General features: G+C 71.8%; 53 protein-coding genes and 1 pseudogene (1 of these 54 only partly in view). 32 read left to right on the top strand and 22 right to left on the bottom strand.

Annotated features, from left to right (window positions below; all coding sequences use genetic code 11):
• The 5 genes from ACFYO2_RS37690 to ACFYO2_RS37670 all read left to right on the top strand — a co-directional run.
• Positions 1-555: DUF3459 domain-containing protein (locus tag ACFYO2_RS37690; protein WP_388358647.1), on the top strand; the 555-nt coding region annotated here is incomplete at its 5' end.
• Positions 552-2,270: a maltose alpha-D-glucosyltransferase gene (treS, locus tag ACFYO2_RS37685; RefSeq protein WP_388358644.1), complete on the top strand. Its 1,719-nt coding sequence runs from the start codon at positions 552-554 to the stop codon at positions 2,268-2,270. The genes ACFYO2_RS37690 and treS, both read left to right, overlap by 4 nt.
• 26 nt (positions 2,271-2,296) lie before the next feature.
• Positions 2,297-3,658: a maltokinase gene (locus tag ACFYO2_RS37680; RefSeq protein ID WP_388358641.1), complete on the top strand. Its 1,362-nt coding sequence runs from the start codon at positions 2,297-2,299 to the stop codon at positions 3,656-3,658.
• A gap of 3 nt (positions 3,659-3,661) precedes the next feature.
• Complete coding sequence (gene glgB, locus ACFYO2_RS37675; RefSeq protein ID WP_388358638.1) at positions 3,662-5,872, top strand: 1,4-alpha-glucan branching enzyme; 2,211 nt, start codon at positions 3,662-3,664, stop codon at positions 5,870-5,872.
• Between the two features lie 109 nt (positions 5,873-5,981).
• On the top strand, positions 5,982-7,070 hold the full coding sequence (locus ACFYO2_RS37670) for a glutamate--cysteine ligase (protein WP_388358636.1): 1,089 nt from the start codon (positions 5,982-5,984) through the stop codon (positions 7,068-7,070).
• Between the two features lie 50 nt (positions 7,071-7,120).
• On the opposite strand, the gene ACFYO2_RS37665 is transcribed toward ACFYO2_RS37670, so the two are convergent.
• A complete protein-coding gene (locus ACFYO2_RS37665) occupies positions 7,121-7,354 on the bottom strand; it encodes a DUF6480 family protein (protein WP_388358633.1) in 234 nt (77 codons plus the stop codon).
• Between the two features lie 153 nt (positions 7,355-7,507).
• Between ACFYO2_RS37665 and ACFYO2_RS37660 the strand changes: the two genes are divergently transcribed.
• Together ACFYO2_RS37660 and ACFYO2_RS37655 are read left to right on the top strand one after the other, a co-directional pair.
• Complete coding sequence (locus ACFYO2_RS37660) at positions 7,508-9,415, top strand: AMP-dependent synthetase/ligase (protein WP_388358630.1); 1,908 nt, start codon at positions 7,508-7,510, stop codon at positions 9,413-9,415.
• Between the two features lie 119 nt (positions 9,416-9,534).
• Positions 9,535-9,969, top strand: coding sequence for an ATP-binding protein (locus tag ACFYO2_RS37655; protein ID WP_388358628.1), 435 nt, complete (start codon positions 9,535-9,537; stop codon positions 9,967-9,969).
• Positions 9,970-9,984: 15 nt separating this feature from the next.
• Here the strand turns inward: ACFYO2_RS37655 and ACFYO2_RS37650 are convergent, their stop codons facing one another.
• Complete coding sequence (locus ACFYO2_RS37650; RefSeq protein WP_388358625.1) at positions 9,985-10,443, bottom strand: ATP-binding protein; 459 nt, start codon at positions 10,441-10,443, stop codon at positions 9,985-9,987.
• Between the two features lie 50 nt (positions 10,444-10,493).
• Positions 10,494-10,865, bottom strand: a complete 372-nt coding sequence (locus tag ACFYO2_RS37645) for a PRC-barrel domain containing protein (protein ID WP_388358624.1) — start codon at positions 10,863-10,865, stop codon at positions 10,494-10,496.
• A 248-nt stretch (positions 10,866-11,113) separates the two neighbouring features.
• Here ACFYO2_RS37645 and ACFYO2_RS37640 point away from each other — a divergent pair, with 248 nt between their 5' ends.
• The 9 genes from ACFYO2_RS37640 to ACFYO2_RS37600 all read left to right on the top strand — a co-directional run bounded on the left by ACFYO2_RS37640 (position 11,114) and on the right by ACFYO2_RS37600 (position 20,339).
• Entirely contained in the window at positions 11,114-11,539 is a 426-nt protein-coding gene (locus ACFYO2_RS37640; RefSeq protein WP_388358622.1) for an STAS domain-containing protein, read from the top strand.
• Positions 11,540-11,597: 58 nt separating this feature from the next.
• Positions 11,598-12,497, top strand: coding sequence for an STAS domain-containing protein (locus ACFYO2_RS37635; RefSeq protein WP_388358619.1), 900 nt, complete (start codon positions 11,598-11,600; stop codon positions 12,495-12,497).
• Positions 12,494-12,913 carry an STAS domain-containing protein gene (locus ACFYO2_RS37630; RefSeq protein WP_388358616.1) on the top strand — a complete coding sequence of 140 codons (420 nt, stop codon included), beginning with the start codon at positions 12,494-12,496 and terminating at the stop codon, positions 12,911-12,913. Before ACFYO2_RS37635 ends, ACFYO2_RS37630 begins: the two co-directional genes overlap by 4 nt.
• Positions 12,913-13,353 carry an anti-sigma regulatory factor gene (locus ACFYO2_RS37625; RefSeq protein WP_388358614.1) on the top strand — a complete coding sequence of 147 codons (441 nt, stop codon included), beginning with the start codon at positions 12,913-12,915 and terminating at the stop codon, positions 13,351-13,353. The genes ACFYO2_RS37630 and ACFYO2_RS37625 overlap by 1 nt, the downstream gene beginning before the upstream one ends.
• Entirely contained in the window at positions 13,353-14,399 is a 1,047-nt protein-coding gene (locus tag ACFYO2_RS37620) for a SpoIIE family protein phosphatase (protein WP_388358611.1), read from the top strand. The genes ACFYO2_RS37625 and ACFYO2_RS37620 overlap by 1 nt, the downstream gene beginning before the upstream one ends.
• On the top strand, positions 14,396-16,114 hold the full coding sequence (locus ACFYO2_RS37615) for a PP2C family protein-serine/threonine phosphatase (protein WP_388358608.1): 1,719 nt from the start codon (positions 14,396-14,398) through the stop codon (positions 16,112-16,114). Before ACFYO2_RS37620 ends, ACFYO2_RS37615 begins: the two co-directional genes overlap by 4 nt.
• A 214-nt stretch (positions 16,115-16,328) precedes the next feature.
• Positions 16,329-17,705, top strand: coding sequence for an NAD(P)/FAD-dependent oxidoreductase (locus ACFYO2_RS37610; RefSeq protein WP_388358605.1), 1,377 nt, complete (start codon positions 16,329-16,331; stop codon positions 17,703-17,705).
• Between the two features lie 105 nt (positions 17,706-17,810).
• Positions 17,811-18,023: a DUF4287 domain-containing protein gene (locus ACFYO2_RS37605; RefSeq protein WP_388358601.1), complete on the top strand. Its 213-nt coding sequence runs from the start codon at positions 17,811-17,813 to the stop codon at positions 18,021-18,023.
• Between the two features lie 66 nt (positions 18,024-18,089).
• Entirely contained in the window at positions 18,090-20,339 is a 2,250-nt protein-coding gene (locus ACFYO2_RS37600; RefSeq protein ID WP_388358598.1) for an FUSC family protein, read from the top strand.
• A gap of 16 nt (positions 20,340-20,355) precedes the next feature.
• Here the strand turns inward: ACFYO2_RS37600 and ACFYO2_RS37595 are convergent, their stop codons facing one another.
• The 5 genes from ACFYO2_RS37595 to ACFYO2_RS37575 all read right to left on the bottom strand — a co-directional run bounded on the left by ACFYO2_RS37595 (position 20,356) and on the right by ACFYO2_RS37575 (position 23,572).
• Complete coding sequence (locus ACFYO2_RS37595; protein ID WP_388358595.1) at positions 20,356-20,787, bottom strand: hypothetical protein; 432 nt, start codon at positions 20,785-20,787, stop codon at positions 20,356-20,358.
• A gap of 67 nt (positions 20,788-20,854) precedes the next feature.
• A complete protein-coding gene (locus ACFYO2_RS37590) occupies positions 20,855-21,688 on the bottom strand; it encodes a DUF1206 domain-containing protein (protein WP_388358592.1) in 834 nt (277 codons plus the stop codon).
• A 151-nt stretch (positions 21,689-21,839) separates the two neighbouring features.
• Positions 21,840-22,067, bottom strand: coding sequence for a DUF5133 domain-containing protein (locus ACFYO2_RS37585; protein WP_388358589.1), 228 nt, complete (start codon positions 22,065-22,067; stop codon positions 21,840-21,842).
• Between the two features lie 20 nt (positions 22,068-22,087).
• Entirely contained in the window at positions 22,088-22,945 is an 858-nt protein-coding gene (locus ACFYO2_RS37580) for a SigB/SigF/SigG family RNA polymerase sigma factor (protein WP_388358587.1), read from the bottom strand.
• A gap of 180 nt (positions 22,946-23,125) precedes the next feature.
• Positions 23,126-23,572 carry an ATP-binding protein gene (locus tag ACFYO2_RS37575; protein WP_388358584.1) on the bottom strand — a complete coding sequence of 149 codons (447 nt, stop codon included), beginning with the start codon at positions 23,570-23,572 and terminating at the stop codon, positions 23,126-23,128.
• Positions 23,573-23,828: 256 nt separating this feature from the next.
• Between ACFYO2_RS37575 and ACFYO2_RS37570 the strand changes: the two genes are divergently transcribed.
• From ACFYO2_RS37570 to ACFYO2_RS37560, 3 genes and pseudogenes are all read left to right on the top strand, one after another.
• On the top strand, positions 23,829-24,050 hold the full coding sequence (locus tag ACFYO2_RS37570) for a hypothetical protein (protein ID WP_388358581.1): 222 nt from the start codon (positions 23,829-23,831) through the stop codon (positions 24,048-24,050).
• Between the two features lie 48 nt (positions 24,051-24,098).
• A pseudogene (locus tag ACFYO2_RS37565) lies at positions 24,099-25,597 on the top strand (aminotransferase class I/II-fold pyridoxal phosphate-dependent enzyme).
• A gap of 307 nt (positions 25,598-25,904) precedes the next feature.
• Positions 25,905-26,360 carry a cyclic nucleotide-binding domain-containing protein gene (locus ACFYO2_RS37560; protein ID WP_388358578.1) on the top strand — a complete coding sequence of 152 codons (456 nt, stop codon included), beginning with the start codon at positions 25,905-25,907 and terminating at the stop codon, positions 26,358-26,360.
• A gap of 8 nt (positions 26,361-26,368) precedes the next feature.
• Here the strand turns inward: ACFYO2_RS37560 and ACFYO2_RS37555 are convergent, their stop codons facing one another.
• Positions 26,369-27,667: an MFS transporter gene (locus ACFYO2_RS37555; protein ID WP_388358575.1), complete on the bottom strand. Its 1,299-nt coding sequence runs from the start codon at positions 27,665-27,667 to the stop codon at positions 26,369-26,371.
• Positions 27,668-27,831: 164 nt separating this feature from the next.
• Positions 27,832-28,446 carry a LysE/ArgO family amino acid transporter gene (locus ACFYO2_RS37550; RefSeq protein ID WP_388358573.1) on the bottom strand — a complete coding sequence of 205 codons (615 nt, stop codon included), beginning with the start codon at positions 28,444-28,446 and terminating at the stop codon, positions 27,832-27,834.
• Positions 28,447-28,515: 69 nt separating this feature from the next.
• On the opposite strand from ACFYO2_RS37550, the gene ACFYO2_RS37545 reads away from it, so the two are divergent.
• Complete coding sequence (locus tag ACFYO2_RS37545) at positions 28,516-29,421, top strand: LysR family transcriptional regulator ArgP (protein ID WP_388358661.1); 906 nt, start codon at positions 28,516-28,518, stop codon at positions 29,419-29,421.
• Here ACFYO2_RS37545 and ACFYO2_RS37540 read toward each other — a convergent pair.
• Positions 29,418-30,122: a TetR/AcrR family transcriptional regulator gene (locus tag ACFYO2_RS37540; RefSeq protein ID WP_388358570.1), complete on the bottom strand. Its 705-nt coding sequence runs from the start codon at positions 30,120-30,122 to the stop codon at positions 29,418-29,420. The two genes, ACFYO2_RS37545 and ACFYO2_RS37540, sit on opposite strands and share 4 nt — an antisense overlap.
• 107 nt (positions 30,123-30,229) lie before the next feature.
• On the opposite strand from ACFYO2_RS37540, the gene ACFYO2_RS37535 reads away from it, so the two are divergent.
• Together ACFYO2_RS37535 and ACFYO2_RS37530 are read left to right on the top strand one after the other, a co-directional pair.
• Positions 30,230-31,450: a saccharopine dehydrogenase family protein gene (locus ACFYO2_RS37535; protein WP_388358567.1), complete on the top strand. Its 1,221-nt coding sequence runs from the start codon at positions 30,230-30,232 to the stop codon at positions 31,448-31,450.
• Positions 31,451-31,589: 139 nt separating this feature from the next.
• Positions 31,590-31,841 (top strand): WhiB family transcriptional regulator, encoded by a 252-nt coding sequence (locus ACFYO2_RS37530; RefSeq protein WP_388358564.1) that lies wholly within the window; start codon positions 31,590-31,592, stop codon positions 31,839-31,841.
• Positions 31,842-31,875: 34 nt separating this feature from the next.
• Here ACFYO2_RS37530 and ACFYO2_RS37525 read toward each other — a convergent pair whose 3' ends face one another.
• From ACFYO2_RS37525 to ACFYO2_RS37505, 5 genes are all read right to left on the bottom strand, one after another.
• Positions 31,876-32,343, bottom strand: a complete 468-nt coding sequence (locus tag ACFYO2_RS37525; RefSeq protein ID WP_388358561.1) for a DUF6098 family protein — start codon at positions 32,341-32,343, stop codon at positions 31,876-31,878.
• A gap of 74 nt (positions 32,344-32,417) precedes the next feature.
• Entirely contained in the window at positions 32,418-34,286 is a 1,869-nt protein-coding gene (locus ACFYO2_RS37520; RefSeq protein ID WP_388358558.1) for a sensor histidine kinase, read from the bottom strand.
• Complete coding sequence (locus tag ACFYO2_RS37515; RefSeq protein WP_388358555.1) at positions 34,283-34,981, bottom strand: response regulator; 699 nt, start codon at positions 34,979-34,981, stop codon at positions 34,283-34,285. Before ACFYO2_RS37515 ends, ACFYO2_RS37520 begins: the two co-directional genes overlap by 4 nt.
• Before the next feature lie 38 nt (positions 34,982-35,019).
• On the bottom strand, positions 35,020-35,772 hold the full coding sequence (locus ACFYO2_RS37510; protein WP_388358552.1) for a hypothetical protein: 753 nt from the start codon (positions 35,770-35,772) through the stop codon (positions 35,020-35,022).
• 58 nt (positions 35,773-35,830) lie between these two features.
• A complete protein-coding gene (locus tag ACFYO2_RS37505; protein ID WP_388358549.1) occupies positions 35,831-37,252 on the bottom strand; it encodes a M1 family metallopeptidase in 1,422 nt (473 codons plus the stop codon).
• A gap of 156 nt (positions 37,253-37,408) precedes the next feature.
• Between ACFYO2_RS37505 and ACFYO2_RS37500 the strand changes: the two genes are divergently transcribed.
• Complete coding sequence (locus ACFYO2_RS37500; protein WP_388358547.1) at positions 37,409-37,759, top strand: DUF488 domain-containing protein; 351 nt, start codon at positions 37,409-37,411, stop codon at positions 37,757-37,759.
• 54 nt (positions 37,760-37,813) lie between these two features.
• Here the strand turns inward: ACFYO2_RS37500 and ACFYO2_RS37495 are convergent, their stop codons facing one another.
• A complete protein-coding gene (locus ACFYO2_RS37495; RefSeq protein WP_388358659.1) occupies positions 37,814-39,487 on the bottom strand; it encodes an FAD-binding dehydrogenase in 1,674 nt (557 codons plus the stop codon).
• Positions 39,488-39,611: 124 nt separating this feature from the next.
• Complete coding sequence (locus tag ACFYO2_RS37490; RefSeq protein ID WP_388358545.1) at positions 39,612-40,238, bottom strand: TetR/AcrR family transcriptional regulator; 627 nt, start codon at positions 40,236-40,238, stop codon at positions 39,612-39,614.
• A 126-nt stretch (positions 40,239-40,364) separates the two neighbouring features.
• Between ACFYO2_RS37490 and ACFYO2_RS37485 the strand changes: the two genes are divergently transcribed.
• From ACFYO2_RS37485 to ACFYO2_RS37470, 4 genes are all read left to right on the top strand, one after another.
• Positions 40,365-40,991 carry an alpha-ketoglutarate-dependent dioxygenase AlkB gene (locus tag ACFYO2_RS37485; RefSeq protein WP_388358542.1) on the top strand — a complete coding sequence of 209 codons (627 nt, stop codon included), beginning with the start codon at positions 40,365-40,367 and terminating at the stop codon, positions 40,989-40,991.
• 202 nt (positions 40,992-41,193) lie between these two features.
• A complete protein-coding gene (locus ACFYO2_RS37480) occupies positions 41,194-42,390 on the top strand; it encodes an acyltransferase (RefSeq protein WP_388358539.1) in 1,197 nt (398 codons plus the stop codon).
• A gap of 50 nt (positions 42,391-42,440) precedes the next feature.
• On the top strand, positions 42,441-43,187 hold the full coding sequence (locus tag ACFYO2_RS37475; RefSeq protein ID WP_388358537.1) for an MBL fold metallo-hydrolase: 747 nt from the start codon (positions 42,441-42,443) through the stop codon (positions 43,185-43,187).
• A 41-nt stretch (positions 43,188-43,228) separates the two neighbouring features.
• Positions 43,229-44,467 (top strand): DUF4032 domain-containing protein, encoded by a 1,239-nt coding sequence (locus ACFYO2_RS37470; protein ID WP_388358535.1) that lies wholly within the window; start codon positions 43,229-43,231, stop codon positions 44,465-44,467.
• Between the two features lies 1 nt (position 44,468).
• Here ACFYO2_RS37470 and ACFYO2_RS37465 read toward each other — a convergent pair whose 3' ends face one another.
• Positions 44,469-45,341 (bottom strand): universal stress protein, encoded by an 873-nt coding sequence (locus ACFYO2_RS37465; RefSeq protein ID WP_388358532.1) that lies wholly within the window; start codon positions 45,339-45,341, stop codon positions 44,469-44,471.
• Positions 45,342-45,403: 62 nt separating this feature from the next.
• Here ACFYO2_RS37465 and ACFYO2_RS37460 point away from each other — a divergent pair, with 62 nt between their 5' ends.
• The 5 genes from ACFYO2_RS37460 to ACFYO2_RS37440 all read left to right on the top strand — a co-directional run bounded on the left by ACFYO2_RS37460 (position 45,404) and on the right by ACFYO2_RS37440 (position 52,519).
• Entirely contained in the window at positions 45,404-45,757 is a 354-nt protein-coding gene (locus ACFYO2_RS37460) for a VOC family protein (RefSeq protein WP_388358530.1), read from the top strand.
• 131 nt (positions 45,758-45,888) lie between these two features.
• Entirely contained in the window at positions 45,889-47,565 is a 1,677-nt protein-coding gene (locus tag ACFYO2_RS37455; RefSeq protein ID WP_388358528.1) for an FAD-dependent oxidoreductase, read from the top strand.
• Complete coding sequence (locus tag ACFYO2_RS37450; RefSeq protein WP_388358526.1) at positions 47,562-49,022, top strand: ATP-binding protein; 1,461 nt, start codon at positions 47,562-47,564, stop codon at positions 49,020-49,022. Before ACFYO2_RS37455 ends, ACFYO2_RS37450 begins: the two co-directional genes overlap by 4 nt.
• Complete coding sequence (locus tag ACFYO2_RS37445) at positions 49,019-49,378, top strand: UBP-type zinc finger domain-containing protein (RefSeq protein ID WP_388358523.1); 360 nt, start codon at positions 49,019-49,021, stop codon at positions 49,376-49,378. The genes ACFYO2_RS37450 and ACFYO2_RS37445 overlap by 4 nt, the downstream gene beginning before the upstream one ends.
• 165 nt (positions 49,379-49,543) lie before the next feature.
• Positions 49,544-52,519: an AAA family ATPase gene (locus ACFYO2_RS37440; protein ID WP_388358520.1), complete on the top strand. Its 2,976-nt coding sequence runs from the start codon at positions 49,544-49,546 to the stop codon at positions 52,517-52,519.
• Between the two features lies 1 nt (position 52,520).
• Here ACFYO2_RS37440 and ACFYO2_RS37435 read toward each other — a convergent pair whose 3' ends face one another.
• The 3 genes in view from ACFYO2_RS37435 to ACFYO2_RS37425 are tightly spaced (at most 25 nt apart) and all read right to left on the bottom strand, a layout consistent with a single transcriptional unit that may run on beyond the window.
• Positions 52,521-53,732 (bottom strand): SGNH/GDSL hydrolase family protein, encoded by a 1,212-nt coding sequence (locus tag ACFYO2_RS37435; protein ID WP_388358517.1) that lies wholly within the window; start codon positions 53,730-53,732, stop codon positions 52,521-52,523.
• Positions 53,729-56,095, bottom strand: a complete 2,367-nt coding sequence (locus ACFYO2_RS37430) for a glycoside hydrolase N-terminal domain-containing protein (protein WP_388358515.1) — start codon at positions 56,093-56,095, stop codon at positions 53,729-53,731. The genes ACFYO2_RS37435 and ACFYO2_RS37430 overlap by 4 nt, the downstream gene beginning before the upstream one ends.
• 25 nt (positions 56,096-56,120) lie before the next feature.
• A protein-coding gene (locus ACFYO2_RS37425) for an alpha-galactosidase D (protein WP_388358512.1) crosses the window boundary here: on the bottom strand, positions 56,121-56,277 show its end. 1,640 nt of this gene lie beyond the right edge of the window; the window shows 157 of its 1,797 coding nt (coding positions 1,641-1,797); the start codon falls outside the window, past its right edge; it ends in the stop codon at positions 56,121-56,123.

Genomic DNA, 56,277 nt, shown 5'->3' with positions numbered 1-56,277 from the left:
GCCTTCGAGGTCCGCGCGGTGCTGGCCGCGACCCTGTCGCCGGCCTGGGGCATCTACAGCGGCTACGAGCTGTGCGAGAACACCCCCCTGCGGGACGGCAGCGAGGAGTACCTCGACTCGGAGAAGTACCAGATCAAGGCACGCGACTGGGAAGCGGCCGAACGCGAGGGCCGCTCCCTGACCCCGCTGATCACCCGGCTCAACACGATCCGACGCGCCCACCCCGCCCTGCGACGGCTCAGAAACCTCCGCTTCCACTCGACCGACAACGACGCGCTGATCGCGTACAGCAAGCGCACGGATTCGGACACGGTCCTGGTGGTCGCCAACCTCGACCCGCACCGAGCCCAGGAGGCCACGGTCTCGTTGGACATGCCGCAACTCGGCCTGGAATGGCACGAGTCCCTGTCCGTCCATGACGAACTGGCGGGCGAGACCTACCGCTGGGGCAGGAACAACTACGTGCGGCTGGAGCCCGGTCGGGCGCCCGCGCACGTGTTCCACGTCCAGAGGTCGTCCGCCGCGCCGCAGATCGGAGGGTCCTCCACCTCATGACCGTCAACGAGCCCGTCCACGACACCTTCGAGGACACCCCCGCCAGGGACCGGGATCCCGAGTGGTTCAAGCGCGCCGTCTTCTACGAGGTCCTCGTCCGTTCCTTCCAGGACAGCAACGGTGACGGTGTGGGCGACCTCAGGGGACTGACCGCGAAACTGGACTACCTGCAGTGGCTGGGCGTCGACTGCCTGTGGCTGCCGCCGTTCTTCCAGTCGCCGCTCCGGGACGGCGGTTACGACGTCTCGGACTACACCGCGGTGTTGCCCGAGTTCGGCGACCTCGCCGACTTCGTGGAGTTCGTCGACGCCGCCCACCAGCGCGGCATGCGCGTGATCATCGACTTCGTCATGAACCACACCAGCGACCAGCACCCGTGGTTCCAGGAGTCGCGCAAGAACCCGGACGGGCCGTACGGCGACTACTACATGTGGGCCGACGACGACAAACAGTACCCGGACGCGCGGATCATCTTCGTCGACACCGAGGCCTCCAACTGGACCTTCGACCCGGTCCGGGAGCAGTACTTCTTCCACCGGTTCTTCTCCCACCAGCCGGACCTCAACTACGAGAACCCGGCCGTCCAGGAGGAGATTCTGGCCGCCCTCCGCTTCTGGCTGGACCTGGGCATCGACGGCTTCCGGCTCGACGCCGTGCCCTACCTGTACGCGCAGGAGGGCACCAACTGCGAGAACCTGCCCGCCACGCACGAGTTCCTGAGGCGGGTGCGCCGCGACATCGACGCGATGTATCCGGACACGGTGCTGCTGGCGGAGGCCAACCAGTGGCCCGAGGACGTCGTCGACTACTTCGGCGACTACCAGGCCGGCGGCGACGAATGCCACATGGCCTTCCATTTCCCGGTCATGCCCCGCATCTTCATGGCGGTGCGCAGGGAATCGCGCTATCCCGTCTCGGAAATCCTCGCCAAGACCCCGGCCATTCCCTCGAATTGCCAGTGGGGCATCTTCCTGCGCAACCACGACGAGCTCACGCTCGAAATGGTCACCGACGAGGAACGCGACTACATGTGGGCGGAGTACGCGAAGGACCCGCGCATGCGCGCCAATATCGGCATCCGCCGCCGCCTCGCGCCCCTCCTCGACAACGACCGCGACACGATCGAGCTTTTCACCGCCCTGCTGCTGTCCCTCCCCGGCTCGCCGATCCTCTACTACGGCGACGAGATCGGCATGGGCGACAACATCTGGCTCGGCGACCGCGACGCCGTACGCACCCCCATGCAGTGGACACCGGACCGCAACGCCGGCTTCTCCACGGCCGACCCCGGTCGCCTGTTCCTGCCGACCATCATGGACCCGGTCTACGGCCACCAGGTCACCAACGTCGAGGCGTCCATGGCGTCGCCCTCCTCGCTGCTGCACTGGACCCGCCGCATGATCGAGATCCGCAAGCAGAACCACGCCTTCGGCCTCGGCTCCTTCACCGAGCTCCAGTCCTCCAACCCGGCGGTGCTGGCGTTCCTGCGGGAGTACGAGGACGACCTGGTGCTGTGCGTGAACAACTTCGCCCGGTTCGCGCAGCCGACGGAGCTCGATCTGCGTGCGTTCGCAGGGCGGCACCCGGTCGAGCTGTTCGGCGGGGTCCGTTTCCCGGCCATCGGTGAACTGCCGTACCTGCTGACGCTGGGCGGCCACGGCTTCTACTGGTTCCGGCTCTCCCGAGTGGCATCCCGCATCGGTCGACGACTTTGAGCGTGCCGACGAAAGGACGCGTCACCATGCCGAAGACCGCATTCCTCCGCCCCAGACGTACGGTCGTCGCCGACCCGATGGTCTCGCTCGGCGACCTGCTGCGCGACTGGCTGCCCAGGCAGCGCTGGTTCGCGGGCAAGGACCGGCCCGTCACCGACCTCTCTCTGCTGTCGATGACGGAGCTGTTCCCGGGCTGTCTGCACCTGCTGGTGCAGACCGGCCACGCGCCGGTGCCGGCCCCCGGCGGCGGCACACCGGCCGGTGACTGCTACCAACTGCTGCTCGGCGTACGGCAGCACCTGTCCCCGCGTCTGGGCCGGGCGCTCGTCGGACGTGCGGAAGCGGGCCCGTTCGCCGGCATGACGGTGTACGACGCGCTGCACGACCCCCGGTCGGCACAGCTGCTCCTGGAGCGGCTGCGGCACCCGGGGACGGCCGGTCCCCTGCGGTTCGAGTGCGACCCGTCCGTGCCGGTGCCGGCCGGGCTGCCGCCGCGGCTGCTGGACGCCGAGCAGTCCAACTCCTCGCTGGTCTACGGCGACGAGTTCATCCTGAAGCTGTTCCGGCGTATCCAGCCCGGTGTCAACCCGGACCTGGAGGTGCCGGGCGCGCTGGCCGGGCAGGGTTGCCGCCGGGTGCCCGCGCCGGTGGCGTGGTTCCGGACGACGCAGCCGCAGGAGGCGACGCTGGGGTTGCTCCAGCCGTATCTGCGCGACGCGTCGGACGGCTGGACGCTGGCGCTGCGCGCGCTCGCCACCGGTGACGACTTCACCGCGCAGGCGCACGAGCTGGGGCAGGCCACGGCGGAGGTGCACCTCGCGCTGGCCGCGGCCTTCCCGGCCGGCACGCACGGTGAGAGCGGTCGTACCGCGGAGGCGATGACCGAGCGGCTGGACTCCGCGGCACACTGCGTGCCGGCGCTCAAGCCGTTCGTGCCCGGTCTGCGGGCCGCCTTCGGCGCGCTCGCCACCTGCGACGCCGGACCGCCGGCCCAGCGCATCCACGGCGACCTGCACCTGGGGCAGGTGTTGTGGGCGGGCCGGGAATGGTTCGTCATCGACTTCGAGGGCGAGCCGTCCCGTCCGCTCAACGAGCGGCGCAGCGCCCACTCGCCGGTGCGGGACATCGCCGGCATGCTGCGCTCCTTCGACTACGCCGCGCGGCAGCGCCGCCCCTGGCGTCCGGAGTGGGCGCGCCGCTGCCGGGAGGCCTTCTGCGCGGGCTACGCGTCCCGCGCCGGATGGGATCCGCGCAAGAAGCACGGTCTTCTGCGTGCCTACGAGACCGACCGAGCTGTGTACGAAGTCCTTTACGAAGCCAGGCACCGACCGGACTGGCTCCCTGTACCCATGGCGGCGATCGAGCGTCTCGCCGTGAGAGGAGACTGACCCGTGGCCCTGCGCGACGATCCTTCGCTGCCCGAGCCCTCCGGACCTGCCCGGTGCGGTACGGCCCCGCCGCTCGACCCCGCCGACCGTGGGCGCCTGCTGTCGGGCGCCCACCACGACCCGCACGCCCTGCTGGGCGCCCACCCGGTGCCGGGCGGGATCGTGTTCCGGGCGCTGCGCCCGTTCGCCCGTTCGGTGAGCGTCGTGGTCGACGGCGAGCGCAGCGAGCTGGCCTCGGAGGGCGACGGGCTCTTCTCCGGCGTACTGCCGCTGGCCGCGATCCCCGCGTACACGCTGCTGGTGGCGTACGCGGAGGGGGAACAGGAGGTGCACGACCCGTACCGCTTCCTGCCCGCTCTGGGCGAGACGGACCTGCACCTCATCCGCGAGGGGCGGCACGAGCAGCTGTGGAAGGCGCTCGGCGCTCAGCCGATGACCCACGAGGGTGTGACCGGGACCCGGTTCACGGTGTGGGCGCCGAACGCCGAAGGGGTGCGGGTCGCGGGGGACTTCACCTTCTGGGACGGGAAGGCGTTCCCGATGCGGTCCCTCGGTGCGTCCGGCGTGTGGGAGCTGTTCCTGCCGGGCATCAAGGAGGGCGCTCGGTACAAGTTCGAGATCACCTCCCGGTACGGCGGCCGGTTCCTCAAGGCCGACCCGATGGCCCGCCGCAGCGAGGTGCCGCCCGACACGGCGTCCATCGTGACCTCCTCGCAGTACGAGTGGGACGATGCGGAGTGGATGGCCCGGCGCGGGGACGTGCCGGTGCACGAGGCGCCGTTCTCGGTGTACGAGGTCCATCTGCCGTCCTGGCGACCGGGGCTGACGTATCGTCAACTGGCCGAGGAGCTGCCGTCGTACGTGCAGGACCTGGGCTTCACCCATGTCGAGCTGATGCCGGTCGCGCAGCACCCCTTCAGCGGTTCCTGGGGCTACCAGGTCACCGGCTTCTACGCGCCGATGGCACGGCTGGGCACACCGGACGACTTCCGGTACCTGGTCGACGCCCTGCACCGGGCCGGCATCGGCGTGATCATGGACTGGGTGCCGGCGCACTTCCCCAAGGACGACTGGGCGCTGGCCCGCTTCGACGGGGACCCGCTGTACGAGCCCGGAGACGACCGGCGGGCGGAACACCCGGACTGGGGGACGTACGAGTTCGACTACGGGCGCATCGAGGTGCGCAACTTCCTGGTCGCCAACGCCGTGTACTGGTGCGAGGAGTTCCACATCGACGGGCTGCGCGTGGACGCCGTCGCCTCGATGCTCTACCTCGACTACTCCCGCGATTCCGGCCAGTGGGCACCCAACGCGTTCGGGGGCCGCGAGGACCTGGCCGCGATGGCGTTCCTCCAGGAGATGAACGCGACCGTGTACCGGCGGGCGCCCGGGGTGGTGACGATCGCCGAGGAGTCCACGGCCTGGGACGGCGTGACCCGGCCCACCGACAGCGGCGGCCTGGGTTTCGGGCTGAAGTGGAACATGGGCTGGATGCACGACTCGCTCGGCTACATCAGCCACGAGCCGGTCCACCGCAAGTACCACCACAACGAGATGACCTTCTCGATGGTGTACGCGTACAGCGAGAACTACGTGCTCCCGATCTCACACGACGAGGTCGTGCACGGCAAGCAGGCCCTGGTCTCGAAGATGCCCGGCGACTGGTGGCAGCAACGCGCCAACCACCGCGCCTACCTGGGCTTCATGTGGGCCCACCCCGGCAAGCAACTCCTCTTCATGGGCCAGGAGTTCGCGCAGGGCGCCGAGTGGTCGGAGCCCCACGGCCCGGACTGGTGGCTCCTCGACCCCGCCTACGGGGCGGAGCCGGACCACCGCGGGGTGCGGGACCTGGTCCGCGATCTCAACACCGTCTACCGCGAATCCCCCGCCCTCTGGCAGCGCGACACCGATCCCGGCGGCTTCCAGTGGGTGCTGGGGGACGCGGCGGAGGACAACGTCTTCGCCTTCCTGCGCTACGACGCGGAGGGCACCCCGCTGCTGGCGATCTCCAACTTCTCCCCCGTCGTCCGCCACGACTACGTCCTGTGGGTGCCCGGCTCCGTGCCCGCCTGGCAGGAAGCCCTCAACACCGACGCGGCGCGCTACGGCGGCAGCGACCTCACCCGGCCGGACCCGGTCAAACCCGAGGACGGAACCCTCCGGCTGACGCTGCCGCCGCTCGCGACGGTGTGGCTGGTACCGCAGCCCGGCTGAGAGCCTGCGGCGGCGTCAGGTGTTCGAACGGCCTCGGAGGGGGCAGTCGGGGTCGTACACGAGCGAGCAATCCCCGTCGCCGCCAGGGGCCACAGAAAGGCTGCATCAGGTGCGCACCGTCGGAGTGGAGGAGGAACTCCTCCTGGTCGACCCGGAGACCGGTGAACCGCAGGCGCTGTCCGCCGCGGTGCTGGCCCGGGCCGCGCAGGACGACGCCGATCAGCGCGTCTTCGAGAAGGAACTGCACAACCAGATGCTCGAGTTCGCGACGCATCCGCAGTCGGGCATGGAGGAGCTGCGGGCGGAGATCGTCCGCTGCCGCAAGGAGGCCGCCCGGCACGCCGGGGAGATCGGCTGCACCGTCGCCGCGCTCGCCACCTCGCCGCTGCCCGTCAGCCCCTCCGTGGGCGTGGGGCGCCGCTACCAGTGGATGGCCGAGCAGTACGGACTCGCCACCCAGGAACAGCTCGTCCTGGGCTGCCATGTGCACGTGTCCGTGGAATCCGACGAAGAGGGCGTCGCCGTCATCGACCGGATCCAGCCCTGGCTGACGGTGCTGTCCGCGCTGAGCGCCAACTCCCCCTTCTGGCAGGGCAAGGACACCTTCTACAGCAGCTACCGCAGCCGGGTGTGGCAGCGGTGGCCGTCGGCCGGTCCGACCGAGCCCTTCCGCTCGGCCGAGCGCTATCACCGCCGGGTCGCGGACATGCTGGCCACCGGTGTGCTCCTCGACGAGGGGATGATCTACTTCGACGCCCGGCTGTCCCGGCGCTACCCGACCGTGGAGATCCGGGTCTCGGACGTCTGTCTGCACTCCGGCACCGCCGTGCTCGTCGCCGCCCTTGCCCGCGGCCTCGTGGAGACCGCCGCGCGTGAATGGCGGGCGGGCCGGGAGCCACTGGGGCACAGCGTGAGTCTGCTCCGGTTGGCCGCCTGGCGTGCCGCCCGGTCCGGCGTCACCGAGGAACTGCTGCACCCGGCGACCATGCGGCGCATGCCGGCCGGGACGGTGGTGCGGGCCCTGCTGGACCACGTCGGGGACGCCCTCACCGAGGCCGGCGACCTCGACCGGGCCCGCGAGACCTGCGCCGAGCTGCTGCGCACCGGCAGCGGCGCCGGGGTACAGCGCGCGCTGCTGAAGCGGACCGGGAGCCTGCGGGACGTGGTCACCGAGTGTGTGCGCGTCACGCAGGCGTGAGACGGCCGCGGCTGGTCGGCACCTTTCTCATCGCTGCAACGGCTCTTCTCTCACCGGATCAGGATGATCGCGTACACGAGGAAGAACGCCGCGATCAGGATGGCGAGGCCGAGGATCAGCGTCAGCGGTGCCTTGGCCCAGCCCTTGGTCGGATTGTGCGTCTCCCGCGGGCCCGCCTCGGGCAGGCTGCTCTCGGCGGGCGGGGTCTCGCCCGGGGGCACGCCGCCGCCAGGTTCCAGGCCGGTGGTGTGTTCGGGATCGGGGTCGGGGTTCGTGTGACTCATGGCGTCCGAGTCCCCCGAATATGCCGAGCTCATCGGCAGTCGGCCAGTTCTCCGTTCCCGGGCACCGCGCGAACCCACCTGGGCTAGATTCGAGCACCGCAGATAACCGTGCTCGTCGGCGGCGTCACACCCCGTACACATCAGGAGCAGTGCATGCGCGACCTCGCCCTCGCTCCCCCGGCCACCCCGCACCTGACCGGCGGGCTCGCCGACAGCGTCTTCGACAGGGCGGCCCACGACCCCACGCTGCCGATGCTGGCCTGCCGCTCGGACGCCTCCTCCTCCGTGTGGGAGGAGGTGACCGCCGTGGAGCTGCGGGACGAGGTGGTGGACCTGGCCAAGGGGCTGGTCGCCTCCGGGATCTCGCCGGGACACCGCGTGGCGATCATGGCGCGCACCCGGTACGAGTGGACGGTCCTGGGCTACGCGCTGTGGGCGGTGGGGGCGGAAGTCGTGCCGATCCATCCGACGTCCTCGCGCGACCAGGTCGAGTGGATCCTGCGGGACGCCGGCTGTGTGGCCGTGGCCGTCGAGGACGAGCAGAGCGTGATGACGGTCGGTTCCGTGTGTGCGGCGCTGCCGCGGCTGCGCCACGTCTGGCAGCTGGACGCGGGGGCCCTTGGGGACCTGGTGGAGCGCGGCGAGTTCATTCCGCTCGCCACCGTCGACTCGCTGCGCCGCATCGTGCTGCCGGACTCCACCGCCGTCGTCGCCTACACCTCCGGCACGACCGGAAACCCGCTCGGCTGCGCGCTGAGCCACCGCAGCCTCGCGAGCCCCGTCGACACCCTGCTCGCGGGCTGGGGACACACCGCCGCGCCCCCCGGAGAGCAGGGCTCCGTCCTGGCCTTCCTGCCGCTCTCCCACGTGTACGGCCTCATGATCCAGGGCATGTGCGTGCGCGGCGGTCTGCTCATGGCCCATGAACCCGACCTGAGCTCCGAGGCGCTGTCGTCGGCGCTGCGTTCCTTCCGCCCCACCTACTTCTACGGCGTACCGTCGGTCTTCGAGAAGATCTACAAGAACTTCCTGCGCACCGCCCAGCAGACCGGCCGCGGTGCCCTGTTCGAGCGGGCGGCCGAGACGGCACGGGACTACGCCGCGGCGTGTGAGCGGCAGCGGCTGGGCGAGGGGGCCGGGCCGGGCCTCGATCTGCGGCTGCAGCACGCCCTGTACGAACGCACGGTGTACCGCAAGCTGCGGGGCGCCCTCGGCGGCAGGGCGCGCCGCGCCACGTCGGGCGGCTCCCCGCTCAACCGCGATCTGTGCCTGTTCTACGAGGGCATCGGCATCTACGTCCACGACGGGTACGGGCTCACCGAGACCAGCGGCGGGATCACGATGCAGCCGCTGGGGCGCGAGAAGTCCGGCACCGTCGGACAGGCCCTGCCGGGCACGGACGTCCGGGTGGCCGACGACGGGGAGATCCTGGTGCGCGGCCCGTCGGTGTTCCAGGGCTATGTGAGCGACGACGCGGCGACGCGGGCCGCGCTGCTGCTCGGCGGCTGGCTGGCCACGGGGGACATCGGGCGGCTGGATCCCCAGGGCTATCTGACGATCACCGGGCGCAAGAAGGACGTCATCATCACCAGCAGCGGCAAGAGCGTCGCCCCGGCCGCCCTGGAACACCGGCTGCGGATGCACCCGCTCATCCACCAGGCCGTGATCGTCGGCGACAACCGGCCCTGCGTGGGGGCGCTGATCACGCTGGACCCGGAGTTCCTCGCGCACTGGCGGGCGGGCCTCGCGTGGCAGAGCGACGCGCCGAACCGGGAGGCGCGGGAGGAGAACGCGCTGCGGGAGGAGATCACCCGGGCCGTGGCGGCGGCCAACAGTGCCGTGTCGCGTGCGGAGTCCATCCGGGTGTTCCGGGTGCTTCCGGAGCCGTTCGACCTGGCCAGCGGGCTGATGACACCGTCGATGAAGCTGCGCCGGGACCTGATCGTGCGGACGTACGCGTTCGAGATCGACGCGATGTACCAGGCTCGTTCGCGCGGTGGGCGCCAGGCCGTGCGGGACGAGTCGGCGAGCTGGGACGACGCCGACAACGTGTTCCGGTGAGGGCCGTGCCGCCGACCCGCCGCAGGAAGAACGCGTAGCCCCCGCGCCCCCGGGAACACGGAACTTGCGACGTATGGGAAAGGACGACAGCCCTGCTGATGGCGGGCCGGAAAGGCGACATGGCAGCCGAGCCGCGTTGGGACAAGACACTGGCTTCCGAGGCGATCCCGAGCCGCAGCACCAGTTTCGCGGGCGAGCCGCAGAACGTGACGGGTGCGCGACTTGCCGCGGAGGAATTCCTCCGCGCCCTCGCGCGAACCGCGCCTCCGGCAGCCCCCGAGTACTGGGACGACATCCTGCTGGTCGTCACGGAGCTGGCCGCCAACGCGGTCCAGTACGCCCCCGGTCCGTTCGCGCTGCGCATGCGCCGGACCTTCGACGGCGTTCATGTGACCGTCCACGACACGAGTTCCACGCCGCCCGCTCCGCGCCCCTTCGATCCGCGGCACGGCGGTGGCGGCATCGGCTGGCATCTGGTCCATGCGCTGTGCGACCAGGTGAGCGTGGTCACGGACGACGACGGCAAGGACGTCCACGTCTTCCTGCCCTGGTGAATCGACGGCGCCGCGTCACGGCGCCGGCCGCAGCGGTATCAGCACGCCGATGGTCTTGCCGCCGCCGGGGTGCCGGTCGACGGTGATCTCACGGGCCAGGCGGATGACCAGGGGCCAGCCGTATCCGTTGCCTTGGTGCCCGACGGGGAAGGCACCCGAGGCGTGCGACACGTCGGGGATGAGGTCACTGTGGTCGCGGACCGCCACCCGTAGGCCTTCCTGGGTGGGTGTCACGTGGAACCCGGCCAGCCCGTCACCGTGCCGGACGGCGTTGGTGACGAGTTCGGAGACGACCAGCAGCATGTCGACGACGTCTGCGTCGCGCGCCCTTCGGGAGGGGGATTCCCAGCGCTCGCGCACCACCGACTGCGCGTAGGCGCGTGCCGTGGCCGGGCTCGTCACCGGAGCCCCTGACGTAGCGCCGGAGGCGTGGTGGTCGAAGAGCGCGGTCGCGGCCGCGTCGATGTGTTCCATGCGTGTCGTGTCCCTGAGATCCGCCCGGCCGGTGCGCCGCACCCCGGCCGTCAGACCGTGGTCGTCTCTCGCGGCGGCAGCCGGTGGTAGTAGTCGCCGACGGCGGTCAGATACGCGGGATCCCTCGTCTCGCTGTCGGTCTTGAAGCGGGGGGCCGCCTTCACTTCCCCCGCGGTGCAGGCCAGCGTGACCTTGCGGGCCCCCGTGTCGATCCCGGTGACGACGCCGACGGGCACGAGGACGCTCCCGCCGAACAGCCAGACGCCGGTGTCGACCACCAGGTGCCGCATGCCCCGTGGGTCGGCCTGCCGGTCCACCCGCCCGAGGGTGCCGTCGCTCGCGGCGACGGTGAAGCCCGTCAGGTCCTGCCCCTCGACATACCCGCTGTCCGGCGCGTACGACCAGATTCCGTCAACGGCCACGCTGCTCCCTCCTCCGGCCTCCACAGCAGCAATTACCCTCCTCTCGCACCTGCATTCGGAGCCTTTCCGTGCAGTGTGCCGGAATGGGGAACCGATTCATGGGTAAGCGCGGGGGCGCGGTGGAAGACCCGGCGGCCGCGAACGAGGAACCCCGGGAGGTTGATCACCACACAGGAACGAACCGACGTGCATCGAAGTCGCCGCCAGGGGTAACCGGCCCTGGCTGTCAGCACCTGTTGGAGGTACCCGTGCCCCTTGCCCAGAACCCGCTGTCCATCGAGGTCACCCTGCCCCGCGAGGACGTGGCCCTGATAACGGTCGAAGGCTACTTGGACGTCGACACCGCGACCGAGTTCCAGCACCATCTGGCGAACCAACTCCACCACGGCCGACGGCACTTCCTGCTCGACCTGTCGGCCGTGCCGTTCATGGACTCCTCCGGCATGAACATCATCCTGAGGGTGTACCAGGAGGCCCGCACCCTCCCGGGGAGCGTGCACATCATCTCCCCCACTCCGGCGGTGCGCAGGATCCTGGACCTCACGGGCGTCAGCATCACGGTCCCGGTCTCGGAGGGGACCGAGGAGGCGCTCGCCCGCGTCGACGCCCACGACTACGCCCGGGACCAGAGCGGGGACGAGACCTGGACCCGTCCGGACGGGCAACAGGCCTGATGCTCGTAGCATTTCGGTACGACGAATCGCCGACGAGCAGGGCTAGGAGTAAGCACAGGTGCCGGAGCACGAATCGGTGGGGCAGCACGCGTCGCCGGCACGGGAGGTCGGGGACTTCCTGCGCCGCCGCGCCGAGCAGATCGCCGCACGGTGGGCCGACGAACCGCTGTTCCGTACGGTGTTCACCGTCTCGCGGGACGAGGCGGTGGAGGCGGGCCGGATCGTCGTGGACGCGCTGGCCCAGGTCGCCGACACGGGGCAGGTCCACGATCCCGACGCCGCCGGATTCACCGTGGTACGCGAGCAGTTGTCGCGGATGGGCGCGGCCCGCTCCCGGGCCGGCTTCACCACCGCACAGGTCTCGAACGACGTGGACGCGCTGCGCCCGCCCGTCGAGAACCTGCTGGTCGCCGACCTCCCCGAGGAGCCGACCGAGCGGGTCCGGGACTGCACGACGGCGCTGACCGTGCTGATGGGCACGCTGCGGCTGGTCGTGATGGAGACGGCGCTGAGCGAGGGGCAGGCTCTGATCGAGCGGCAGCGGCTGCAGCTGATGGAGGTGGCCACGCCGGTCATCAAGCTCTGGGACGGCATCGTGGCCGTCCCGTTGATCGGGACGCTCGACAGTGCCCGCAGCCAGGTCGTGATGGAGACGCTGCTGGAGGCGGTAGTCGACCAGCACGCCCGGTTCGCGATCCTCGACATCACCGGTGTGCCGACGGTCGACTCCCTGGTCGCCCAGCACCTGATGAAGACGGTCGCGGCCGCCCGGCTGATGGGAGCGGAGTGCGTCGTCTCCGGCATCCGTCCGGCGATCGCGCAGACCATCGTCCACCTGGGCCTCGACCTGGGCACGGTGATCACCCGGGCGAGCCTGGCCGACGCCCTGGCGTACGCCCTGCACGAGTTGGGGGCCGACATCATCAACGCGACGCCCGGTGGTGCGGGGCCACGGTGAACCACGATCACTCCCGCCCCGTCACGGGGCACGTGCCGGTCCTCCGGCTCGGCGACGTCCTCCTGGTCACCCTCCAGGGGGATCTGCACGACAGCATGACGCAGCAGCTCCAACAGGACATCGGCGAGACCATCGCCGACACCGGGGTGACCGGCCTGGTCATCGACGTCTCCGGTGTCGAGATCGTCGACTCGTTCCTCGGGCGGGTGCTGGCCGAGATCGCGGCGCAGGCATCGCTGCTGGCCGCGCGCACGGTGGTGGCCGGCATGCGACCGGCGGTCGCGATCACGCTGGTGGAGCTGGGGCTGACGCTTCCGGGGCTGCGCACGGCGCTCAGCACGGAGGCGGCACTGGAGCTGCTCGCCGGACTCGATCCGGCCTCCCGCTCCGGCGGCCCGCGCCGGGAGAACCGGTGATGCCCACCGCCGCGGGCGTGGACGCCTGCCTTCCGATTCGTTCGGACAGGGACCTGGTGTGGGTGCGCCAGCACGTCCGGCAGGCCGCCGGTCTGCTCGGTTTCGGCCTGGTGGAGCAGACAAAACTGGTCACCGCCGCGAGCGAGCTGGCCCGCAACACCCTCGTGCACGGAGGGGGCGGTCAGCTGAAGACGGAGCAGGTGACCAACGGGCACGCGCCCGGGCTGCGGCTGACGTTCTCCGACGAGGGGCCGGGCATCCCGGATCTGGAGCGGGCGCTGAGCGACGGCTACACCTCCGGCGACGGCCTGGGGATGGGCCTGGGCGGTGCGCGCCGCCTGGTGCACGAGTTCGCCGTGGACAGCACTCCGGGGGTCGGTACCAAGGTCACGGTGGTCTCCTGGGCGGCCCGGCCGCCGCGCCCGCGCGGGGGGTTGTGATGCCCCGCGTGTGGGAGATCCCGGTCCACGACTCGACCCGGGTTCGGGACGCGAGGGTGGCCGCGGAGAGGGCGGCGGCCCCGGCAGGGCTCGACGAGCCGCGTACGGCGGCCGCCGCCCTGGTGGCGACCGAGCTGGCCACCAACCTGCTCAAGCACGCCGGAGGCGGCCGGATCCTCGTCGACGTCGTGGACCCGCCCACGCCCTCGGGCGGCGCGGCCCGGCTGGTACAGATCGCCGCGATCGACCACGGTCCGGGCATCGCCGACGTCGCGGCCGCCGTGCGCGACGGTTTCTCGACCACCCGTTCCCTCGGAGCGGGCCTCGGCACGTGTCGCCGGATAGCCGACGACTTCGGGCTGCACAGTGCGCCGGGCCGGGGCACGGTGGCGCTGGCCCGGGTCGGCGCCCGCCCGACGGAGGCCGTGCCGTTCGCCGCGGTGCGGGCCGGCGGGGTGAACGTGCCGTTCGCCGGGGCGGATCACTCGGGAGACGCCTGGGCGTGGGCCCGCTCCGGCGACCGGCTGACCCTGATGCTGGCCGACGGGCTGGGGCACGGCCCGGACGCGGCCCGCGCCTCGACGGCCGCCGTCGAGGCCCTGCACCGTGCCGCCCACCTCCCGCCCGCCGAGGCGCTGGTGCACCTCGACACGGCGCTGCGCGGCACTCGCGGCGCGGCCGTCGCCGTCGCCCAGGTGGAGACCCGCGCCGGGCTGCTGCGGTTCGCCGGCGTCGGCAACATAGGAGCCCGGCTGCGCGACGGGGACAGATGGCGTTCCCTGCTGTCCCGGCCGGGGATCGTGGGCGTCCACCGGCACGCGACGCTGCGGGAGGACCGTATGCCCTGGGCGGCCGACCGGCTGCTGATCCTGCACAGCGACGGCCTGCCCAGCCGCTGGACACCGCCGGCCGACGCGGAACTGCTCGCGGCCGACCCGGCCGTCGTGGCCGCCGTGACGCTGCGCGACGCGAGCAGCTCCGCGCGGCCGGTGCGGGACGACACGGCCGTGGCGGTACTGGCCCCGACTCCGGCGGAGGTCCCATGACCCGCAGCCTCCAGATCACCACCGTCGTCGACGCGGCCCGGGCCCGGATCGCCACCGCCCGCCTCGCCGCCGCCTGCGGCGTGTCCGCCCTCGACCGCACCCGCCTGACCACGGCGCTCAGCGCCCATCTGCGCCAGTGCCTCACCAAGGGCGGCACCTGGCGGCTCACCCTGGAAACCACGGCCGCGCCCTCCGAGGAGAGACTCCTGCACGTGGTGGTGACCCCCTGGCACGGCACGGGTGCCACCGCCGCGCAGCCGCCGTGGCGTACGACGGTCCGCTGCCCCGAGTCCGCCGACGCGCCCCACGGCGCCGCGGTGGCGGACGACCCGGCGGTCCTGGCCGAGGCCCTGCTGGGCGCCGACGAGGACACCGCGCTGGTTCTGGACAGGCTCAGCGAGCAGGAGGAGCTGGTCGCCTTCCACCGGGAGGAGCTGCACCAGACCAACCAGGGCGTGCTGGCGCTGCACGCCGACCTGGACGCCGCCGGGCGGGCCCAGCGCGACGCGTTCGCGGCGGAGCGCAAGGCACGCAGGGAGGCGGAGAACGCCCGCCGCAGGCTGACGTTCCTGGCGGACGCCAGTGCCGTACTGACGGCGTCCCTGAACCACGACGAGATCGTGCGCCGGCTGCCGGAGCTGCTGGTGCCCGAGTACGCCCGCAGCGTCGACGTCTGGCTGTTCGACGGCGACGACGACCGGCAGCGGCCCGCCCCGCACCCGGCCGCCGCCGTGCTCGCGGCCCGCACCGGGCGCCCGCAGTACGCCGCCGACCACCCGGGCGGCCTGCCCGGCGTCAGCGACCAGCCGCCCTCGGCGCTGGATCCGGCCCGCCCGCTGCTGTGCATCCCGCTGCCGACGCGGCGTGCCCCGCTGGGCGTGCTGACGCTGTCGCCGCCCGGCGACCGGTGGGACCAGGACGACGCCGTGATGCTGATCGAACTCACCAGACGGGCCAGCATCGCCATAGACAACGCCCGGCGCTTCGAGCACAACCGGGACATCGCCGAGACCCTCCAGCGCGCCCTGCTCACCGACCTGCCCACCACGCCGGGCCTCAGCCTGGCCGCCCGCTACCTGCCGGCCACGCACGGGCTGAACATCGGTGGCGACTGGTACGACGCCTTCCGACAGCCCGACGGCAGCCTGATCACCGTCATCGGCGACGTCACCGGACACGGTCTGCACGCGGCCGTGATGATGAGCCAGCTGCGCACCGCGCTGCGTGCCTACGCCGTGGACTGCGGCAGCCCCGGCCGGCTGCTGACCCAGCTGCACACGTTCCTGCACCATCTCCAACCGGATCTGTACGCCACCGCGGTCATCGCCCGCTTCCGTCCCGGCGAACCGACGCTCACCTGGGCGGCCGCCGGCCATCCGCCGCCGGTGCTGCGCACCCCCGACGGGCGGGTGCGCACACTGGACGCCAAACCCGGCGCCATGCTCGGCATCCCACTGCGGCAGGAGATCCACGACCACACCGCGCCGCTCGCGCCGGGCTCCACGCTGGCGCTGTACACGGACGGACTGGTGGAGCGGCGCGCCCAGGGCATAGACCCGGGCATCGAGCGCCTGAACCGGGCGCTCGGGTCGTTCGGCTCCGCGGAGCTGGAGGCGGACCTGGACGGTTCGGCCGACCGGCTGCTCACTCCCCTGCTGAGCGACTCCGAACGCGACGACGACGTGTGCCTGCTGCTGTGTCATCTGGCCGCCTGAGGGCCCGTCCACGGCTTGTGTCCCACGATCTTCACAATCGCCCCGGTGCGCTTCGGCGGCCGGACGGGCATGGTGGTCCTCGACGCGTTCGTCTGCCTGCCGCGCCCGGCCGGCGGAACGGCCTCTACCGCGGTGGGATCGATGAGGTGCGAAGCAGCGATCCACGGGCAGGCGAAAGGCGTTCGAGGCAGACCGCCTGGAGCCGCAGAAAGGGATGAACACCGTGACACGACCCAGGATCCTGGTGGTTGGCGCAGGCTTCGCCGGCGTGGAGTGCGTCCGCCGTCTGGAGCGGAAACTCTCCCCGGACGAAGCCGACGTCACGCTGGTGACGCCGTTCGCCTACCAGCTCTACCTGCCGCTGCTGCCCCAGGTCGCCTCCGGCGTACTGACGCCGCAGTCGATCGCCGTCTCGCTGCGCCGCAGCAAGAAGTACCGCACCCGGATCATTCCGGGCGGCGCGATCGGCGTGGACCTCAAGGCCAAGGTCTGCGTCATCCGCACGATCACCGACGAGATCGTCGACGAACCGTACGACTACATCGTGCTGGCCCCCGGCAGCATCACCCGCACCTTCGACATTCCCGGCCTCACCGACAACGCCTTCGGCATGAAGACCCTCGCGGAGGCCGCCTACGTCCGTGACCACGTCATCTCCCAGCTGGACCTCGCCGACGCCAGCCAGGACGAGGCGGAGCGCGCCTCCCGGCTGCAGTTCGTGGTGGTCGGCGGCGGATACGCCGGCACCGAGACCGCGGCCTGTCTGCAACGCCTCACGCACGCCGCGGTCAAGCGCTACCCCCGCCTGGACCCGAGCCTGATCAAGTGGCATCTGATCGACATCGCCCCGAAGCTGATGCCGGAGCTGGGCGACAAGCTGGGCCGCAGCGCCACGGAGATCCTGCGCCGACGGGGCATCGAGATCTCGCTCGGCGTCTCCATCGCCAAGGCGGGGCCCGAGGAGGTCACGTTCACCGACGGGCGGGTGATCCCCACCCGCACCCTGATCTGGACCGCCGGTGTGGTCGCCAGCCCCCTCATCGCCACCCTCGGCGAGGAGACGGTCCGGGGCCGGCTCGCGGTCACCGCCGACATGAACCTGCCCGGCCACGACGGGGTGTTCGCGCTCGGCGACGCCGCCGCGGTGCCCGACGAGGCCAAGGGCGAGGACAGTGCGGTCTGCCCGCCCACGGCCCAGCACGCCATGCGGCAGGGCAGGCACGTCGCCGACAACGTCATCGCCACGCTGCGCGGCCAGGCGACGAAGCCGTACGTCCACAAGGACCTCGGTCTGGTCGTCGACCTCGGCGGCAAGGACGCCGTCTCCAAACCGCTCGGCATCGAACTGCGCGGGCTGCCCGCCCAGGCGGTGGCGCGCGGCTATCACTGGTCGGCGCTGCGCACCAACGTCGCCAAGACGCGCGTGATGACGAACTGGGTGCTGAACGCGATCGCGGGCGACGATTTCGTCCGCACCGGGTTCCAGGCCCGCAAGCCCGCCAAGCTGAAGGACTTCGAGTACACGGACTCGTACCTGACGCCGGAACAGGTGCGGGCGCACGTCGAGGGGACCGAGCGGCAGGACCAGTGACACCTGCGCGCAGGTGACGTAGGTCACTCCGGACCGCCGATCGTTTTCCATCCGGTCGGCGGTCACAGGAGGGACAGCACGACGTCACAGCGAAAGGACACCGCCATGGCCGAGACCGTGAAGGGCCCCGCGAGCTACTTCCCCTCGATCGAGAAGAAGTACGGCCGCCCGATCGCCGCGTGGCAGGAGCTCATCCGCTCCTCGCCTCTGACCCGGCACATGGAGCTGGTCACCTGGCTGAAGACCGAGCACGGCCTCGGCCACGGCCACGCCAACGCCTTGGTGGCACACACCCTGGCCGAGACCCGGGACCGGTGAGCCCCACCCCGCCGTGTCATGCTGATGGCGGAGATCATGAAGTGACACGGGAGTGAGTACGGCGGCGTGAAGGAAGCGGGACGGTCGGTGCGGGCACGACTGCGGGACGGCGTCGCCGCGTCCGATCCGGGCCTGCTGAGACTGACCGCCGGTCTGCGGACCGTGGGCGCCATCGCCCTCACGCTGGCCGTACTCAACTTCCTCGAGGTCGACGTCACGCATCTGGTCGCGGGAGCCATGGCGGCCATGGTCGCCACCTTCGCCATCCGCGAGAAGCAGCGCGGCCAGCAGGCCGTGACGCTCGCCCTGGGGCTGCCGGTGGCGCTGGCGTCGGTGACGCTGGGCGCGCTCCTCAGCTCCCATGTGGTGGCCGGCGACCTCTTCTTCGTCACCCTCATCTTCTGCGCCGTCTACGGGCGCCGGTTCGGCGACCGCGGCACCACCCTCGGCCTGATCGGCTTCCAGGTCTACTTCCTGTCCCTGTTCGTCGGCGCCACCGTCTCCGGACTGCCCGAGTTGTACGGCGCTCTCCTCGTCGCCTTCCTCAGCAGCGCGCTGGTGCGCTTCGTGCTCGTTCCCGAGACGCCCGCGCAGATCCTCCAGCGGCTGCGCGAGGCCTTCCGCGCGCGGCTGGCCCAACTGGTGTCCGCGCAGCTCGAACTGCTCGACGCCGGTCCGGACGAGGTGGACAGGGCGCTGGAGGACGTGCGCAGCGGAACGGCCCGCCTGAACGAGACGGCGATGATGATCCAGGGGCGGCTGGAGGACGGCACGTCCGACGAGGCGGCGGCGCGGCTCGTGCAGCGCCGTATCGCGGACGCCGAGATCGCCGCCGAGCGGCTGGGCCTGTTGCTGCTGACCGCGCGCAGCGCCGAGCGGGCGACCACACTGACCCTGCATCTGCCCGGCGCCCCCGTCCCGGCGGGAGGCCAGCTGCCCGTACGGGACGAGGCGACCGCCACCTTGCGCCGCGACCTGGACGCGCTGCGCATGCTCGTGCTGCGGCCCGTCACCGGGGAGTCCGGCACGGCCCTGGCCCATGTGCGCAACCGGCTCCTCGGGTACCGCGACGAGGAGAACCTGCCGCCCGCCTCGCCCGCCGTCCAGGACGTCTTCCGGGGCATCGGCGAGGCCGCCCGAGCGGTGCTGGGCCTGCGGATCGCGCTGGACGGCCCCCAGGACGACTCGGACGACACCCCGGCGACGGCCCGTTCGCGTGAGGAGCTGGACGCCGAGGACGCCGCCATCGACGCCGGCGAGGCCGACACCGGCGACGAGGAGCAGCTCACCGGGCTGCGGCGACCGACCACCCGGGCCGCGGTACAGGTCGCCGTGGGCTCCTCGCTGGCCATCGTCGGCGGGGAGTTCCTCTCCAGCCACCGCTGGTACTGGGCGGTGCTGACCTGCTGGATCGTGTTCCTCAACACCGCGTCCACGGGCGAGATCCTGGTCAAGGGCTACCGGCGGCTGCTCGGCACCGTGTTCGGGGTCGTGGCCGGCATCGTGCTGGCGGGGCTGGTCGGGCAGCACACCTGGACGGCGTTCGCACTGGTGCTGCTGTGCGTGTTCGCGATGTTCTACACCGCGCCCCTGTCGTACACCCTGATGTCCTTCTTCGTCACCGCGGCGCTGGGCGTGCTCTACACCCTGCTGCACACCTACAGCGCCTCGGTGCTGATGCTGCGGGTGGCGGAGACGGCGCTCGGCGCGGCCTGCGGAATCGTCGCGGCGGCGTTCGTGCTGCCGGTGCGCACGGACCGTCGTACGAACGAACTGCTGGTCACCGTCCTGGACCGGCTCGGCGATGTCACCGAGGCGGCCGTGGACCAGCTCAGCGGCGGCCCGCCGGTCGATCTGCTGGACAAGGCGCGCGACCTGGACCAGGCGCTGGCTGACCTGCGGGCCGCCACCCAGCCGCTCACCCACCCGGTCACGCCGCTGCGGGCCCGCCGGGACACCGCCCGCTATGTCGTCGCGCTTCTGGAGACCTGCGCGTACCACGCGCGTTCGCTGGCCGCGACGGCCGAACTGCTGCCCACGCATCCCTCGATCGCGGCGGATCCGAGGCTGCGCCGGGCCGGCGGGCGCATCGCGCACAACATCGGGGCGGTCGCCGCGCATGTCGCCGACGAGCAGGCCGGCGCGGTCCTGGAGACCGGTCCGAGCATCGCCTCGCTCCTGGAGCCGGACATCCCGGGCACGCCACGGTACGGCCGTGTCACCGACCGCGTGCTGCGCCACCTGCAGCGTCTGGACGAGTCAGTGGCGGGACTGGCCCGGCCACTGGGCATGCCCGGCCCGGCGCCCCGGCGGTGAGGGCGGGGAACCGGCCTCAGATGTCCGTCGGCAGGTCGCTCACCTCGGCGATGCCGCGCAGTTCGTCGTTCATCCGCTGTCGTTCGCGGATGTAGTCGGCGATCTCGCCGAGGCGTTCCGGGTCGGAGGCGGTGACCGCGTCGGTGACGACCCGGACCGGGCCGGTGTCCTCGACGTGCAGCTCGATCACCTCGTTGTCCAGTCGGCCCGTGACGGCGGTGGCGATGACCAGCGCGGCCTCGTCGCGGACCTCCTGGGGCAGCCCCTCGGCATGCGCCTCGTCGAGGGCGAAGTCGAGTGCGGGCAGGCGTTGTTCCTCGATCGCCCGCAGGACCGGTTCGACCACGCTGAGCAGGAGGCGGTAGTCCTCCGTGTCCATGCGGACACGCAGCAGGTCGAGGTAGACGTCCACGGGCCGGCCGTCGGGCGGGAGCTCGGGTTCGTTCATCCGGTTCGTGTTCCCCGTGTGCCGGGTCTCAGACGCGATGCCGGGCCCCGGAACGCCGTGCCGCGTCTCAGACCCGGCGCCAGCGGGCCATCGCGAAGGAGAACAGGCCGAAGAGCACGAGCCCGGCCGCCACACAGACCAGCAGCCACGGTCCGAGCGGGGTGTCGGCGAACGAGCGGAGGGTGTCGTCGAGGCCCTTCGCCTTGTCGGGTTCGTAGTCGACCGCGGCGCGCACGGCGAAGCCCCCCGCCACGGCGAACACCGCGCCGCGCGCCACGCCGCCGCCCATGCCCGTGACGTCGACCAGTCGCCTGGTCCGCGGGGACATCTGGCCGAGCCTGAGCTTGTCGCGGTACTTGCGCAGCAGCGCCCGCGCGGCGATCCACACACCGGCGACTGCGATCCCGGCGCCGACCACGCCCGCGAACCACTGCCCGGCGGGGACCTCCAGCAGCCGGGCGGTGACGTCCTTGGACTGCTCGTCGCTGGATCCGCCGCCGCCGGAGCCGGCGGCGAAGGAGAGCACGGAGTAGGCGACGAAGGTGTAGAAGGCGCACCGCACTGCCGACAGCAGTCGTTTGCCCGCCTTACGGCCGTCCGGCCCGACCGAGCCGAAGAGGGCCTCGGACAGCCGCCACAGGGCCATGCCGCCGAGGCCGATGCCGAGCGCCCACAGCAGTGCCGCGCCGAACGGTTTGTCGGCGAGCTCCGCGAGGGCGCCGCCGCGGTCGGCCTGGCGCTTGCCGTCGCCGAAGGCGATCTGCAGCGCCAGGACACCGACCAGCAGGTAGATCACGCCCCGCGCGGTCAGTCCCGCCCGGGCGGCCCCTTCGCCCGCGGAGCCCTTCGCGACCCGACGTGCGTCCGTCCGGGTGGTTCGCGCCGTGACACTCGTGTTCATGTAGACCTCCTGGAGTCCGAATGCCCTGGTCACGGGCGGACACACCCTGCCCCTGGGGTGGTGTTCCACGGCGCGGGCAGTTTGGCGTCGCGCCGTCGAGACGCCTGGTGCAGCAGTGCAGACGCGTCAGCAGATCGCCATTCGGGCCCCGTCACTCGGCCAGCGGCGCGGGTCCGGACTCCGGCGACGCCCTCAGCAGGCGGTGTGCCGTGTCCAGCGCCAGTCGTACGTCACGCGTGCCGGTCGCCACGCAGAGCGTGTAGGCGAGGTCGAGGGCGCGCGGGCTCGGTGTGTCCGGGGCGCGCGCGGCCTCCTCGGCGCGCAGTGACTCGTACTGCTCGACCAGTCGGCGCAGGAACGCCGGGTGGGGCCTCAGCATCGGTCTCGCTCCTGCCTCGTTCAGACCGCTCGGCCGCCGGGGCCGCACCGGTTCGCCCGCTGCCCCAGCACCTCGTCGCGCACCCGGGCGCAACTGCGGCTGATCAGCCGGGAGACGTGCATCTGGGAGATGCCGAGCCGGTCGGCGATACGGCTTTGGGTCATGTCCTCGAAGAAGCGCATGTAGAGGATGGCGCGCTCACGTTCGGGCAGTCGGCGCAGCCCCTCCTTGGCTGACTCGCGGTCGACGACGACGTCGTAGGAGGCGTCGGACGAGCCGAGTGTGTCGACGAGGCTGTAGCCGTCGTCGCCGGCGGAGAGCTCGGCGTCCAGTGACAGGGTGCTGAAGCTTTCGAGAGCCTCCATGCCCGCGGCGACCTCCTCCTCGGTCAGCCCCGTGTGGGCTGCGATGTCGGCGGCCGACGGCTCCGTGGAGCCGGGGCTCTGGGTCAGTTCGCGGCGGGCCACCCGCACCTTGTTGCGCAGTTCCTGCACCCTGCGGGGCACCCTCAGCGCCCACATCCGGTCCCGGAAGTGGCGCTTGACCTCTCCGGTGATGGTCGGCACGGCGTAGCTCTCGAAGGCACCCCGCTCCGGCTCGAACCGGTCGATCGCCTTCACCAGGCCCAGGGCGGCCACCTGCCGCAGGTCCTCGATGGACTCCCCGCGGTCGCGGAACCGGCCGGCGATCCGGTGGGCCATGGGCAGCCAGGCGGAGACGAGTTCGTCGCGAAGTGCGTCACGCTCGGGGCCGTCGTCCAGGGCGGCCAGCCGGGTGAAGAGGGCGGTCGTGTCGGGGGCGTCGTCGTGCCGACGCCGGGTGGTAGCGGTCTGCCGAACGGGCGTGCCGGGACGAGTTGTCGACGTATCGATGAGCATGCGGAATCGCTCCTGAACGGTCGTGTCAGGTGGTTACCGCGGGAGGGAAAGGCGCTGCCCGGCTGACCTGGAAGGGCCCCGGAGCAGCCATACCGCTCCCGCTGGCGCGCCTCCGGTCCGAAGCACGAAACTGCATCTGCCCTGCCCCCCTGGGCGCAAACTCCGGTTCCGAAAAAGTCTTCAGGACAGGGGCACCAGGGCGGTGATGCACTTCCCGCCCGCGGGCAGGTCGGTGACCCGGACGTCGCGGGACAGCCGGCAGACGATCGGCCAGCCGTGGCCGCCGACGCGTCGGCGGCCGTACCGGTCCACCGGCGGTTCGACCACCGGCAGTCGGTCGCTGCGGTCGCTCACCGACACGCGGACGCCCGGCCCGATGATGTCGACGTGGAAGTCGGTGATGCCGCCGCCGTGCAGGATCGCGTTGGTGGTGAGTTCCGAGGCGACGAGCAGCGCGTCGGAGAGGGCGTCCGCGTCGCACGGGGTGTGGGTGGCGCGGCAGCGTTCGGTCACGGCCCGTTCGACCGCCCTGCGCGCCTCGGCCGGTTTGCACGGCCGTGGCTGCCCGCGCCGGTCCACGACGAACGGCGGTTCGAGGGCGTATTCGGTCCTGTGCTCCTCGCACATCCCTGTAGCTCCCTGATTCGCTGAATGAGAGAAGCTCCGCACGGTGCCGACCGCGGCGATCGCGGCCGCGCGGACACCTCCCAGACCCCGGCGGCCATGACGGCCGGAACTCCCCCGCCGCAGCCGCCGCCGCGTCACGCTGCGTGAGCTTCCGCAGGTCTCTCCTCTTCGGCTGACCCTTCCCCGGCGTGGCAAACATCTCGTACCGGGCGGGAACCAGGGCCATCCTTGCGCCGGGAGCGGGTACGCGGATGCCATGACCGATGTGGTGGACTCAGACGAACTGCTGCGACGCATGCAACGCGCCCGGGCCTGTGCGGCCGAGGAGGAACAGACCTGGCGGACACGCAGCGACGACCTGCGCCGGGCGGACCCGGAGCGGGCCCATGAGGCGGCCGTACGGACCGTGGCGTTCGAGGCCGTGGTCAGGGTGCTGGACGAGATCCTGACGCCGGGCAAGCACACCGAGGAGGGGTGACGGCCGGGCCGCGGATTGACGGGCCCCGGGTCCGGGAACCCGGCGTCGATGACTGCTGACCACACCCGCGCACCGGTTCTGGAGGCCTTGGTCGACTATCACCGCCAGGGCCGGATGTCGTTCACGCCGCCGGGTCACAAGCAGGCCCGGGGCGCCGATCCCGCGGTGCGGGAGGTGCTCGGGGACGCGGTGTTCCTCGGTGACGTGCTGGCGTCGGGCGGCCTGGACGACCGGCTGACCCGGAGCCGGGTGCTGGAGCGGGCCGAGCAGCTCATGGCCGATGTCGTGCACGCCGACCACACGTTCTTCACGACGTGCGGGAGCTCCCTGTCCGTGAAGGCGGCCATGCTGGCCGTCGCGGGCCCGCACGAGCAGCTGCTGATCGGGCGGGACGCCCACAAGTCCGTGGTGTCGGGGCTGATCCTGTCCGGGATCGAGCCGGTGTGGGTCGATCCCCGGTGGGACGCCGAGCGGCATCTGGCGCATCCGCCGTCCGCCGCGGACTTCCGGACGGCGTTCGACGCCCATCCGGATGCGAAGGGCGCGCTCATCACCAGTCCGACGCCGTACGGCACCTGCGCGGACCTGCGGGCGGTCGCCGAGGTCTGTCACCGCCGCTCGGTCCCGCTGATCGTGGACGAGGCGTGGGGCGCGCATCTGCCCTCCACCCGGATCTGCCGTCGTGGGCCATGGACGCGGGCGCCGACATCTGCGTGACCAGCATTCACAAGATGGGCAGCGGTCTGGAGCAGGGTTCGGTTTTCCATCTGCAGGGGGACCTGGTCCCGGCGGACCTGTTGCAGATGCGCTCCGACCTGCTGGGCACCACCAGCCCGTCGGTGCTGCTGTACGCGGGGCTCGACGGCTGGCGGCGGCAGATGGCCCTGCACGGCAGGGAGCTGCTGGGCGGCACACTGGATCTCGCCGCCGAGGTGCGGGCCGCCGTCGAGGGGATCGGCGGGATGCACGTCAACGACCGCGACGACTTCTGCGGCGCGGGGCGGGCGGAGGATCTGGACCCGCTGCCCGTCATCATCGACGTCGACGCGCTCGGGATCACCGGGTACCAGGCCGGGGACTGGCTGCGGGAGCACCGGAGCGTCGACATGCACCTGGCGGACCACCGTCGTATCAGCGCGCAGATCACCCACGCCGACGACCGGGAGACGGCGGGCCAACTGCTCGCCGCGCTCAAGGACCTGGCCGATGCCGCGCCGCACTTTCGTCCGGCCCCGCGAGTCGAGGTGCCCTCGCCGTCCGAGCTGCGGATGGCGCAGACCTGTCTGCCCCGGGACGCGTTCTTCGGGCCCGCCGAGACCGTGCCGGTGTCCGAGGCCGCCGGCCGGGTCGCGGCGGAGATGATCACGCCGTATCCGCCGGGGATTCCCGCCGTCCTCCCCGGTGAGCGGCTGACGGAGCCCGTGCTGCGGTATCTGCTCACCGGCCTGAAGGCGGGCATGAACCTTCCGGACGCCACCGATGCCGAGTTGGAGACGATCAGAGTCGTGGCACGGGACTCGGAGAGGCCGGAGTGGATTCCGAGGTGAAGATTGAGTGAAACAGGTCACTCGACCCGGATTTGGTTTCGCGCAACCCCCGCCAATGGTTTACGGTTCATTCATAGTGGCCACGGAGTCGACCGTATCGGTCCTCCCTGCACCACCCATTGAACTGCCCTGGCTGGCCTCCCCCGTCCAGCCAGGGCTTTTTCATGCCCTCGCACGCCGCGGCGCTCATGGCCCCCGACGACCCGCGCCCGGTTCTTCCGTACGCCGAGGTGCCCGGGGCGGCGGCAACCGCTGAAATGGGCGTAGGGAAAAACCGGAATCCATCGCCGGCGAGGAGCCCCGCGTCATGACCAAAGCGATCAAACTGCTCACCGCCCTTCCGTCACCCCAACGCCAGCGCCTGATGGCGCTCGCACGGGAGGTCTCCTTCCCGGAGGACGCCCGGATCTTCGAGGCGGGCGGCACGGCCGACCGCTTCTGGGTCATCCGCTCGGGCGCGGTCTCCCTCACCCAACAGGTCACCGCCCACCGGCGAGTGACCGTCGCCGGGCTCGGCGCCGGCGACCTGCTCGGCTGGTCCTGGCTGTTTCCGCCATACCGGTGGGACTTCGGCGCGGAGGCCTTCAGCCCGGTCCGCGCCCACGAGTTCGACGCGGCCGCCGTGCTGGGGCTGTGCGAGGAGGACCCGCAGCTCGGCATGATCCTGGTGCGGTCCGTCGCCGAGATCCTCGCGCACCGGCTGGAGACGACCCGGGGCAAGCTGATGGAGCAGTACACGACAGGCCGGCGGAGCGCCCTGTAGGGAGGGCGTCAGACGCGGTAGCGACGCAGCGCCGGCACCGCGAGGGCCAGGCTCAGCATGACGGCCATCACCAGGATCCCGCCGCCCGCGACCGCCGTACGGGCGCCGAAGGCGGAGCCCGCCGAGCCGTGCAGGACGTCGGCGAGGCGGGGGCCGCCCGCGACCACGACCGTGAAGACGCCCTGCATACGGCCGCGCATCTCGTCGGTGGCCGCGGACAGCAGGATCGCCCCGCGAAAGACCATGGAGATCATGTCGGCGACCCCGGCCAGGGCGAGGAACACCACGGCGAGCCACAGGCTGCCGCTGAGGCCGAAGCCGGTGATGGCGGCGCCCCAGGTGACGACCGCGCCGATGACCATCCAGCCGTGCCGGCGGGCCCGGGAGAACGTGCCGGAGAACAGTCCGCCGATCACCGCGCCGATGGGGATCGCCGCGAAGAGCAGGCCGAGGGCGAGCCCCTCGCCGTAGGGGGCGTACGTCTGCGAGGCGAGCTGCGGGAACAGGGCGCGGGGCATGCCGAAGACCATCGCGATGATGTCGGCGAGGAAGGACAGCAGCAGCACCTTGTGCAGGGAGATGTATCGGAAGCCGGCCGCGATCTCGCGCACGCCCGCCCGGCGCGGCCCGGTGCCGGCGAGAGGCGGCAGGGAGGGCAGCCGGTAGACCGCCCACACCGTGACGCACAGGGCCAGGGCGTCGATGAGGTAGAGCTCGGGCAGGCCGATGACGGGAATGAGGACGCCGGCGAGCAGCGGGCCCACCACCTGGCCGGTCTGCATGACCGTCGAGCCGAGGGCGTTCGCGGCGGCGAGTTCCTCCTCGGGGACCAGCCGGGCGATGGAGGCGTTACGGGCCGGGGCGTTCAGGCCCCAGAACGCCTGCTGCACGGCGAGCAGGACCATCAAGGCGGCCACCGAGTCGAGCCCGGTGACGGCCTGCAGCCAGAACAGGACCGAGGTCACGGCTATGCCGCTGTTGGTGATCAGGAGCAGCTTGCGGCGGTCCACGCTGTCAGCGATCGCCCCGCCCCACAGCGCGAACACGATCAGGGGCACCAGCCCGGCGAAGCTGGCGGCGCCGACCCAGGCCGAGGAGCCGGTGATGTCGTAGATCTGCTTGGGCACGGCCACGGCGGTGAGCTGGCTGCCGACGGCCGTGACGATCGTCGAGGACCACAGGCGCCGGTAGGCGGGCCGGCGCAGGGGGCGGGTGTCCATGGCCCAGCGGCGCCAGCCACGCCGGGGCCGCTTCACCTCGTCCGCAGCCGCCGTCTGTGGTTCGCTGCTGCTCTCGCTGGTGTCCACGGGCTTCCTGGTTGCTCGTTACATCTTTCGGACCAGGGATCACTATGGCAGCACCGGCCGGGCGTTCGGGATCCGCATGCTCAGCTTCCGCCGTGAGGCCTGTCAGGTCTGTCAAGCCCGGAGGACCGTCAGGCCCGGAAGGACCGTCAGGCCCGGAAGGACCGTCACGCTCCGGCGACGAGCATCAGGCCCATGGTGATCATGGTCGCGGCCACCAGGCCGTCGAGGACCCGCCAGGCGGCCGGCCTGGCCAGGAAGCGGCCGAGCAGCCGGGCCCCGAATCCGAGCGCGGTGAACCAGCACAGGCTGGCGAGCACCGCGCCGAGCCCGAAGGTCCAGCGCAGCGGGCCGCGGTCGGCGGCGACGGAGCCGAGCAGGAACACGGTGTCGAGATAGACGTGAGGGTTCAGCCAGGTCATCGCCAGACATGTGAGCACCGCCCGCCGCACCGAGCCCTCCGTCTCCCCCTCGGTGTGCAGGGCGCCGCCCGGCCTGAACACCCGTCGGGCGGCGAGGGCACCGTAGCCGAGCAGGAAGGCGCCGCCGATCCAGCCGACCGCGGTCAGCGCGCCCGGCCACGCCACCACCACCGCGCCGACGCCGCCGACGCCCAGCGCGATGAGCGCGGCGTCGGACACGGCGCAGATGCCGACGACGGCGAGGACCGCGTGGCGGCGGATCCCCTGGCGCAGGACGAAGGCGTTCTGGGCGCCGATGGCGACGATGAGAGAGAGGCCGGTACCGAAGCCGGCGGCCGCGGCGGTCAGGGAGGCGGTCATGACGTCGACGCTACGGAAACGACCAGGACCGGTACAGCTAAAGATTCTTACGTATCATTAGCTGTCGTGATGATGGCCGAACTCCCGCTGGATCAGGTCCGGACGCTGCTCACGGTGGTCGACGAGGGCACCTTCGACGCGGCGGCCGCCGCCCTGCAGGTGACGCCGTCGGCGGTGAGCCAGCGCGTGAAGGCGCTGGAGCAGCGCACGGGGCGGGTGCTGCTGGTGCGCACCAAGCCGGTGCGGCCGACGGAGTCCGGCGAGGTCGTGGTGCGGTTCGCCCGGCAGCTGGCCCGGCTGGAGCGGGACGCGCGGGCCGAACTCGGCATGCGCGGGGAGGGGGAGCCGACCCGGGTGTCGGTCGCGGTGAACGCGGACTCCCTGTCGACGTGGTTCCTGGGGGCGCTCACGCGCGTCCCGCAGGAGCCGCGGCTCTGTTTCGAGCTGCGCCGCGAGGACGAGACCCGTACGGCGGCGCTGCTGCGGGAGGGCCTCGTGATGGCCGCGGTGACCTCGTCGCCCGATGCGGTGGCGGGCTGTTCCGTGCGGACGCTGGGGCGGATGCGGTACGTCGCGGCGGCGAGCCCGGACTTCGCGGACAGGCATCTCGGTGGGCCGCTGCGGGATGCGCTCGCGGACGCGCCGGTGGTGACCTTCGACCGGAGCGACGACCTCCAGGACGCGTTCGTCCGGCGGCTGAGGCGCACCAGGGGCGGGGGCGGGGCGAGTCCCGTACGCCACTTCGTCCCCACCTCGGAGGGCTTCGTCGAGGCCGTCACGGCCGGCCTGGGCTGGGGCCTGGTGCCCGAGGTGCAGGCGGACCGGCTGCTACGCGAGGACCGCCTCGTCTCCCTCGCGCCGGACCGCACGGTCGACGTACCGCTGTACTGGCAGCAGTGGAAGCTGGACTCCCCGGCGCTGGCCGCCGTGGCCGAGGCGGTGGTGGCCGCCGCCGCCGAGGCGCTCCGCGGCTAGGCATACGCCCGAAGCCGGGCCTCCGCGCTGTCCAGCAGCATCTCCAGGGCCGTCGGGTAGGCGCTGGTGACCATGCGGGTGGCGAGGAGGGGGGCCGCTTCGGCGATGCGGGGGTGGGTGGTGCGGGGCAGGCGGGCGTAGGTCGAGCGCCACATGTCCTCGTCGGCGTGCAGCGAGTCGCTCGGCAGGGCGAGCGAGGCGGCGTCGAGGGCGGCGAACGCCAGGGTCTGGTCGATGAAGGCGTGGTAGATACGCACGGTGTCGGTCAGCGGGAACCCCGCAGTGCGCAGGACGTCCAGGACGGCCTCGTCGGCGGCCAGTTCGTTCGCGCGGCCGGTGACCCGACTCGTGGTCAGCAGGGCGGCCTGCGGGTGGGCGACGTACGCGGCGTGGACGCGCAGTCCGACGGCGCGCAGGTCCGCCCGCCACTCCCCCGTCGGCCGCCAGCCCCGCAGGGCCTGGCCGATGAGGGCGTCGCCGATGGCGAGGGTCAGGTCGTCCATGCCGCGGAAGTACCGGTAGAGCGTGGACGGGTCGGCGTCCAGGGCGAGGCCGAGGCGGCGGGCGGTGAGGCCCGCGCTGCCGTGTTCGCGCAGCATGCGCAGCGCGGTCTCGACGATGAGCCGCTCGGACAGCACGGTGCCACTCCTGGTGGGCCTGCGCCGGCGCCGCTTCTGCTCGGGGACCACTGGTTTCGGCACTGCCGTCTCCCTCCGCCTTATGCCAACGCCATTGACCTTACGTGCGGCGGCCGCGTTGTATCTCCCTCGGGCCCGCCCTGTCGACCGTTGACCGATGGAGTTCTGTCATGCGTGTACTGCTCGTGGGAGCCGGTGGCGTGGGTACCGCCATCACCCGGATCGCGGCCCGGCGGCCGTTCTTCGACGCGATGGTCGTCGCCGACTACGACCCGGCCCGGGCCGAGGCGGCCGTCGCGGCCCTCGGCGACGACGGCGGCCGGTTCCTGGCCGAGCGTGTGGACGCCGGCGACGAGGCGGCGGTGGCGGCGTTGCTGGAGCGGCACGCCTGCGACGTACTGCTCAACGCCACCGATCCGCGCTTCGTGATGCCGCTGTTCCGGGCGGCACGCACGGCCGGCGCCACCTACCTGGACATGGCGATGTCGCTGTCCCGGCCGCACGCCGAACGCCCCTACGAGGAGTGCGGAGTGAAGCTCGGCGACGAGCAGTTCGCGCACGCGCAGGAGTGGGAGAAGGCGGGCGTCCTGGCCCTTGTCGGCATGGGGGTGGAGCCGGGACTTTCGGACGTCTTCGCCCGGTACGCGGCCGACGAGCTCTTCGACGAGATCGAGGAGCTCGGCATCCGCGACGGTGCGAACCTGACCGTCGACGGCTATGACTTCGCGCCCTCCTTCAGCGTCTGGACCACCATCGAGGAGTGCCTCAACCCGCCGGTCGTCTATGAGGCCGACCGGGGGTGGTTCACCACGGAACCGTTCAGCGAGCCCGAGGTGTTCGACTTCCCCGACGGCATCGGTTCGGTGGAGTGCGTGAACGTGGAGCACGAGGAGGTGCTGCTCGTGCCGCGCTGGATCGGCGCGCGCCGAGTCACCTTCAAGTACGGCCTGGGCCGGGAGTTCATCGAGACCCTCAGGACACTGCACCTGCTGGGCCTGGACCGCACCGACCCGGTGACCGTGGCGAGCGCCGCCGGTCCGGTCGCCGTCTCGCCGCGCGACGTGGTGGCCGCGTGTCTGCCGGACCCGGCGACGCTGGGCGAGGGGATGCACGGCAAGACCTGCGCGGGCACCTGGGTGCGGGGTGTCAAGGACGGGGCACCGCGAGAGGTGTACCTGTACCACGTGGTCGACAACCAGTGGTCCATGGCGGAGTACGGCTGTCAGGCGGTGGTGTGGCAGACCGCCGTCAACCCCGTCGTCGCCCTCGAACTCCTCGCCGGCGGCGCCTGGTCCGGCGCGGGCGTCCTCGGCCCGGAGGCTTTCCCGGCCCGCCCCTACCTGGACCTGCTGACCGCGTACGGCTCGCCGTGGGGCGTCCGCGAGCAATAGCCGCTCCCTGACCACGAGCTTTCCGCGTCCTGTCGGTGGCGCAGAGGACTCGGTTGTTTCACCCTTGCATCGACAGGTGACCCGCAAGCGAGTAAGGCATCCCCGAGGGCACACGACTTTCGATCGCAGGTGACATTTCATGGACAACTGGCGAGACCACGCCGCGTGCCGCCACGAGGACCCCGACCTCTTCTTCCCGATCGGCAACACCGGCCCGGCGCTGGTGCAGCAGGAGCAGGCGAAGGCCGTCTGCCGGCGCTGCCCGGTCCAGGACCAGTGCCTGCGGTGGGCGCTGGACTCCGGGCAGACGCTCGGTGTCTGGGGCGGGACGAGCGAGAACGAACGCCGTGCGCTGAGGCGGCGCGCGGGCTCCCGGCGGCACTCCGGGTGACATCCGGGTGATGTTCGGGTGACACGGGCCGCCGTCAGCGGCCGGTGCGGCGCAGTGGACCCCAGGAGTTCTCCTGGCGGTCCACTGCTTCGCGCGCCTCGTCGATCGTCCGGGAGTCGAGCCGGCACATCGGCCGGACGTCCGAGACCAGCGGCTCGTTGTCGGGCCCTCGGCCGGTCTCCCGGCCCTTGAGGACCCAGGGGTAGACCCCGGGGCCCTTCTCGTGCGGCAGATGGGAGTAGTCGTCCAGGCGGCGGGCCACCCACACCTCCACGGGCCGGTCCGCCCACCACTCCTCGACGTCGAGCGGGTTCGCGGACAGTCCCGGCATGGGCGCGCCCGTCAGGTCGTCGGTGCTGGACACCTCGGCGGTGCTGGACACCTCGGCGAGATCGGCCTCGGGGCCCTCGGACCAGCGGACGTACAGGCCCTGATGCCGCTCGACGAGGTCGACGAGTTCGGCGAGTGCCCGTACCGTCGGCAGGTCGTCCGCAGCCCTCATGTCCTGACCTCCCTCGTTGCCGTCGCGCGAGAAACGGGGTACCCCGTTCGACGCGATCGGAATCGGGCCGACCGCTACCGCGGCGCAGCCACGGGAGTGATCGGTTCGCCCGGTGGCTGGTCCCTCCCGGCCGCTCCGGGCAGCCGTAGCGTGAAGACGCTGCCTGCGCCGGGTTCGCTCGTGGCGTCGGCCGTTCCGCCGTGCGCGGCGACCAGGTGCCGGACGATCGGCAGGCCGAGACCGCTGCCGCCGGTTCGGCGGCTGCGGGACTTCTCGGCGCGCCAGAACCGGTCGAAGACGTGCGGCAGTTCGTCCGGCGCCATGCCGCTGCCCGTGTCGGCGACCTCCAGCAGGACGAAATCCCCGTCGCGGCGCGCCGCCAGCGTCACGGTACCGCCCGCGGGCGTGTGACGCAGCGCGTTGGACACCAGGTTGCCGAGCGCCTGCCGCATCCGTACCGGATCGGCGTCCAGCCACGGCGTGCCGTCGACCGCGGTGCGCAGGGCGACACCGGCGGCGTCGGCCCCGACGCGGTGGGCCGCGGCGACCTGGTCGAGGAGCTCGTCGCAGCGTACGGGCTCCGGGTGCAGGCGCAGGGTGCCCGCGTCGGCGTCCGCCAGGTCGCGCAGGTCGTCGATGACGCGCTGGAGCACGAGGGCCTCGTCGTGCAGTGAGGCGAGCAGGGCGGGATCGGGGTCGACGACACCGTCGCGGGTGACCTCCAGCCAGCCGCGGATGTTGGTGAGCGGGCTGCGCAGTTCGTGGGCGATGTCGCTGACCATGGCTCTGCGCTGGACCTCCAGGCGTTCACGGCGCTCGGTCAGTTCGTTGAAGGCGGCGGCGAGGATGCCGGTCTCGTCCCGGGTGGTGACGGGGACGCGGACATGCCGGTCCGGCGCCTGCTGGGCCGCCTCGGTCAGCGCCCGCAGCGGCCGGACGAGCCGGGTGGCGACCACGGCGGTCACGGCGACGGTGACGGCGAGGACGAGCCCGGCGGCACCGACGATCTTGGTCTTGTTGGCCGGTGACATGTCGAAGCGCACGGCCGGGGTGTCCCCGTCGCCGCCCAGGAACAGCTCGGCGGTGGGGGCGACGTACGGGTCGAGCTGGGCGCGGCGGGCGTCGTCGAGGCACGTCTGGGCCACGCGCCAGACCTTGGTGTCCCCTGCCTTGGCGAACGCGGGCGCGAGGGTCGGCGTCTTGAGAGGCGCGCCGGTGAGGTCGGCCCCGAGGGCGAGCGGCATGCCGGGATCCAGGCCGGCGCGGGTCAGGCAGCCGCGGGCCTGCTTCTGGAGGGCGGCCAGCGCCTTCTCCTCCGTGGGCATCGGGGTGTTGAGCCGCCCGTCGGCACACGAATCGGGCACGTAGCCGTGGTCGGCACCACCGTCCGCCCCGATGAGGACCGGGCGGCCGCTCGGCGTGCGGGCGAGGGTGGTGTCGATGCCGTAGCGGGCGAAGCAGCGCTGCCGTTGCCGGGCCTGGGCGTCGAGCTCCGTGCGCTCTCCGGCCGTCAGCCGGTAGGGCCCCACCACCCGCGGGTCCGTGCCGCCGAGCTGGGCCCCGCGTTCGCTGAAGGTGTCGGTGCGCAGCGGGTCGACGGTGGCGGCGGCGCTCCGCGGCAGGGCGGTGCCGCGCGCCGCGGAGTCGGCGATCGGTGTGCGGTCGGTGGTGGTGAGGGCGATGCGCCGCCCGGTCTTCGCGGACAGCTCTCGTACGGTCTTGTCCACTCCCCTCCAGTCCGGATGGGTGGCGGCATAGCCGCTGAGCCGGGCGAGGACGTCCATGTCGTCGGCGAGCACCTGGCCCTGTTCCTCGCGCAGGGCTCGGGTGGTGGTCTCGACGGCCAGCCAGGCGGTGGCCGCCACCGAGCACACGGCGATGAGACCGGAGGCGATCAGCAGCCGGACCAGCAGGCGCTTGCGCAGCGGTATCCGGCCGCTCATCCGCGGCCGCCGCTGAGCTTGTAGCCGACCCCGAAGACGGTCAGCAGCCGGACCGGACGGCGCGGGTCCGTCTCCGTCTTGCGGCGCAGGTTCATGATGTGGACGTCGACGGCCCGTTCGGTGGAGGCACGGTCGGTGCCCCGGGTGACCTCAAGCAACTGCCGCCGCGAGAACACCCGTTCAGGCTCGGCGGCCATCGCGAGGAGGATCTCGAACTCGGCGGGCGTGCACTCCACGGGCACTCCGTCGCACAGCACCTCGTGCCGTACCGGATCGACCGTGATCCCCCCGGCGTGCAGGACGGGATCCTCCCGCCGGTCGACGGGCGTACGCCCGCTGCGGCGCAGGACCGTGCGGATGCGGGCCATCAGCTCGCGCGGGCTGTACGGCTTGGTCATGTAGTCGTCCGCGCCCAGTTCCAGGCCCAGCAGCAGGTCGTCCTCGGTGGCGCGGGCGGTGAGCATCAGGATGGGCAGGTCGTCGTCGCGGCGCAGTACCCGGCACACGCCGAAGCCGTCGATCACCGGCAGCATCAAGTCCAGCACGACGAGGTCCGGCCGGAGCCGGCGGGCCGCGTCGAGGGCGGCCCGCCCGTCGTGGACGACCGTGGCGGTGTGACCCTCCGCCAGCAGGGAGCGGCGTATGAGTTCGGCCTGCATCTCGTCGTCCTCGGCGACCAGTACGTGTGCGCACACGCGGCGGATCCTAAGCGGTTGGGGAGACCTCGACGGGCTCAACGGGCCAGGGACTTGGCGTCGCCCATGACGACGACGGGGTGGAGGTCCGGGTCGAGCGCGAGCAGAAGTTCCTTCATGTGCTTCCTGGCGATGCTGACACAGCCCTGCGTCGGGCCGTCGTGGTCGACGTGCAGCCAGATGCCGCCGCCGCGGCCCGCGCCGAGCGGACGGGTCCAGTCCAGCGGCGTGGTGCCCGGCTCGCGGTTGTAGTTGATCGCGATCACGTAGTCGAACGACCCGGCCAGCGGCTCCCCCTCGAACCCCGTTCCGGTCACGGTGAACCCGCTGCCGTGGTCGTACGGCAGCCGGGTGCCCGGGTCGCGGAGCCGGCCGCCGGCGTCGCTGAGGGTGTAGATCCCGATGGGTGAGCGCAGGTCACCGGCTCGGTGATGGTCACTCCAGCCCTTGAGCGCGTTGTGCGCGGGCCACCTCGCCCCGGCGGCCTCCCAACCGGCCGCCGTTCGCTCGTACAGCACGACCGTGGACAGCGAGGAGTCCCTCCCGCGGCCGGTCACCACGACGGCCTGCCGGGCGCGGGACGGCACCTGGGCGAGGGTCTTCGGTCCCAGGCCGGGCAGTTGCCGCGGTGCCGCCTCGACGGATCCGTCCGGGGAGGGCGAGGGCGGCAGCGCACTCGTCGGCGGGGCGGCTGCGGGACCGTGGTCCGAGATCGCCGCCGCGCCGTCGCCGCATCCGGTGAGCAGCAGGGATGCGGCGAGAAGCGCGGCGGCCCGTATGTGTCCGATCATGGTTCGACCTTGACCGACACTTGTGAGGAACCTGTCAGGTTCCAGGACCTGTTGGCCGCTACGGCTTGCTCAGTCCTGCGGGCTTGCCCTGCGTGTACAGCCAGGTCTGGAACAGATCCCCCAGGTCCTTCCCGGACTCCCGCTCCGCGAGGCGCACGAACTGTGGTGTCGTGCCGTGGCCGTCGCGGTGCTCCGCCGCCCAGGCCCGGAGGATCCGGAAGAACACCCGGTCCCCCACGGCTTTGCGCAGGACGTGCAGGGTCATGGCGCCGCGGGCGTACACGGGAGTGCCGAAGATGTTCGCGCCGCTGCCGGGATCGCCGGGCGGGAACGCCCACAGACCGTCGCTCGCCGGGCGGGCGTAGAGCGCGTCGAAGGTCTGCTGCGCGGTCTCGCCGCCGTGCTGTTCGCCGTACAGCCACTCGGTGTAGGTCGCGAAGCCCTCGTTGAGCCAGATCTCCTTCCAGGAAGTGAGGGTGACCGAGTCGCCGAACCACTGGTGGGCGCTCTCGTGGACGAGGGTGCTCAGGCCGGGCGCCGCGTCGTACACCGGGCGGGTCTGGGTCTCCAGCGCGTAGCCGACGTTCGGGGCGCGGTCGACGATCGAGCCGGCGGCGCGGAACGGGTAGGGACCGAAGAGCTTGCTCTCCCACTCCAGTACGGAGGGCAGTTGCTTGAGGACGGGGGCCGCGGCCTCGGCCTCGCGGGGGTCGACGGCGTCGTAGACCTGGATGCCGTCACGGGTGGTGTACTTCTTCACCTCGAACTTGCCGACCGTCGCGGTGGCGAGGTAGGCCGCCATCGGCTCCCGCTGCCGCCAGCGGAACGTGGTCTGCCCGTGCGCGGTGTCCTCGCCGAGGAAGACGCCGTTGGCGACGGCGGTCCTCCCCTTGGGGACGGTGATGGTGAAGTCGTACGACGCCTTGTCCGTGGGGTGGCTGTTTGCCGGGAACCAGGTCATGGCGCCCTGCGGTTCGCCCGCGACGAAGGCACCGTCGTCGGTGGGGATCCAGCCGTCCAGCGAGCCGTCCGGGTCGGTGACCGGGCCCGGCTTGCCCTCGTAGGTGACGGCTATCCGGAACGTCTGGCCCTTGCGCAGGGCGTGGCGCGGGGTGACGACGAGTTCCTGGCCGTCGCGTGTGTGGTCCGCCTTGACGTGGTCGACGGTGAGGCCGGTGACCTTCAGTCCGTTGAGGTCGAGGTCGAAGCGGGTGAGCCGCTGGGTGGCGCGGGCGGTGAGCACCGCCTGGCCGGCGAGGTGGCCGGTGCCGGTGTCGTAACGAAGGGTCAGATCATAGTGGCCGACGTCGTATCCGCCGTTGCCGGCGAGCGGGAAGTACGGGTCGCCGACGCCGGACGTGCCTGCGGTGCCCGCCGACGCGGGCCCGGCGGCCACGAACAGCGCCGCGAGGGCGACGGGGACGGTGGCGATCACGGCTTCGCGGCGGAGAATGGCGGTACGTCTGGCGGGCTGCGTCACGAGCGCTCCTACGAGTGGGGGGTAGACGGCCTCAGGCTATGGGTGTCTCTGCCGTGGCTCACCCCTGATCGGGTCAAGTCGCGTTGCGTGCACCGGACACACCGGAACACGGCGATACGCTCCCGGCCTCCTGGCCCGCTCGAGAAAGGCCCGCCCATGAGTGTCCGCGTGCGCCGCGTCTACGAACCGCCCGAGCCCGACGACGGCGTGCGCGTCCTGGTCGACCGGCTGTGGCCGCGCGGCCTGAAGAAGGACGCGGCGCATGTCGACGAGTGGCCCAAGCCCCTCACCCCGTCGACCGAACTGCGCCACTGGTACCACGCGGGCGAGCAATCGTACGAGGAGTTCGGCCGGCGTTACGAGGCGGAGCCGGCAGCGCCCGAGGCGGCCGAACTCCTCGATCATGTGAGGGAGTTGGCGGGCAAAGGAACCGTCACCCTGCTGACCGCCGCCAAGTCCCCCGAGCAGAGCCACGCCTTGGTGCTGGCCCGTCTCCTCCAGGCGTAGGGAGACGGGCCGACACGGTCGGGCCTTCTGCCGGGCAACTGCCCGTCGCGCCGGTCAGGCCGTCTGCCGGGCGGCTGCCCGTCCCGCCGCCCGCCCGGAGAAGAGGCAGCCGCCGAGGAAAGTGCCCTCCAACGCGTTGTAGCCGTGGACGCCGCCGCCTCCGAAGCCGGCCACCTCGCCGGCCGCGTACAGGCCGTCGAGGGGCTTGCCGTCGGTGCCGAGGGCGCGGGAGTCGAGGTCGGTCTGGATGCCGCCGAGGGTCTTGCGGGTGAGGGTGTGCAGCTTGACGCCGATGAGGGGCCCGGCGGCAGGGTCGAGGATGCGGTGCGGGGTGGCGACGCGGCCGAGACGGTCGCCGATGTAGCGGCGGGCGTTGCGGATGCCCTGCACCTGGGCGTCCTTGCTGTAGGCGTTGGCGATCTGGAGGTCGCGGGCCTGGATCTGACGCCGGATCGAGGCCGCGTCGAGCAGCGCCTTGTCGGTCAGCCCGTTCATCTTCTCGACGAGCTGCTCCAGGTTCGGGGCGGTCACGAAGTCGGCCCCCTTGCGCAGGAAGGCGTCCACCGGTCCCGGCGCGCCCTTGCCGAGGACCCGTTCCTTCAGGAAGCCGGCCCGGTCCTTGGCGGTGATGTCGGGGTTCTGCTCGGATCCCGACAGCGCGAACTCCTTCTCGATGATCTTCTGGGTGAGGATGAACCAGGAGTGGTCGTGGCCGGCGATGTCCTCGGTGGTGCGCAGGTACTTGAGGGTGCTGAGGGTGTCGTAGCCGGGCAGGCACGGGTTGGGCAGGCGGCGGCCGATGGCGTCGAACCACATCGAGGACGGACCGGGCAGGATGCGGATGCCGTGGCCGGGCCAGATCGGGTCCCAGTTCTGCAGGCCCTCGGTGTAGTGCCACATGCGGTCGCGGTTGACCAGGCGCACCCCGGCGTCGGCGCTGATCTCGAGCATCCGGCCGTCGACGTACGCCGGAACTCCGGTGACCATCTCGGCGGGAGCGGTGCCGAGCCGCTCGGGCCAGTAGCGGCGCACTATGTCGTGGTTGGCGCCGATGCCGCCGGTGGTGACGACGACGGCCCGGGCGGTGAGCTCGAAGTCGCCGACACGGTCGCGGTTGGAGGCGACACCGCGAGGGGAGTCGTCCTCCTCCAGGAGGGTGCCGCGCACCCCGCGCGCCGCGCCCTCCTCGACGACCAGTTCGTCGACCTGGTGACGGTGGTAGAAGGTGAGCAGCCCGTCGCGTGCGGCCTGCTTGGCGTACTCGACGAACGGTTCCACGACTCCCGTGCCGGTGCCCCAGGCGATGTGGAAGCGCGGTACGGAGTTGCCGTGTCCGTGGGCCGTCAGGTCGCCGCGCTCGGCCCAGCCGACGGTGGGCAGGAACTTGATGCCGTGCCCCTCCAGCCAGGACCGCTTCTCGCCCGCCGCGAACTCGACGTAGGCACGCGCCCAGCGCACCGCCCAGGAGTCCTCGTCGTCGAGCCGGTCGAACTGCGCGCTGCCCTGCCAGTCGTTCCAGGCGAGGTCGAAGGAGTCCTTGATGCCGAGGCGCCGCTGCTCCGGGGAGTCGACGAGGAACAGCCCGCCGAAGGACCAGAACGCCTGTCCGCCGAGGTTGGCGGCGTTCTCCTGGTCGACCAGCGCGACCCTGCGGCCCCGGCTGGTGAGTTCGTGCGCCGCGACCAGGCCCGCGAGTCCGGCTCCGACGACGATGACGTCCGCATCCATGGCGACCGTTGCCTTTCTCATAGGGAGTCTCATTGGGGTCTTCGATCAGGTCTTCTATCGATCAGGTCTTCGATCGGTCTTCGATCGGTCTTCGATCGGTCTTCGATCGGTCTTCGATCGGTCTTCACGCGGGTGTGCCGCTGCCGTCGGTCAGCAGCGCGGTGAGCAACTGCCCCAGCCAGACCCGGGCGCGCTCGACGTCCTTGTCCAGCAGCAGTTGGGTGGTGACTCCGTCGTACGCGGCGACGACCGCGCGGGCGGCGCCGTCGACGCCGCCGAGCACGGCGGGCAGCGCGGTGTGTCCGGTGGCCCGGGCGAGCCGGTCCTCGATGGCCCGTCGCAGCCGCTCCCGGTGCTCCAGCAGGGTCTGCGCGACGGCCGGGTCGCGGGCGGCGTGGACCAGGAAGTCGGTCTTCACCAGCAGCCAGTCCACATCCAGCAGGAGTACCTCGGTGACCCGGTCCACGGACGCCGGTACGTCGAGTTCGGGCCCCTCCAGGGCCAGCGCCTCGGCGACCTGCTCCGCGATCAGGTCGGCCCGCTGTCGGTACAGGGCGAAGAACAGCCCGTCCAGGCTGTCGAAGTTCGAGTAGAACGCGCCCCGGCTGTAGCCGGCGGCCTCGCAGACCTCCTCGATCGAGACCCGCCCGAAACCCTTGGCGGCGAAGACCGCGAAGGCGGCGTCCAGCAGGTTGGCCCGCGTGCGGACCCGGCGCTTGGTGACGCGCCGGGTCGTCTCCTCCACCGCCATGTCCAGACCTCCGTTCGATACGGGAATGTATCCGATGCATCGATGCATCGAAAGCTCGAACAGATATTTGTCAGGCTCTCCGAAGTTCATGGGAACAGGCTTTCGAATAAGGAGTACGCTGGATACATGACCAGGCACCTCCAGGGCTCCCTCTTCGACCAGACCGACCAGCTCCGCCTCGGCCCCCTCGACGGAATCCGCCGGACCGCGCTCGGCCTCGGCGCCTGGATCGATGTGTTGCCCGGCTGGCTGACCGGCTCGGACGACCTGTTCGAACACCTGGCGACCGAGGTGCCGTGGCGCGCGGAGCGGCGGAAGATGTACGACCACGAGGTGGACGTACCTCGGCTGCTGGCGTTCTACGGAGCCGACGACACGCTGCCGCACCCGCTGCTGGCCGAGGCACGCGAGGCGCTGTCCGCGCACTACGCCGAGGAGCTGGGCGAGCCCTTCACCACGGCCGGGCTGTGCCACTACCGCGACGGCCGGGACAGCGTGGCCTGGCACGGCGACCGGATCGGGCGGGGCGCCCGGGAGGACACGATGGTGGCGATCCTCTCCGTGGGCGCGCCCAGGGACCTGCTGCTGCGTCCGACGCGCGGCGGAGACACGATCAGACGGCCGCTGGGGCATGGCGACCTGATCGTGATGGGCGGCTCCTGCCAGCGGACCTGGGAGCACTGCGTACCGAAGAGCACGCGGGCCTCGGGACCGCGCATCAGCATCCAGTTCCGGCCGCACGGCGTGAACTGAGGCCCGGGGGACGTGAAGTAAGGCCCCCGGGGGCGTGAAGTAAGACCCCGTGACGGCGTGCACCGAGGCGGGGAGGCGGCCGCTTCGGCAGCACGCGGGGGCTGCCTCCGGCGGACGGTGCCGGAGGCAGCCTCGTTCCGACGGAACCCTGCCCTCCCCCACGCCTCTCCCCCACACTGGCGCACAACGGGGGGAGGCCGGGATGAGTGCGGAAACCGGGCAGCCGCCGGCCGCTCGCCGGCGCGTCGAACTCGACATGCTCCGTGCGCTCGTCGTGCTCGGCCTGGTCTTCTTCCACTCCGCCCTGGTCTTCTCCCCGGACGACGACTTCTACGTCAAGAACCGCGAGACGACCGACGTCGTCACCGTCGTCGCCGGGCTCGGGGTGGTGTGGGCGATGCCCCTGCTGTTCCTCGTCGCCGGACTCGGCGCCCACCATTCGCTCCGCCGGCGCGGACCGGGCGGCTTCGCCCGCGAACGACTGCTGCGCCTCGGCGTCCCCCTGGTCTTCGCGACGCTCGTCCTGTGCCCCCTGCCGCAGTGGCTGCGGCTGCGCGCCGCCGACCCCGGCTACCACGAGTCGTACGGGGAGTTCTGGCCGCGCTTCCTCACCGTCCACCCGGACCCCGGCGACTTCCCGTTCGTGCTCGAAGGGGACCACTTCGAGACCGGCCACCTGTGGTTCGTGGTCCTCCTGCTGGTCTTCAGCCTTCTCCTCGCGCCCGTCGCGGCGCCCCTGGGAGCCGCCGCCGGGCGTGCGGGAGGCGCGGTGGAGCGCCGACCCGGCCTCCTCCTGCTGCCCGCGCTGCCACTCGCGCTGATCAACTCGCTGCTCGGCATGGAGGAGAGCTTCGCGGGCTGGAACCGCTGGGCCTACCTGCTGTTCTTCCTCTTCGGGCTCGCGCTGGCCGACGACGACCGGATCCGCGCGGCCATGCGCCGGCTCGCCGTGCCGGTCGGGGTCCTCGGGATCGTCCTGTTCCTGGGCACCGCGCCCGGGTTCCTCTCCGAGGACGATCCGTTCACCGCGAGGAACGCGGTCGCGCTGTCCACCCGGGCGTTGTTCGGGGCGGCGGGCTGGTGCTGGGTGGTGGCGATCCTGGGGCTGCTGGACCGACCGCGCGAGGGCAACCCGCGCGAAGCCGGGCCTCCCGCACGCGTGATGCCGTATCTCGCCGTCGCCGCACTGCCGTTGTACGTGCTCCACCAGCCCGTGGTGGTCGCGTTCGCGTACGGAGTCGTGGGCTGGTCCGCGCCGATCGTGGTGAAGTACACGGTGATCGTGGCCTGTTCCCTGGCGGTGATTCTCCTCGTCTACGAGTACCTCGTACGCCGGACACGCGTCACCCGCTTCCTGTTCGGCATGCGACCGGACCCGGCGCCTCCGCCTCCTTCCTGATCTGCTTTGCTGTGTCCCGTCGATCAGGGACCTCACCACTCGGGACGATCATGCGCTCAGCTGTGCGGCAAGTCGCCGACGGCATCTATCTGGTGCACGGCAGCGACACGAACTGGGTGATCCTCAAGGAGGGTGACGCCGTCACGCTGGTCGACACGGGTTACCCCGGCGACCGGGAGCAGCTCCTCAGCTCCCTTGCGGAGGTGGGCAGTTCGCCGGAGGCGGTAGCGGCCGTGCTGATCACGCACGCCCACAACGACCACCTGGGCTCGGCCGAACACCTGCGCGCCGCGTACGGCATGCCCGTATATCTGCACGAGGCCGAAGTGCCGCATGCCCGGCGGGAGTTCCTGCACCAGGTGAACGTCGGGACGGTCCTGAAGAACGGCTGGCGGCCCGGTGTCCTGCCGTGGGCCGTGCACGCGATCCGCTCGGGCGGCACCGCGCACGTTCCGGTGGCCTCACCCGAGCCGTTCCCGGCGGCCGGTCCGCTCGACCTGCCCGGCCGACCCGTCCCGGTGCACACGCCCGGCCACACCGACGGGCACGCCGCCTACCACCTCCCGGACGCCGGCGTACTGATCTCGGGCGACGCCCTGGCGAGCGGGCACCCCACCTCCCGGGCCAGAGGGCCGCAGCTGCTGCCGGACATGTTCCACCACGAGCGCACGCGCGCCGTGGCCTCGCTGGACATACTCGCGGAGCTGAAGGGCGACCTCATGCTCCCCGGACACGGACCGGTCCACCGGGGCCCGATCCACGAAGCGGCACTTCAGGCCCGGGAGCGCGCGCTTTAAGGTGAGGTGACGATCACCGGCGAAGCAAGGACACGCGACCCATGGCCCTGCAGATCAGCGCGACCAACCCGGAGCATCCAGCGCTCCTGCTCGAACTGCCGTGGCACCTCCCCCTGGAGGAGTGGCCCGAGGAGTACCTGGTGCCGCTGCCGCGCGGCATCTCCCGCCACGTCGTGCGCTACGCCCGCGCCGGAGACGAGGTGATCGCCGTCAAGGAGCTCGCCGAACGCCCGGCGCTGCGCGAGTACGAGCTGCTGCGCGACCTGGACCGGCTCGGCATCCCCGCGGTCGACCCGCTGGCCGTGGTCACCGGACGCACCGACGCGGGCGACGCCCCGCTGGAGCCGGTACTGATCACCCGGCACCTGGGCGGCTCCATGCCGTACCGGTCGATGTTCGAGACGACGATGCGGCCCGCGACCATGCACCGGCTGATGGACGCGCTGGCCGTGCTGCTGGTGCGGTTGCACCTGTCCGGGTTCGCCTGGGGCGACTGCTCGCTGTCCAACACGCTGTTCCGGCGCGACGCGGGCGCGTACGCCGCCTACCTGGTGGACGCGGAGACCGGCGACCTGCACCCGCAGCTCAGCACCGGGCAGCGCGACTACGACCTCGACCTGGCCCGGGTGAACATCAGCGGCGAACTGCTCGACCTGGAGGCGTCCGGGGCGCTGCACCCCTCCGTGGACCCGATCGAGTTCGGCATGGAGATCTGCGCCCGCTACGGCGGCCTGTGGGAGGAGCTGACCCGCACGTCCGTCTACCCGGCGGGCAAGTACCACTACATCGAGCGCCGGATCCGCCGTCTGAACGAGCTCGGCTTCGACGTGGCCGAGATGCAGATCCAGCACTCCTCCAACGGCGACACGGTCACCTTCGTGCCGAAGGTCGTGGACGCGGGCCACCACCAGCGCCAGCTGCTGCGGCTGACCGGCCTGGACACCGAGGAGAACCAGGCCCGCCGGCTGCTGAGCGACCTGGAGTCCTGGATGGCCACCCAGGACGACTACGCCCCGGGCGACCCCCTCGCGGCCCGCCCGGAGGTGCTCGCCCACCGCTGGGTGCGGGACGTCTTCCGTCCGACCGTGCGGGCCGTGCCCCTCGAACTGCGCGGCTCCATGGACCCGGCCGAGATCTACCACGAGCTGCTGGAACACCGCTGGTACCTGTCCGAGCGGGCCCAGCACGACATCGGGATGGACACGGCCGTCGAGGACTACATCACCAACGTCCTCCCCAAGGCGCGCGAGACGCTCCAGCCCATCTCCTCCACCGACTGACTCAGGCGTGCGGCACCACGGCCACCGGGCAGCCCGCGTGGTGCAGGACGCCATGCGCGACCGAGCCGATGCGGGCGCCGACCGCCGTACGGTGGGCACGGCGCCCGACGACCATCAGCTGGGCGTCCTGGGCCACCGACAGCAGCACCTGCCCGGCGCTGCCCATCTCCACGTGTTCGACGACCGGCACGTTCGGGAAGCGGTCCCGCATCGGCTGCAGCGCCGCCGCCAGGGCCTTCTGCTCGTACGGCTCGAGGCCACCGGCCTCGTCGAGCAGCTTCAGCGAGCCCGGGCTGTAGGCGAAGACCGGGGGCAGGGTCCAGGCCCGTACCGCGCGCACGGTCGCTCCGCGTGCCGCGGCCGTCTCGAACGCGAACCGCAGCACCTCGGCGCTGTCCTGCGGGTCGCCCTGCTGGCCCACGACGATCTCGCGCCCCGCGGCCTCGCCGGAGGGTTCGTCGTCGGCGCGCACCAGGACCACCGGACGCGGCGCCTCGACGATCACCTGCTGGCCGACCGAGCCGACCAGGAAGCCGACGAACCGGCCGTGGCCGCGTGAGCCGAGGACCAGCATCTCGGCTTCGGCCGCCGCGGCGACCAGCGCTTCCACGTCGGCGCCCGCCAGCACATCCGTGGACACCTCGAGATCCGGGTGCCGCTCGATGACGGTCCGGGCGGCCTCGCCGACCGCCTCCTTGGCCCAGCCGATCTGGACGTCGGGGTCCGCCGCCTCGATCGCCTCGTGCGGCTGGTACCGCCAGGCGTGCACCACCCGCAGCGCCAGCCTCCGGCGGACCGCCTCCCGGGCCGCCCAGGCCAGCGCGGCCAGGCTCTCCTCGGTTCCGTCGACCCCTGCCGTGATCGGGCGCGTCATACTGCCGGCCTCCCTGTGTCGTGGTCCCGTGATCGGTACCCAGTCTTCACTAAGCTGACCGCATGGGCCTGGAATGGGAGCAGGTTGTCGTGGACGCGGCCGATCCGGCGGCTCTGGGCCGCTGGTGGGCCCAGGCCCTCGGGTGGGCGGTCGTGGGCGACGCCCCCGACGAGTTCGAGATCCGGCCGGAGAAGGACCGCCTGCCCGGGCTGCTCTTCGTGCCGGTGCCGGAGGGGAAGACGGTCAAGAACCGCCTCCATCCCGACTTCCGGCCGGACGACCAGGAGGCAGAGGTGGCTCGCCTGATCGCCCTCGGCGCACGGCACGCGGACATCGGCCAGGGCGAGCAGCCCTGGGTGACGCTCATGGATCCCGAGGGCAACGAGTTCTGCGTGCTCGGGCCGCGCCGGGGCTGACCTCCCGGCAGGCTCCCGCATACGTGAGCGAAGCTGGGCGATCGAACATACGATGGGCGGGAACCGGCCCGGTGGCTGCACGATCACGGGATCGCCGTGCCGTGAGTCCGGAACCTCGGGGTGGGAGACGTATGGCACAGGCCGCGGACGCGACGCGGACCGTCATCTTGACCGTGGACGACGACCCGGGAGTCTCCCGAGCCGTCGCCCGGGACCTGCGACGGCGCTACGGCGAGTCGTACCGGATCGTGCGCGCGGAGTCCGGCGAGTCCGCGCTGGAGGCCCTGCGTGAGCTGAAGCTGCGCGGAGACCTGGTGGCCGTGATCCTGGCCGACTACCGCATGCCGCAGATGAACGGCATCGAGTTCCTCGAACAGGCCCTGGACGTGTATCCGGGTGCGCGCCGGGTGCTGCTGACCGCGTACGCGGACACCAACGCGGCGATCGACGCGATCAACGTCGTCGATCTCGACCACTACCTCCTCAAGCCGTGGGACCCACCCGAGGAGAAGCTGTACCCGGTCCTGGACGACCTCCTGGAGGCCTGGCGGTCCAGCGACTACCGGCCGGTGCCCGCCACCAAGGTGGTCGGACACCGCTGGTCGGCGCGTTCGTCGGACGTGCGCGAGTTCCTGGCCCGAAACCAGGTGCCCTACCGCTGGTACTCGGCGGACGAGCCCGAGGGGCAGCGCCTGCTGGCGGCGGCCGGGCATGACGCGCAGCGGCTGCCGCTCGTGATCACCCCGGACGGCTCACCCCTGGTCGAGCCGGAGGCCCCCGAGCTGGCCGCACGGGTGGGGCTGGCCACGACGCCCGCGGCGGACTTCTACGACCTCGTCGTCATCGGCGGCGGCCCGGCCGGACTCGGCTCGGCCGTGTACGGCGCCTCCGAGGGGCTGCGGACCGTGCTTGTGGAGCGGTCGGCGACCGGCGGACAGGCCGGGCAGAGCTCCCGGATCGAGAACTACCTCGGCTTCCCCGACGGCGTGTCGGGAGGGCAGCTCACCGAGCGGGCCCGGCGGCAGGCGGCGAAGTTCGGCGCCGAGATCCTCACCGCGCGCGAGGTGACGGGACTGGAGATCAACGGCTCCGCGCGGGTCGTACGGTTCTCGGACGGCTCGGCCATCGCCGCGCACAGCGTGATCCTGGCGACCGGCGTGTCGTACCGGCAGCTTCAGGCGCCCGGCACGAGCGACCTGACGGGCTGCGGAGTCTTCTACGGCTCCGCGCTGACCGAGGCATCCTCCTGCCAGGGCCACGACGTGTACATCGTCGGCGGCGCCAACTCGGCGGGGCAGGCGGCGATGTACCTGGCCCGGGGCGCCAAGTCGGTGACGCTGCTGGTGCGCGGGGAGTCGCTGGCCGCGTCGATGTCCTACTACCTGATCCAGCAGATCGAGGAGTCGCCGAACATCTCGGTGCGCTGCGGAACGGTCGTCGAGGCCGCGCACGGCTCCGACCATCTGGAGCAGCTCACGCTGCGCGACGTCGGTACCGGGGCGACCGAACTCGTCGACGCGCAGTGGATGTTCGTGTTCATCGGCGCGGCCCCGCTGACCGACTGGCTGGACGGCACGGTGCTGCGGGACGACCACGGGTTCATCCTGGCCGGGCCCGACCTCACCCCCGACGGGCGGCCGCCGGCGGGCTGGGAGCTGGACCGGCCGCCGTACCATCTGGAGACCAGCATTCCCGGCGTGTTCGTCGCGGGTGACGCCCGCGCCGAGTCGGCGAAGCGGGTCGCGTCCGCCGTCGGAGAGGGAGCCATGGCCGTGATGCTCGTCCACCGGTATCTGGAGCAGTCGTGAGCGGGCAGCTCATGCCGTGCAGCCCGCAGGAGATCGGGTCGCTGTTCCTGTTCGAGAAGCTGTCCCCCGAGCAGCTGGGGCGCCTGTGCAGCGAGGGGCGGATCGAGAAGTTCGAGCCCGGTCCCGTCTACGCCGAGGGCGAGCACGCCACCTGCTTCTACGTCCTGCTCGAGGGCACGGTCGTACTCTCCCGCCGGGTCGGCGGCGACGACGTGGAGGTCAACCGGACCTCGCAGCGCGGGGTGTACGCGGGGTCCATGCAGGCGTATCTGGGTGACCGGGTGCCGCAGATGTACAACAACTCCATGCGCGTCACCGAGCCGACGCGGTTCTTCGTGCTGCCCGCGGACACGTTCGCGAGCATCATGAGGGAATGGTTCCCCATGGCGGTGCATCTGCTGGAGGGACTGTTCTTCGGTGCGAAGAGCACACAGCGGGCCATCGGGCAGCGCGAACGGCTGCTGGCCCTGGGGTCGTTGTCCGCCGGACTCACCCACGAGCTCAACAACCCCGCGGCGGCGGCCGTACGGGCCACCTCGACCCTGCGGGAACGCGTGGGCAAGATGCGGCACAAGCTGCGGGTGATCTCCTCGGGCTCGTTCTCGCCGGAGACCCTGGCGAACCTCATCGACATCCAGGAACGCACCGCCGAACTCGTCGCCAAGGCAGCCGCGTTGAGCCCGCTGGAAGCCTCGGACCGCGAGGACGCGCTCACCGACTGGCTCGACGACCACGACATCGCCGAGGGCTGGCGGCTCGCCCCCACCTTCGTACAGGCAGGGCTCGACATCGACTGGCTGGACCAGGTCGCCGCGGCCGTGGACGGGGAGCTCCTGCCCAGCGCGATCGGGTGGCTCAACTACACGGTCGAGACCGAGCTGTTGATGGACGAGATCGCGGACTCCACCACCCGGATCTCCCATCTGGTCGACGCCGCCAAGCAGTACTCCCAGCTGGACCGGGCCCCCTACCAGGTCGCCGACGTCCACGAACTCCTCGACAGCACCCTGCTGATGCTGTCGGGCAAGATCGGCCCGCGGATCAAGGTCGTCAAGGAGTACGACCGTACGGCCCCGAGGATCCCGGCCTACCCGGCGGAACTCAACCAGGTGTGGACCAACCTGATCGACAACGCGGTCCAGGCCATCAACAGCGTTGGCGGGGACGGCACGTTGACCGTGCGGACGGCGCTCGACAACGACCGGCTGCTGGTCGAGTTCCGCGACACCGGGCCCGGGGTGCCGAAGGAGGTCCGCGGCCGTATCTTCGACCCGTTCTTCACCACCAAGCCGGTGGGCGAGGGCACCGGCCTCGGCCTGGACATCTCCTGGCGGATCGTCGTCAACAAGCACCACGGCACGCTCCAGGTCGAGTCCGAGCCGGGTGACACCCGTTTCCAGGTCCTTCTCCCGCTCACCGCCGCGGAGTCCGACACAGCACCCGAGGAGCCGGCATGACCAGCGACAACGCGATCGAAGGCCTCGACCCCGGCGTTCCGCCGAGCGGCGCCGGGTGCGTGGAGTGCGACGCGGCCGGCGGATGGTGGTTCCATCTGCGGCGCTGCGCGCAGTGCGGGCACGTCGGCTGCTGCGACTCGTCCCCCGGCCAGCACGCCACCGAACACTTCCGGGCCACCGGGCACCCGCTGGTGCAGAGCTTCGAGCCCGGTGAGGGCTGGTACTGGAACTTCGCGACGAAGGAGATGTACGAGGCCGGGCCGGAACTCGCGGCGCCGGCCAGCCATCCCGCGGACCAGCCGGTGCCGGGGCCTGCGGGGCGGGTGCCGGCCGATTGGGCTCGGGTGTTGCGGTAGTGCGCGCCCAGGAGTTCCGGACCGGTCAGTCCGACTGCGGGTCGTTCGTGACTGGTCGCGCCCACGCGGCGGAGCCGCATACCGATACAGCCCTGCGCCCCTGAAGGCCGGTCCGGTCGCCCCTGGTCACACGGCACTGTCAGTGTGACGTGCCAGGATGGATTCGTGCCGACGATTTCAAGCACCACTCCGCTGATCGGCCGGGAAGAAGAACTCGCCCGGCTCTCCGGGCTGCTGGAGCGCGCCCGGGGCGGTGAAGCCCGGGCGGTACTGATCGCGGGGGACGCCGGGGTCGGCAAGACGCGGATGCTGGACGAGGTGGCCACGCGGGCCGCCGGGGCCGGCATGACGGTGCTCACCGGGCACTGCGTCGACCTCGGCGACGTGGGTCTGCCGTATCTGCCGTTCACCGAGGTCCTGGGCGTGGTCGCGGGCGACGAGCGGTTCGCGGGCGCCCTCGACGCGCACCCGGTGGTCGACCGGCTGCTGGGCGGCGGCACGGACGCCGTGCGGGACACGGGCGGACGGCTGCGGCTGTTCGAGGGCATCGCGGGGCTGCTGGCCGACCTGGCGGACATCGCTCCCCTGCTGCTCGTCCTGGAGGACCTGCACTGGGCCGACCAGTCCTCCCGGGACTTGCTGCGGTTCCTGCTCAGCCGGGGCATCCTCCAGCGGGCGGCGGGCGGCGCGCCCACCCACCGGCTGGCGGTGCTCGCCTCGTACCGCGCGGACGACCTGCACCGCCGCCATCCGCTGCGTCCGCTGCTGGCCGAGCTGGTGCGGCTGCCCGCCGTGGAGCGGCTGGAACTGCGCCCGATGGCCGACGCCGAGGTGGCGCGCCTGGTGCGCGCGGTGGAGGACCGTCCGCTGCCGGACGCCACGGTCCGCCGGATCGTCGAGCGCGCCGAGGGCAACGCCTTCTACGCGGAGGAGCTGGTCGCGGCCACGGAGACGGACGTCGGTGGGGTGCCCAGTGGTCTCGCGGACCTCCTCCTCATCCGCTTCGAGCAGCTCTCCGAGACCGCCCAGCAGGTGCTGCGCACGGCCGCGGTCGCCGGGCGCCGCGTCGAGCACGACCTGCTGCGGGAAGCCGTAGGGCTTCCGGAGGACGAGTTGGAGTCGGCGCTGCGCGAGGCCGTGGGGCGGCAGTTGCTGACCCCCCAAGAAGGCGACACGTACGCCTTCCGGCACGCCCTGGCCCGCGAGGCGGTGTACGCGGACCTGCTCCCGGGTGAACGGTCCCGGCTGCACGGCGCGTTCGCCCGGCTGCTCGCCGGTCGCGGCCACCGGGCCGAGAGCGCCGCCGAGCGGGCCCACCACTACCGGGAGAGCCACGACCTGCCCGAGGCGCTCGCCGCCTCGCTGGAGGCCGCGGACCACGCCCAGCGGGTCGGCGCGCCCGCCGAGGAGCTACGACACCTCGAAGCCGTCCTCGACCTGTGGTCGGCGGTGGAAGCGCCGGCACGGCCCACCGCCGAGGGCGTCGACCGGGTGACGCTCACACTGCGCGCCTCGGCGGCGGCCGCGCACGCCGGGGAGGCGCACCGGGCCGTCTCCCTCGCCCGGGCCGCGCTCGCGGGCGTCGGCCAGGACGCGGACTCGGAGCTGGCCGCCCGGGTGCGGTACACGCTCGCCGGGAACCTGATGACGGTCGACAGCCTGACGGCCGCCTTCGCCTACAGCAGCGAGGCGCTGGCCCTGATCCCCGCCGAGCCCCCGTCCAGCACTTGGGTGTGGGCGGCGGCCACGCATGTGATGACGGCGCGTCAGGTCGGTGAGAACGAGACCGCGTTGCGGGTCGCCCGTCAGGCCCTGGTCGTCGCCGAGCAGTTGGGCGTGACCGACGCCCAGGCCGATCTGCTCGTCTCCCTGGCCAATCTCGAAGGTGGCGGCCGCCGTTCGCCGGAGGGGCGGGAGCGGCTGCGGGAGGCCCGTGACCTCGCCCGCAGCGCGGGCAACGCGCCGGTGGAGATGCGCGCCCTGTTCAACCTCGCCGTCGGCTGCTTCGAATCCGGTGACCTCGACGAGTGTCTGCCGTGGCTGACCGAGGGGCTGGACCGGGCCCGGCGCGCCGGGCTGCTGTCCTCGACGTATCCGCTGGAGATGCGCTACCTCCGGCTGCTGGTGCTGTACACGCTGGGCCGCTGGGACGAGTGCGTCAGTGCGGCGAGCGCGGACGCCGAGGTGCTTCCGGCAGCCGGCGGGTACACGGTCGGGCCCGTGTTGTACGTGGCGCTGGCGCGCGGCGACCTCAAGACCGCCGACCGGGCCCACGCCCTGCTGGAGGGGCAGTTCGACTGGATGGCCACGCTCGTCGCGGGCATCGTGCTGACCGACGCGGCGGCGCAGCGCGGGGAGCCGGAGGCGGCCGTGGAGCGGATGCGGTCCACCGTCGCGGCTCTCACCGACGACGCGGGCACCCTTCCGGACGTCACGGTCCGGCTGGCCGCCCTCGCGCTCTCCGCGGTGGCCGACCGGGCCGCCGCACTCCGCCGCACCGGGGACGAGGCCGGGGCTCGCGGCTGGGCGGACACGGCGACCGAACTCCGCGACCTGGCCCGCGTCACGGCCGTACGCGGCGAGGACCGCATACCGCAGGGGCCCGAGGGGCAGGCGTGGCTGGCCCGCGCGGAGGCGGAGTGTGCGCGGGCGGTGACCGGGCCGGATGCCGCGGTCTGGGAGAAGGCGGTCGAAGCGTTCGACTTCGGCGACGTGTACGAGCGGGCGCGCTGCCAACTACGGCTGGCCGAGGCCCTGTTGGCGGCCGACCGGCGCGAGGAGGCGGCCGTGCAGGCCCGCACGGCCCGGGAGACGGCCCTGCGCTTCGGAGCGACACCGCTCCTCGATCAGCTGAACTCCCTGATCCGACGCGGCCGCCTGTCGGACACCCCGTCTGCCGCCGACCGTGCCGCGATCCTCACCGCCCGCGAACGGGATGTGCTGCGACTCCTCGCCCTCGGCCGCAGTAACCGGCAGATCGGCGAGGAGCTGTTCATCAGCGGCAAGACGGCGAGCGTCCATGTCTCCAACATCCTCGCCAAGCTGGGCGCGGCGAGCCGTACGGAGGCGGTGGCCGTCGCCTATCGGGAGGGTCTGATCGTTCCGGAGCCGAGCGGGTCGGGCCGCGGCGCGTCGTCCTGAGCTAGGGCAGCGGGTCGGCGCAGTCGAGGCTCTCGATGTCGACGGCGTCGGCCATCGCCTGCATTCCCTTGTCGTTGGGGTGCAGGTGGTCGCCGCCGTCGAAGGTGGGGTGGATGCGTTCGGAGTCGTAGGGGCTGCGGAGGATGCGGTCGAAGTCGGTGACGGTGTCGAACTCGCCGCCGGTCCTGATGAACTCGTTGACTTCCCGGCGGACGGCTTCGGCATCCGGGTCCCATTCGGACCAGCCCTTGAAAGGGCCGACGGTGGCCGCGGCCACGCACTTGCCGGCCTCGTGCGCCCGGTCGATGATCTCGCGGTAGCCAGCGATCAGATCGTCCGCGGTGACGCCGGTGTGGGCCTTGATGTCGTTGACGCCCTCGAAGAGGAAGACGGTGCGCAGGCCGGGCTGGGACAGCACGTCCCGGTCCAGTCGGTTCAGGGCGCTCTGTCCGGCGCCGTCGGCGAGGACCTTGTTGCCGGAGATGCCCTCGTTGGCGACGCCTTTGACGACGGTGTCCGCCTGTTGGAGGCGGCGGGCGAGGTAGTCGGGCCAGCGGCGGTTCTTGTCGTTGGTGGACTGCCAGCCGTCGGTGACGGAGTCGCCGAGCGCGACGACGGCTCCGGTGTCCGCGCCCGCCCGAACGGAGACTGCGTCGAGGTAGAACCAGGAGCCGGTGGTCTGCGTCCAGTTCGCGGCGCTCTCCTCGGCGGTGTGGTCGCCCGGGGTGGCGTAGGACGTCTGCATGGCCATCCAGTGACCGGTCGCCGGACCCGAGGCGTCGGCCGTGTGGATGCTGATGACCAGGTTGGTCGCGGCGGGCAGCCTGCCCGGCAGCGGGTCGCTCAGTACGGTCTCCCCGGCGGGGACGGTGACGGAGCGCGCTCCGCCGAACGTCAGCCTCCGGTTGCTGCCGCGGACCAGTTCGGCGCCCGCCTTCTGGAGGCCGGCGTACCCGCTGTCGAAGGTCACCGGCCGGTCCCCGAAGGCGTTGGAGAGCCGGATCCGCGGATCGCGGCCCCCGACGCTGGTGTGCACGACGAGCCGGTAGCCGTGGTCGGCGGATGCCTCGCCGAAGCGGTCGGCGCTCGCTCCCCAGGTGACGACACCGGCGGGGACGTCGGGCGCCCCGTTGGGCGTGGACGTGGACTGGCAGGCGGAGGCCAGCAGCAGTACGACGACCGCGCGGCCCGCACGCGCGAGACGGCCCTTCACCGCACGAGGTCCTGCAACGTGACGGACTCCCCGGGCTTCAGACTCACGGTCCGGACCCTGTCGCCGAACGCCACCGTCGTGGTCCGGCCGCCCACGCTGCGGATCCGCGCGTGAGTCGGCCTGCCGTCCCGCCAGTCCAGGTCGACGACGAACCCGCCGCGCGCGCCGGCCCCGGTGAGGGAGCCGGTCCGCGCCCAGGCGTCGGGCAGGGCCGGGAGGAGTTCGATGTGGCCCGGGCGGGAGTAGAGGAGCATCTCGATCATCGCTGCCGGTGTGCCGAAGTTGGCATCGATCTGGAAGATGCCCCGGCCCTGTGACACTTCGTAGATGTCGAACAGGTTGGGGGCGGTGCCGTTGCCGCCGCCGGTCGAGGGGCGGAGGTTGTTCACGACCAGCTGGTAGGCGTTCTCGGCGTTCTTCAGACGGGCCCAGCACAGGCCGCGCCATGCGTTCGCCCAGCCGAAGCTCTCCATGCCGCGTGCGGTGAGCAGGGCGGTGGCGCCGTCGACGATGTCGGCCGGACTGGAGCCGTCGGGGCGGATGCGGTCGCCGGGGAACAGACCGACCAACGGGGACAGGTGCCGGTGGGTGGTCTCGCCGAGGTTGTCGGGCGACATCCACTCCTCCAGCCAGCCCGTCTTCGGGCTCGCGGTGGGCAGGTACAGCTTCCGCCGCAACGAGGCGATCGTGTCCGCGTACCCGGTGTCCTTCTTCAATTCCGCCGATGCGGTGCAGTAGACGCCGAACAGCGCCCACACCAGTTCCTGGGCGTAGGTGATGCCCTTCGCGTCGAGCGGTCCGTGTTCCGGTGACCAGTCACTGTCGGCGACGAGAACCTCCCGGGAGGTGCCGGGCAATGTCGTGGTGAGCAGTCTCGCCTCCCAGAACTCGCAGGCCCCCTTCAGCAGTGGATAGACCCTCTCCAGATGGGATGACGACCGGGTGAACTCATAGTGCTCCCACAGCGTGGTGCACAGCCAGGCGTTGCCCGCGGGGTGCCACCACCAGCCGTTGCCGCCGTGGGGATTGGTCGAGATGGCCACGGTCCAGCCGGCGATCTCGCCGGTGGAGTTGCGGTAGCGGTTGCGTGGGTCGTTGAAGTGTCGGCGGGTGAGGTCCGTCCAGGACGGGAGCTGGGCGAGGCAGTAGTCGGTGAGCGCGTCGAAGCAGGCGGACAGGCCGGCGCGGTCGGCCATCCAGTAGTTCATCTGGATGTTGATGTCGGTGTGGTAGTCGCCCATCCAGTCCGGGTCGTTGCCGTCGAGCCAGAGCCCCTGGAGGTTCAGCGGCAGGCTGCCACGGGATCCCGAGATCATCAGATACCGGCCGAACTGCAGGTAGGCGGCCTCCAGTTCGGGATCCGGCACCCCGTCACGGGCCCTCGCCCTCAATCGCTCCCAGGTGTCCAGGGAGCGTTGCTCGGCCGACGAGGCGCCCAGACTGAGATCCAACTGGCCGAACAGGGCTCGGTAGTCGGCGACATGCGTGCGGAGGAGCGTGTCGGCCGAGTGTGCGGCGGCGGCGCGGACCTTGGTGCGGGCCAGCCGCTCGGGGTCGAGGGACGGGTCGCGGTACTGGGTGGCGACGTCGGGTGTGTAGTTGGTGCCGCCGCTCACCACCACGGTGAGCTCCCTGCACCCGGAGAAGGAGACCCGCGGCCCGTCGACGGCGACGCGGCCGCCGCTGCCGTATGCGGTGACCGCGGCGCCGTAGCGCAGGCCGTTGGGGAAGGCGGCGCCGAACGAGGTCGCGGGTCCCTCGCCGTGCGTGCCCTCCAGGGTGAGGGTGCCGGTGTGGTGGCCGCCGCCGCTCTGCGTGAAGTGCAGCACGATCACGTCGTCGAGGTGGCTGGCGAAGAGCTGCCGTCGGTACGTCACTGCGGAGCGGACGTACGACGTGGTCACCACGCCCTGGTCGAGGGCGAGGTCTCGGCGATAGCCGGAGACGGCGGACAGGTCGTGGTCGGGAATGTCGACGGTGAGGCGGGCGAGCAGGGTGAAGGAGCCGAAGTTCTGGCGGTCGTAGGGGAATTGGCCGTCGGCATCGAGGGAGTCGTTGAGGCCGCCGGTCCACATCGTGGCGTCGGTGATCAGGAGGACTTCACGGCCCGGGTCGTTGCCGGCGAGGGCTCCGAGACGGCCGTTGCCAACGGGCAGGCCCTGTTCGATCATGGAGCGGTCGTCGGCGGGGGCCTGCCACCACAGTCCGTGGCGTGCGTCGCGGCCGGGCAGGGGCGAGTCGGCGGGCCGCTGTGGGGTGGCGGTCGCGGTGAACGTCGGCAGGGTGGCGAGTGCGCCGGTCATCGCGGCGAGGGCGAGGAGGTTGCGTCTGGGCAGCTGGCCGGAAGGCCGGTCGGTGTCCATGGGGGCTCCGCTCCGGGGTGGGTGGTCAGGACGTCTTCGGGACGTCGATGCGGTCGATGTCGGGGGCGTAGCCCGTACTGCTGTCGAAGGTGACCGTGTTGCTGCCCGCCTTCAGCGCGACCGGCACGCTGACCGTCCCGACGGTTCCCCAGTCGCCGGTGGACGGGAACTTGTGACGGGTG

This window comes from Streptomyces sp. NPDC006602, from assembly GCF_042870385.1.
Taxonomy (GTDB): domain Bacteria; phylum Actinomycetota; class Actinomycetes; order Streptomycetales; family Streptomycetaceae; genus Streptomyces.
Note: the sequence above shows the minus strand (reverse complement) of the source record. Positions and strands in the feature narration are given on the sequence as shown.

Bases quoted from the DNA above. Each gene is read 5' to 3' on its own strand.
- ACFYO2_RS37575 (WP_388358584.1), bottom strand. From the start codon at position 23,572: ATGTGCGAGGAGCACAGGACCGAATACGCCCTCGAACCGCCGTTCGTC.
- ACFYO2_RS37650 (WP_388358625.1), bottom strand. From the start codon at position 10,443: ATGGAACACATCGACGCGGCCGCGACCGCGCTCTTCGACCACCACGCC.
- ACFYO2_RS37455 (WP_388358528.1), top strand. From the start codon at position 45,889: ATGGCACAGGCCGCGGACGCGACGCGGACCGTCATCTTGACCGTGGAC.
- ACFYO2_RS37615 (WP_388358608.1), top strand. From the start codon at position 14,396: ATGACCCGCAGCCTCCAGATCACCACCGTCGTCGACGCGGCCCGGGCC.
- ACFYO2_RS37680 (WP_388358641.1), top strand. From the start codon at position 2,297: ATGCCGAAGACCGCATTCCTCCGCCCCAGACGTACGGTCGTCGCCGAC.
- ACFYO2_RS37620 (WP_388358611.1), top strand. From the start codon at position 13,353: ATGCCCCGCGTGTGGGAGATCCCGGTCCACGACTCGACCCGGGTTCGG.
- ACFYO2_RS37655 (WP_388358628.1), top strand. From the start codon at position 9,535: ATGGCAGCCGAGCCGCGTTGGGACAAGACACTGGCTTCCGAGGCGATC.
- ACFYO2_RS37605 (WP_388358601.1), top strand. From the start codon at position 17,811: ATGGCCGAGACCGTGAAGGGCCCCGCGAGCTACTTCCCCTCGATCGAG.
- ACFYO2_RS37545 (WP_388358661.1), top strand. From the start codon at position 28,516: ATGATGGCCGAACTCCCGCTGGATCAGGTCCGGACGCTGCTCACGGTG.
- ACFYO2_RS37595 (WP_388358595.1), bottom strand. From the start codon at position 20,787: ATGAACGAACCCGAGCTCCCGCCCGACGGCCGGCCCGTGGACGTCTAC.
- ACFYO2_RS37460 (WP_388358530.1), top strand. From the start codon at position 45,404: ATGGGCCTGGAATGGGAGCAGGTTGTCGTGGACGCGGCCGATCCGGCG.
- ACFYO2_RS37485 (WP_388358542.1), top strand. From the start codon at position 40,365: ATGACCAGGCACCTCCAGGGCTCCCTCTTCGACCAGACCGACCAGCTC.
- ACFYO2_RS37470 (WP_388358535.1), top strand. From the start codon at position 43,229: ATGGCCCTGCAGATCAGCGCGACCAACCCGGAGCATCCAGCGCTCCTG.
- ACFYO2_RS37475 (WP_388358537.1), top strand. From the start codon at position 42,441: ATGCGCTCAGCTGTGCGGCAAGTCGCCGACGGCATCTATCTGGTGCAC.
- ACFYO2_RS37500 (WP_388358547.1), top strand. From the start codon at position 37,409: ATGAGTGTCCGCGTGCGCCGCGTCTACGAACCGCCCGAGCCCGACGAC.
- ACFYO2_RS37610 (WP_388358605.1), top strand. From the start codon at position 16,329: ATGAACACCGTGACACGACCCAGGATCCTGGTGGTTGGCGCAGGCTTC.
- ACFYO2_RS37495 (WP_388358659.1), bottom strand. From the start codon at position 39,487: ATGGATGCGGACGTCATCGTCGTCGGAGCCGGACTCGCGGGCCTGGTC.
- ACFYO2_RS37465 (WP_388358532.1), bottom strand. From the start codon at position 45,341: ATGACGCGCCCGATCACGGCAGGGGTCGACGGAACCGAGGAGAGCCTG.
- ACFYO2_RS37665 (WP_388358633.1), bottom strand. From the start codon at position 7,354: ATGAGTCACACGAACCCCGACCCCGATCCCGAACACACCACCGGCCTG.
- ACFYO2_RS37525 (WP_388358561.1), bottom strand. From the start codon at position 32,343: ATGAGGGCTGCGGACGACCTGCCGACGGTACGGGCACTCGCCGAACTC.
- ACFYO2_RS37480 (WP_388358539.1), top strand. From the start codon at position 41,194: ATGAGTGCGGAAACCGGGCAGCCGCCGGCCGCTCGCCGGCGCGTCGAA.
- ACFYO2_RS37510 (WP_388358552.1), bottom strand. From the start codon at position 35,772: ATGATCGGACACATACGGGCCGCCGCGCTTCTCGCCGCATCCCTGCTG.
- ACFYO2_RS37560 (WP_388358578.1), top strand. From the start codon at position 25,905: ATGACCAAAGCGATCAAACTGCTCACCGCCCTTCCGTCACCCCAACGC.
- ACFYO2_RS37590 (WP_388358592.1), bottom strand. From the start codon at position 21,688: ATGAACACGAGTGTCACGGCGCGAACCACCCGGACGGACGCACGTCGG.
- ACFYO2_RS37430 (WP_388358515.1), bottom strand. From the start codon at position 56,095: ATGGACACCGACCGGCCTTCCGGCCAGCTGCCCAGACGCAACCTCCTC.
- ACFYO2_RS37520 (WP_388358558.1), bottom strand. From the start codon at position 34,286: ATGAGCGGCCGGATACCGCTGCGCAAGCGCCTGCTGGTCCGGCTGCTG.
- ACFYO2_RS37445 (WP_388358523.1), top strand. From the start codon at position 49,019: ATGACCAGCGACAACGCGATCGAAGGCCTCGACCCCGGCGTTCCGCCG.
- ACFYO2_RS37625 (WP_388358614.1), top strand. From the start codon at position 12,913: ATGCCCACCGCCGCGGGCGTGGACGCCTGCCTTCCGATTCGTTCGGAC.
- treS (WP_388358644.1), top strand. From the start codon at position 552: ATGACCGTCAACGAGCCCGTCCACGACACCTTCGAGGACACCCCCGCC.
- ACFYO2_RS37580 (WP_388358587.1), bottom strand. From the start codon at position 22,945: ATGCTCATCGATACGTCGACAACTCGTCCCGGCACGCCCGTTCGGCAG.
- ACFYO2_RS37550 (WP_388358573.1), bottom strand. From the start codon at position 28,446: ATGACCGCCTCCCTGACCGCCGCGGCCGCCGGCTTCGGTACCGGCCTC.
- ACFYO2_RS37530 (WP_388358564.1), top strand. From the start codon at position 31,590: ATGGACAACTGGCGAGACCACGCCGCGTGCCGCCACGAGGACCCCGAC.
- ACFYO2_RS37490 (WP_388358545.1), bottom strand. From the start codon at position 40,238: ATGGCGGTGGAGGAGACGACCCGGCGCGTCACCAAGCGCCGGGTCCGC.
- ACFYO2_RS37585 (WP_388358589.1), bottom strand. From the start codon at position 22,067: ATGCTGAGGCCCCACCCGGCGTTCCTGCGCCGACTGGTCGAGCAGTAC.
- ACFYO2_RS37660 (WP_388358630.1), top strand. From the start codon at position 7,508: ATGCGCGACCTCGCCCTCGCTCCCCCGGCCACCCCGCACCTGACCGGC.
- ACFYO2_RS37535 (WP_388358567.1), top strand. From the start codon at position 30,230: ATGCGTGTACTGCTCGTGGGAGCCGGTGGCGTGGGTACCGCCATCACC.
- ACFYO2_RS37570 (WP_388358581.1), top strand. From the start codon at position 23,829: ATGACCGATGTGGTGGACTCAGACGAACTGCTGCGACGCATGCAACGC.